The 57671-nt window shown below is 52.4% G+C and carries 56 protein-coding genes and 1 riboswitch (2 of these 57 running past the window's edge); of the genes, 27 read left to right on the forward strand and 29 right to left on the reverse strand.

Translation table 11 applies throughout. The annotated features are described in order from the left end of the window. Positions 1–443, reverse strand: partial view of a L(+)-tartrate dehydratase subunit beta gene (gene ttdB / locus OGY13_RS07675; RefSeq protein ID WP_213752721.1) — the 5' portion only. It extends 163 nt beyond the left edge of the window; 443 of the gene's 606 nt are visible here — the first part of the coding sequence; it begins with the start codon at positions 441–443; its stop codon lies off the left edge, out of view. Then, on the reverse strand, positions 440–1348 hold the full coding sequence (gene ttdA / locus OGY13_RS07680; protein WP_213752720.1) for a L(+)-tartrate dehydratase subunit alpha: 909 nt from the start codon (positions 1346–1348) through the stop codon (positions 440–442). Before ttdA ends, ttdB begins: the two co-directional genes overlap by 4 nt. A gap of 213 nt (positions 1349–1561) precedes the next feature. Between ttdA and ttdR the strand changes: the two genes are divergently transcribed. Beyond that, on the forward strand, positions 1562–2503 hold the full coding sequence (gene ttdR, locus OGY13_RS07685; RefSeq protein WP_213752719.1) for an L-tartrate utilization transcriptional activator TtdR: 942 nt from the start codon (positions 1562–1564) through the stop codon (positions 2501–2503). A 31-nt stretch (positions 2504–2534) separates the two neighbouring features. Here ttdR and plsY read toward each other — a convergent pair whose 3' ends face one another. Beyond that, positions 2535–3152, reverse strand: coding sequence for a glycerol-3-phosphate 1-O-acyltransferase PlsY (gene plsY, locus OGY13_RS07690; RefSeq protein ID WP_003828443.1), 618 nt, complete (start codon positions 3150–3152; stop codon positions 2535–2537). Between the two features lie 106 nt (positions 3153–3258). On the opposite strand from plsY, the gene folB reads away from it, so the two are divergent. Further along, positions 3259–3627 carry a bifunctional dihydroneopterin aldolase/7,8-dihydroneopterin epimerase gene (gene folB, locus OGY13_RS07695; RefSeq protein ID WP_003024659.1) on the forward strand — a complete coding sequence of 123 codons (369 nt, stop codon included), beginning with the start codon at positions 3259–3261 and terminating at the stop codon, positions 3625–3627. An 86-nt stretch (positions 3628–3713) separates the two neighbouring features. After that, complete coding sequence (gene bacA, locus OGY13_RS07700) at positions 3714–4532, forward strand: undecaprenyl-diphosphate phosphatase (protein WP_003828439.1); 819 nt, start codon at positions 3714–3716, stop codon at positions 4530–4532. Positions 4533–4641: 109 nt separating this feature from the next. On the opposite strand, the gene OGY13_RS07705 is transcribed toward bacA, so the two are convergent. Beyond that, positions 4642–5877, reverse strand: coding sequence for a multifunctional CCA addition/repair protein (locus tag OGY13_RS07705; protein ID WP_048215522.1), 1236 nt, complete (start codon positions 5875–5877; stop codon positions 4642–4644). Between the two features lie 62 nt (positions 5878–5939). Further along, the gene (locus OGY13_RS07710) at positions 5940–6560 is read right to left on the reverse strand and encodes a TIGR04211 family SH3 domain-containing protein (RefSeq protein WP_048236784.1); all 621 of its coding nucleotides are present in this window, start codon (positions 6558–6560) and stop codon (positions 5940–5942) included. A 241-nt stretch (positions 6561–6801) separates the two neighbouring features. Between OGY13_RS07710 and OGY13_RS07715 the strand changes: the two genes are divergently transcribed. The 3 genes from OGY13_RS07715 (at position 6802) to hldE (ending at position 12563) form a co-directional block, all read left to right on the forward strand. Continuing rightward, positions 6802–8103: a CYTH domain-containing protein gene (locus OGY13_RS07715; protein ID WP_048236782.1), complete on the forward strand. Its 1302-nt coding sequence runs from the start codon at positions 6802–6804 to the stop codon at positions 8101–8103. A 126-nt stretch (positions 8104–8229) separates the two neighbouring features. Then, positions 8230–11070 carry a bifunctional [glutamate--ammonia ligase]-adenylyl-L-tyrosine phosphorylase/[glutamate--ammonia-ligase] adenylyltransferase gene (glnE, locus tag OGY13_RS07720; RefSeq protein WP_213752718.1) on the forward strand — a complete coding sequence of 947 codons (2841 nt, stop codon included), beginning with the start codon at positions 8230–8232 and terminating at the stop codon, positions 11068–11070. Positions 11071–11129: 59 nt separating this feature from the next. Continuing rightward, positions 11130–12563 (forward strand): bifunctional D-glycero-beta-D-manno-heptose-7-phosphate kinase/D-glycero-beta-D-manno-heptose 1-phosphate adenylyltransferase HldE, encoded by a 1434-nt coding sequence (gene hldE / locus OGY13_RS07725; protein WP_048215525.1) that lies wholly within the window; start codon positions 11130–11132, stop codon positions 12561–12563. Between the two features lie 111 nt (positions 12564–12674). Here the strand turns inward: hldE and OGY13_RS07730 are convergent, their stop codons facing one another. Both OGY13_RS07730 and OGY13_RS07735 read right to left on the reverse strand, forming a co-directional pair. Continuing rightward, positions 12675–14342 carry a flotillin family protein gene (locus OGY13_RS07730; RefSeq protein WP_103284705.1) on the reverse strand — a complete coding sequence of 556 codons (1668 nt, stop codon included), beginning with the start codon at positions 14340–14342 and terminating at the stop codon, positions 12675–12677. A 23-nt stretch (positions 14343–14365) separates the two neighbouring features. Next, complete coding sequence (locus OGY13_RS07735) at positions 14366–14995, reverse strand: OB-fold-containig protein (protein ID WP_213752717.1); 630 nt, start codon at positions 14993–14995, stop codon at positions 14366–14368. 261 nt (positions 14996–15256) lie between these two features. On the opposite strand from OGY13_RS07735, the gene glgS reads away from it, so the two are divergent. Continuing rightward, positions 15257–15463, forward strand: coding sequence for a cell surface composition regulator GlgS (gene glgS, locus OGY13_RS07740; RefSeq protein ID WP_008785836.1), 207 nt, complete (start codon positions 15257–15259; stop codon positions 15461–15463). Between the two features lie 33 nt (positions 15464–15496). Here glgS and ubiK read toward each other — a convergent pair whose 3' ends face one another. Continuing rightward, positions 15497–15793 (reverse strand): ubiquinone biosynthesis accessory factor UbiK, encoded by a 297-nt coding sequence (ubiK, locus tag OGY13_RS07745; protein ID WP_020996337.1) that lies wholly within the window; start codon positions 15791–15793, stop codon positions 15497–15499. Between the two features lie 132 nt (positions 15794–15925). Then, positions 15926–16075, forward strand: a riboswitch (FMN riboswitch). Between the two features lie 106 nt (positions 16076–16181). On the opposite strand from ubiK, the gene ribB reads away from it, so the two are divergent. Beyond that, positions 16182–16835, forward strand: coding sequence for a 3,4-dihydroxy-2-butanone-4-phosphate synthase (gene ribB, locus OGY13_RS07750; protein WP_003828424.1), 654 nt, complete (start codon positions 16182–16184; stop codon positions 16833–16835). 84 nt (positions 16836–16919) lie between these two features. On the opposite strand, the gene dsbI is transcribed toward ribB, so the two are convergent. The 3 genes from dsbI to assT are packed head-to-tail and all read right to left on the reverse strand — an operon-like array spanning position 16920 to position 20100. After that, positions 16920–17597, reverse strand: coding sequence for a protein-disulfide oxidoreductase DsbI (gene dsbI, locus OGY13_RS07755; RefSeq protein ID WP_048236780.1), 678 nt, complete (start codon positions 17595–17597; stop codon positions 16920–16922). A gap of 14 nt (positions 17598–17611) precedes the next feature. Beyond that, positions 17612–18280, reverse strand: a complete 669-nt coding sequence (locus OGY13_RS07760) for a thiol:disulfide interchange protein DsbA/DsbL (protein WP_008785833.1) — start codon at positions 18278–18280, stop codon at positions 17612–17614. A 23-nt stretch (positions 18281–18303) separates the two neighbouring features. Then, positions 18304–20100 carry an arylsulfate sulfotransferase AssT gene (assT, locus tag OGY13_RS07765; protein WP_213752716.1) on the reverse strand — a complete coding sequence of 599 codons (1797 nt, stop codon included), beginning with the start codon at positions 20098–20100 and terminating at the stop codon, positions 18304–18306. A 396-nt stretch (positions 20101–20496) separates the two neighbouring features. Between assT and OGY13_RS07770 the strand changes: the two genes are divergently transcribed. Next, the gene (locus tag OGY13_RS07770; RefSeq protein WP_071446370.1) at positions 20497–20673 is read left to right on the forward strand and encodes a hypothetical protein; all 177 of its coding nucleotides are present in this window, start codon (positions 20497–20499) and stop codon (positions 20671–20673) included. 65 nt (positions 20674–20738) lie between these two features. Here the strand turns inward: OGY13_RS07770 and zupT are convergent, their stop codons facing one another. Further along, entirely contained in the window at positions 20739–21512 is a 774-nt protein-coding gene (zupT, locus tag OGY13_RS07775) for a zinc transporter ZupT (protein ID WP_003024600.1), read from the reverse strand. Between the two features lie 147 nt (positions 21513–21659). Between zupT and ygiD the strand changes: the two genes are divergently transcribed. Continuing rightward, positions 21660–22448: a 4,5-DOPA-extradiol-dioxygenase gene (gene ygiD, locus OGY13_RS07780; protein WP_213752715.1), complete on the forward strand. Its 789-nt coding sequence runs from the start codon at positions 21660–21662 to the stop codon at positions 22446–22448. An 85-nt stretch (positions 22449–22533) separates the two neighbouring features. On the opposite strand, the gene OGY13_RS07785 is transcribed toward ygiD, so the two are convergent. The 3 genes from OGY13_RS07785 to tolC form a co-directional block, all read right to left on the reverse strand. Next, positions 22534–23694 (reverse strand): glutathionylspermidine synthase family protein, encoded by a 1161-nt coding sequence (locus tag OGY13_RS07785; protein WP_008785828.1) that lies wholly within the window; start codon positions 23692–23694, stop codon positions 22534–22536. A gap of 5 nt (positions 23695–23699) precedes the next feature. Then, positions 23700–24377, reverse strand: coding sequence for a DUF1190 family protein (locus OGY13_RS07790; protein WP_213752714.1), 678 nt, complete (start codon positions 24375–24377; stop codon positions 23700–23702). Positions 24378–24524: 147 nt separating this feature from the next. Then, the gene (gene tolC / locus OGY13_RS07795) at positions 24525–26003 is read right to left on the reverse strand and encodes an outer membrane channel protein TolC (RefSeq protein WP_100247260.1); all 1479 of its coding nucleotides are present in this window, start codon (positions 26001–26003) and stop codon (positions 24525–24527) included. Between the two features lie 199 nt (positions 26004–26202). On the opposite strand from tolC, the gene nudF reads away from it, so the two are divergent. From nudF to parE, 5 genes are read left to right on the forward strand one after another with little or no spacing between them, the layout of a single operon-like run. After that, positions 26203–26835: an ADP-ribose diphosphatase gene (gene nudF, locus OGY13_RS07800; RefSeq protein ID WP_048215533.1), complete on the forward strand. Its 633-nt coding sequence runs from the start codon at positions 26203–26205 to the stop codon at positions 26833–26835. Then, positions 26832–27254, forward strand: a complete 423-nt coding sequence (locus tag OGY13_RS07805) for a DUF1249 family protein (RefSeq protein WP_003024582.1) — start codon at positions 26832–26834, stop codon at positions 27252–27254. Before nudF ends, OGY13_RS07805 begins: the two co-directional genes overlap by 4 nt. A gap of 24 nt (positions 27255–27278) precedes the next feature. Next, entirely contained in the window at positions 27279–28106 is an 828-nt protein-coding gene (cpdA, locus tag OGY13_RS07810; protein ID WP_008785825.1) for a 3',5'-cyclic-AMP phosphodiesterase, read from the forward strand. Next, the gene (gene yqiA, locus OGY13_RS07815; protein ID WP_003024575.1) at positions 28106–28687 is read left to right on the forward strand and encodes an esterase YqiA; all 582 of its coding nucleotides are present in this window, start codon (positions 28106–28108) and stop codon (positions 28685–28687) included. Before cpdA ends, yqiA begins: the two co-directional genes overlap by 1 nt. A 28-nt stretch (positions 28688–28715) precedes the next feature. Then, the gene (gene parE, locus OGY13_RS07820; RefSeq protein WP_003024571.1) at positions 28716–30608 is read left to right on the forward strand and encodes a DNA topoisomerase IV subunit B; all 1893 of its coding nucleotides are present in this window, start codon (positions 28716–28718) and stop codon (positions 30606–30608) included. Between the two features lie 106 nt (positions 30609–30714). Here parE and OGY13_RS07825 read toward each other — a convergent pair whose 3' ends face one another. The 4 genes from OGY13_RS07825 to qseB all read right to left on the reverse strand — a co-directional run bounded on the left by OGY13_RS07825 (position 30715) and on the right by qseB (position 33756). Then, positions 30715–31029: a putative quinol monooxygenase gene (locus tag OGY13_RS07825; protein WP_003024557.1), complete on the reverse strand. Its 315-nt coding sequence runs from the start codon at positions 31027–31029 to the stop codon at positions 30715–30717. Positions 31030–31059: 30 nt separating this feature from the next. Continuing rightward, complete coding sequence (locus tag OGY13_RS07830; protein WP_003828397.1) at positions 31060–31641, reverse strand: NAD(P)H-dependent oxidoreductase; 582 nt, start codon at positions 31639–31641, stop codon at positions 31060–31062. Between the two features lie 109 nt (positions 31642–31750). Continuing rightward, a complete protein-coding gene (gene qseC, locus OGY13_RS07835; RefSeq protein WP_100271902.1) occupies positions 31751–33100 on the reverse strand; it encodes a quorum sensing histidine kinase QseC in 1350 nt (449 codons plus the stop codon). Continuing rightward, positions 33097–33756 (reverse strand): quorum sensing response regulator transcription factor QseB, encoded by a 660-nt coding sequence (qseB, locus tag OGY13_RS07840; RefSeq protein WP_057068259.1) that lies wholly within the window; start codon positions 33754–33756, stop codon positions 33097–33099. Before qseB ends, qseC begins: the two co-directional genes overlap by 4 nt. A 150-nt stretch (positions 33757–33906) precedes the next feature. Between qseB and OGY13_RS07845 the strand changes: the two genes are divergently transcribed. The 4 genes from OGY13_RS07845 (at position 33907) to ftsP (ending at position 39099) form a co-directional block, all read left to right on the forward strand. Next, complete coding sequence (locus OGY13_RS07845; protein WP_003024544.1) at positions 33907–34305, forward strand: YgiW/YdeI family stress tolerance OB fold protein; 399 nt, start codon at positions 33907–33909, stop codon at positions 34303–34305. A 118-nt stretch (positions 34306–34423) separates the two neighbouring features. Then, positions 34424–36682 (forward strand): DNA topoisomerase IV subunit A, encoded by a 2259-nt coding sequence (gene parC, locus OGY13_RS07850; RefSeq protein ID WP_213752713.1) that lies wholly within the window; start codon positions 34424–34426, stop codon positions 36680–36682. Between the two features lie 195 nt (positions 36683–36877). Continuing rightward, positions 36878–37615, forward strand: a complete 738-nt coding sequence (gene plsC / locus OGY13_RS07855; protein ID WP_003024540.1) for a 1-acylglycerol-3-phosphate O-acyltransferase — start codon at positions 36878–36880, stop codon at positions 37613–37615. A 71-nt stretch (positions 37616–37686) separates the two neighbouring features. After that, on the forward strand, positions 37687–39099 hold the full coding sequence (gene ftsP / locus OGY13_RS07860; protein ID WP_008785819.1) for a cell division protein FtsP: 1413 nt from the start codon (positions 37687–37689) through the stop codon (positions 39097–39099). Positions 39100–39115: 16 nt separating this feature from the next. Here ftsP and OGY13_RS07865 read toward each other — a convergent pair whose 3' ends face one another. Further along, positions 39116–40591 carry a TrkH family potassium uptake protein gene (locus OGY13_RS07865; protein ID WP_020996330.1) on the reverse strand — a complete coding sequence of 492 codons (1476 nt, stop codon included), beginning with the start codon at positions 40589–40591 and terminating at the stop codon, positions 39116–39118. A gap of 199 nt (positions 40592–40790) precedes the next feature. Here OGY13_RS07865 and OGY13_RS07870 point away from each other — a divergent pair, with 199 nt between their 5' ends. Next, positions 40791–42962, forward strand: a complete 2172-nt coding sequence (locus OGY13_RS07870; protein WP_003024532.1) for a YgiQ family radical SAM protein — start codon at positions 40791–40793, stop codon at positions 42960–42962. A 103-nt stretch (positions 42963–43065) separates the two neighbouring features. Here OGY13_RS07870 and OGY13_RS07875 read toward each other — a convergent pair whose 3' ends face one another. The 4 genes from OGY13_RS07875 to yqhD all read right to left on the reverse strand — a co-directional run bounded on the left by OGY13_RS07875 (position 43066) and on the right by yqhD (position 47424). Further along, positions 43066–43521, reverse strand: a complete 456-nt coding sequence (locus tag OGY13_RS07875; protein ID WP_213752712.1) for an HIT family protein — start codon at positions 43519–43521, stop codon at positions 43066–43068. A gap of 44 nt (positions 43522–43565) precedes the next feature. Then, positions 43566–45020 carry a DASS family sodium-coupled anion symporter gene (locus OGY13_RS07880; protein ID WP_003828381.1) on the reverse strand — a complete coding sequence of 485 codons (1455 nt, stop codon included), beginning with the start codon at positions 45018–45020 and terminating at the stop codon, positions 43566–43568. Between the two features lie 188 nt (positions 45021–45208). Then, positions 45209–46036, reverse strand: a complete 828-nt coding sequence (gene dkgA / locus OGY13_RS07885; protein ID WP_008785816.1) for a 2,5-didehydrogluconate reductase DkgA — start codon at positions 46034–46036, stop codon at positions 45209–45211. 224 nt (positions 46037–46260) lie between these two features. Then, on the reverse strand, positions 46261–47424 hold the full coding sequence (gene yqhD, locus OGY13_RS07890; protein ID WP_213752726.1) for an alcohol dehydrogenase: 1164 nt from the start codon (positions 47422–47424) through the stop codon (positions 46261–46263). A 194-nt stretch (positions 47425–47618) separates the two neighbouring features. On the opposite strand from yqhD, the gene OGY13_RS07895 reads away from it, so the two are divergent. Continuing rightward, a complete protein-coding gene (locus tag OGY13_RS07895; RefSeq protein WP_071445531.1) occupies positions 47619–48518 on the forward strand; it encodes an AraC family transcriptional regulator in 900 nt (299 codons plus the stop codon). A gap of 70 nt (positions 48519–48588) precedes the next feature. Here OGY13_RS07895 and yghB read toward each other — a convergent pair whose 3' ends face one another. Both yghB and metC read right to left on the reverse strand, forming a co-directional pair. Then, positions 48589–49248, reverse strand: coding sequence for a DedA family general envelope maintenance protein YghB (yghB, locus tag OGY13_RS07900; RefSeq protein WP_003024510.1), 660 nt, complete (start codon positions 49246–49248; stop codon positions 48589–48591). 131 nt (positions 49249–49379) lie between these two features. Further along, positions 49380–50567, reverse strand: coding sequence for a cystathionine beta-lyase (gene metC / locus OGY13_RS07905; protein ID WP_213752711.1), 1188 nt, complete (start codon positions 50565–50567; stop codon positions 49380–49382). A 250-nt stretch (positions 50568–50817) separates the two neighbouring features. Between metC and exbB the strand changes: the two genes are divergently transcribed. After that, positions 50818–51552: a tol-pal system-associated acyl-CoA thioesterase gene (gene exbB, locus OGY13_RS07910; protein ID WP_003024507.1), complete on the forward strand. Its 735-nt coding sequence runs from the start codon at positions 50818–50820 to the stop codon at positions 51550–51552. Positions 51553–51558: 6 nt separating this feature from the next. Continuing rightward, a complete protein-coding gene (gene exbD, locus OGY13_RS07915) occupies positions 51559–51984 on the forward strand; it encodes a TonB system transport protein ExbD (protein WP_008785812.1) in 426 nt (141 codons plus the stop codon). A 77-nt stretch (positions 51985–52061) separates the two neighbouring features. On the opposite strand, the gene OGY13_RS07920 is transcribed toward exbD, so the two are convergent. After that, the gene (locus OGY13_RS07920) at positions 52062–52469 is read right to left on the reverse strand and encodes a hypothetical protein (RefSeq protein WP_008785811.1); all 408 of its coding nucleotides are present in this window, start codon (positions 52467–52469) and stop codon (positions 52062–52064) included. Position 52470: 1 nt separating this feature from the next. After that, entirely contained in the window at positions 52471–52875 is a 405-nt protein-coding gene (locus tag OGY13_RS07925) for a hypothetical protein (protein WP_008785810.1), read from the reverse strand. 104 nt (positions 52876–52979) lie between these two features. On the opposite strand from OGY13_RS07925, the gene OGY13_RS07930 reads away from it, so the two are divergent. After that, a complete protein-coding gene (locus OGY13_RS07930; RefSeq protein WP_008785809.1) occupies positions 52980–53483 on the forward strand; it encodes an ESA_00282 family adhesion-associated protein in 504 nt (167 codons plus the stop codon). A gap of 68 nt (positions 53484–53551) precedes the next feature. Here OGY13_RS07930 and OGY13_RS07935 read toward each other — a convergent pair whose 3' ends face one another. Further along, complete coding sequence (locus OGY13_RS07935) at positions 53552–54592, reverse strand: aldo/keto reductase (RefSeq protein WP_111464935.1); 1041 nt, start codon at positions 54590–54592, stop codon at positions 53552–53554. 155 nt (positions 54593–54747) lie between these two features. Between OGY13_RS07935 and yghX the strand changes: the two genes are divergently transcribed. The 3 genes from yghX to OGY13_RS07950 all read left to right on the forward strand — a co-directional run. After that, on the forward strand, positions 54748–55635 hold the full coding sequence (gene yghX / locus OGY13_RS07940) for a YghX family hydrolase (RefSeq protein ID WP_079934127.1): 888 nt from the start codon (positions 54748–54750) through the stop codon (positions 55633–55635). 215 nt (positions 55636–55850) lie between these two features. After that, positions 55851–57491 carry a methyl-accepting chemotaxis protein gene (locus tag OGY13_RS07945; protein WP_008785806.1) on the forward strand — a complete coding sequence of 547 codons (1641 nt, stop codon included), beginning with the start codon at positions 55851–55853 and terminating at the stop codon, positions 57489–57491. A gap of 84 nt (positions 57492–57575) precedes the next feature. After that, positions 57576–57671, forward strand: partial view of a DUF2623 family protein gene (locus tag OGY13_RS07950; protein ID WP_003024490.1) — the 5' portion only. 192 nt of this gene lie beyond the right edge of the window; only the first 96 of its 288 coding nucleotides appear in the window; it begins with the start codon at positions 57576–57578; the stop codon falls past the right edge of the window.

The raw sequence follows: 57671 nt of genomic DNA on the forward strand, positions 1-57671 counted from the left end.
ATGCCGAGTTCCGTCCAGTGCACCTCTTCGATCTCCTCAACCTGGGTTGCCGCCACGACCGCGCAGCCTGCCGGGAAGATGACGTGCAGCGCTTTAAACTGCTTGCAGCCTTCTTCCGTCAGCGGTCCCATGCCGCCCTTGCCGACCACCAGTTTGACGCCAGTCTGTTCGATAAAGTCTTTCTCAAACGATTCCATACGCATGCTGGTGGTTGGGCCGACGGAAACCATTTCCCATTTTTCACCGTTCTTACGTACGATCGGGCCCGCGTGGAAAATGGCTTTGCCGTTCAGGTCATAAGGAATCGGGCGCTTCAGTTCGATCAGGCGGCGGTGGCAAACGTCACGGCAGGTCACCAGCGTACCGGTCAGGTAAATGACATCGCCAACGCGAATGTCTGCCAGATCTTCGGCTTTGATCGGGGTTGTGAGGATCTTTTTCATAACGCGCTCCGGGTGTGAGACAGGTTTTCGAAGGAGAGGTCAGCATGAACCAATAGCGTGCCGCGACGGTGGGCCCAGCAGCCGGTAGAGACGGCAACGCCGATAGTCGACGGGTGGCGCGCGGCGGATTCGATATGCACGCCCATCACCGAGCTATTACCGGTCAATCCTTGCGGACCAATGCCCAGACGGTTAAGTCCTTCTTCCAGACGCAGTTCCAGTTCGGCCGCTTTCGGATTCGGATGACGTGAGCCGATAGGGCGCAGCACCGCTTTACGAGAAAGAACGGCTGCGGTTTCTACGGAGGTGGCAATACCTACGCCCACCAGCACTGGCGGACAGGCGTTGACTGCCAGCGTGGAGATATTTTCAAAAACAAATTTCACCACGCCTTCGTAACCCTCAGAAGGCATTAACACTTTCGAGCGTCCCGGCAGCGTACAGCCGCCGCCTGCCATGTAGACTTCGATTTCCGCGTCATCGTTATCGGGGATGATGTCCCAGGTGACCCACGGCACACCGGTACCTGTATTTTTGCCGGTATTCACTTCGTCAAAAATCTCGACCGCGTTATGGCGCAGCGGCGCTTTTACCGTGGCGTCTTCAACGGCCTTCTTCAGAATGCTTTGCAGTTCGCCGAGGAGCGGAAAACGGGAACCGACCTTCACGAAGAACATAATCTCGCCGGTGTCCTGACAGGCTGGGCGGTTCAGGTCGATAGCTTTCTGCATGTTGTCAAACATGGTGTGGTAGATGATTTTACCCATCGGCGAGGTTTCGCCTTCACGCAGCTGTTTTAATTTATCCACGACGTCATCGGGCATGCGGGTAGAAATCATGGCGGTAAAATCAGCGACAATGTTCGTCAGCGTATTTATCGCATTTTGGTTATTTTGATTGCTCATCTTGTTAACTCCAGTTCTTTTATTTATCTGGAAATAAATTCTCCGCCACAAACTACCACTAAAAATGTGGATTAATATTATTTGCCACTGTGAATATCTAATTAACAGTTCGTGAATGATGTCCGGATAAGGCAATAAAAATTGCGCAAAGGCAGGGTTTAAGACGCATGAGAGAATTACACTGCGGTGAACAACATTACGGATAGACCGATCATGCTGAACACGTATCCCCTGGCGAAAGACCTGCAGGTGTTGGTTGAAATTGTGCATAGCGGCAGCTTCAGCGCTGCCGCCGCGACGCTGGGGCAAACGCCGGCGTTTGTGACAAAACGCATTCAGATCCTAGAGTCCACGCTGGGGACGACGCTGCTAAGCCGCTCTGCGCGTGGTGTAGCGCTCACGGAGAGTGGTCAACGTTGCTATGAACATGCGCAGGCGATCCTCGCGGGCTATCAGCATCTGGTCGATGACGTCACGCAACTCAAAACGCGCCCGGCAGGGATGATTCGTATCGGCTGTAGTTTTGGCTTTGGGCGCAGTTATATTGCGCCGGCAATTACCGAATTGATGCATAGCTACCCTGAATTACAGGTGCATTTTGAGCTTTACGATCGGCAAATTGATTTGGCGCAGGATAATATCGATTTGGATATTCGTATTAATGACGAGATACCGGATTATTATATTGCGCATTTGTTAACGAAAAACAAAAGAATATTGTGTGCGGCCCCACCGTATTTACAAAAATACGGTGAGCCGATGACGTTACAGGAATTAAGTCGTCATGATTGTCTGGTCACTAAAGAACGCGATATGACTCACGGGGTGTGGGAACTGGACAATGGTCAGGAGAAAAAGTCGGTCAAGGTGGCGGGACATCTTTCCTCTAACAGCGGTGAGATTGTGTTGCAGTGGGCGCTACAGGGAAAAGGGATTATGTTGCGTTCCGAATGGGATGTGCAGCCGTTTCTGGCCAGCGGTGAACTGGTGCGTGTGCTGCCGAACTATGCGCAGAGCGCTAATATCTGGGCGGTTTATCAGGAGCCGCTGTATCGCAGCGTGAAGCTGCGCGTGTGCGTGGAGTTTCTGGCGACGTGGTGTCAAAACCGATTAGGAAAACCGGTGGATGGGTATCACATCCCCCACGCCGGATAAGACGCCGTTGCGTCGCTATCCGACAATAAAATCACTCGGGGTCTCGTTCGCGTTTTTTCTTCAGCTTGGTCCAGATCTTCGGCTCCTGACGACGCCACAGACGCTGAATGTTGTCATGGTGACGAAGCAAAATTAAGCACGACAACATGGACACCGGAAAAGTGAACTGGGGATTGAACCACCAGACGTAAAAAGGGGCGATCAACGCGCTGACGATAGCGCCTAACGACGAGTAGCCGCTCAACAGGACGGTCAGCAGCCAGGTCCCGGCCATCACGCCGGTTAAGTCCCAACCAATCGGCGCAATCGCGCCAAAGGCTGTGGCAACGCCTTTCCCACCTTTAAAGCCGAAGAACACCGGCCAAATGTGGCCCAGACAGGCGGCGATTGCGATCAATCCCAGCCAGAAGGGGCTGACGCCTAGCGCATAGGCACCCCAGACGGGTAACATACCTTTCAGGACGTCGAAAATCAGTACCGCGACGGCGGCTCCCTTGCCACCGATGCGCAGCACGTTTGTCGCGCCCGGATTCCCAGAGCCGCTGTCGCGCGGGTCCGGCAATCCAGCAAGGCGGCATACCAGAATAGCACTGGAAATTGAGCCACAGAGGTACGCGAAGATAATCATTCCAGGCGCGATTGCACTCATAAGCTGTTCCGTTTTGAAAATGTCGTGTAAAACGCTACTTCTGTGGATAATACGCATATTTCGCCGGAAGTGGTATCCGGGTTAGCCAAAAAGCAGGCAGGTCGTGATGGATATTGTATTTATAGAGCAACTTTCTGTAATCACCACTATTGGTGTTTACGACTGGGAACAAACGATCGAACAACGGTTGGTGTTCGATATCGAAATGGCATGGGATAACCGCAAATCGGCTAAAAGCGATGATGTGGCTGATTGCCTGAGCTATGCTGATATTGCTCAAACGGTTGTTAATCATGTGGAAGGTGGGCGCTTTGCGCTGGTAGAACGGGTTGCGGAAGAGGTGGCGGATCTGCTGCTTAGCCGCTTTAATTCTCCCTGGGTACGGATCAAACTCAGTAAACCTGGCGCGGTAGCCCGTGCGGCGAACGTCGGGGTTATCATTGAGCGTGGCAATAATCTGAAAGAAAATAATTAATTTAATAATTTCTAAAACAAACGGGTATAAAAGGGTCCTTTCGTCGGCTCTTTTTTGCCGTGGTTTCTCTATCTAGGGGTTTATTAATGAGTGATATGCACTCGCTGCTGGTGGCGGCAATTTTGGGTGTGGTCGAAGGATTGACGGAATTTTTACCCGTTTCCAGTACTGGCCATATGATTATTGTTGGCCACTTATTGGGTTTTGAGGGTGACACTGCAAAAACATTTGAAGTGGTGATTCAGCTGGGCTCTATTCTGGCGGTGGTGGTGATGTTCTGGCGACGTCTGTTTGGCTTGATCGGCATTCACTTCGGCAAGGCTCCGCATGAAGGCACTGGCAAAGGTCGGTTGACGCTGGGACATATCCTGTTGGGGATGATTCCAGCCGTGGTACTGGGGCTAATCTTCCACGACACCATCAAATCGCTGTTTAACCCGATCAACGTGATGTATGCGCTGGTGGTGGGTGGTGTACTGCTGATTGCCGCAGAATGCCTGAAGCCGAAAGAACCGCGTGCGCCGGGTCTGGATGATATGACCTATCGCCAGGCGTTTATGATTGGCTGTTTCCAGTGTCTGGCGCTGTGGCCGGGGTTTTCTCGCTCCGGGGCGACGATTTCTGGCGGCATGCTGATGGGCGTGAGTCGTTACGCGGCCTCTGAATTCTCCTTCCTGCTGGCTGTGCCGATGATGATGGGCGCGACGGCGCTGGATCTCTACAAGAGCTGGTCTTTCCTCAGCGCATCAGATATCCCGATGTTTGCAGTCGGATTTGTGACGGCGTTTATCGTGGCGCTGGTGGCGATCAAAACCTTCCTGCAACTGATTAAACGCATCTCGTTCATTCCGTTTGCGATTTACCGCTTTATTGTGGCGGCTGCCGTTTACGTCGTGTTCTTCTGATGTCTTACCGTGGTGCCGGATGGCGGCGTTCTGCCTTATCCGGCCTACGGGTTATATCCGTTTCGAACCTGTAGGCCGGATAAGTACAGCGCATCCGGCAACGCAGTGTCTACGCTTTCGGGCACCGCTGCTCCTTCCAACTGGCTACCGCCGCGATGCGACGCCGGGTCAGTTCTTCACGAATTGCCTGACCTTTGAATCCAGCTTCAACCACGTCTTTCGTTGGCACCGCCTGCGCAACCTGCCAGGCTTCGCGCAACAGTCTGCCTTGCGGATAATCTGCCGCTTCAAAACCGGTTCGCCCACGCACATCGGCCTCGCTGGTGAGGGCGATTTGCTCCACGCGCTGCGGTTTGCGCCAGGCATCGATGGAATCAAACAGCTTAACGATAGTTTTCGGCTGCAGGATCGGGAAGGTATGAATGAGGTCGTGGAACTCGGAAACCAGTTTGGCTAAATCACGGATGTCATTCGGCACGCGCAGGCGCTGGCACAGTTGTTCGACAAGCTTAACACCTGCCGGACCGTGGCCGTGATGGCGCGGCCACAGCGCTTTAGGCGTCAATGCCTTGCCAAGATCGTGGCACAGCGTAGCAAAACGCACGTCGACTTCCGGACTTAACATGGCTGCCATCGAAAGCGTCATCAGCGTGTGAATGCCGGTGTCGATTTCCGGATGCCACTGTGCGGGGGCTGGAACGCCAAACAAAGCATCCACTTCCGGAAACAGGACGCGCAGTGCGTCGCAGTCGCGCAGGACCTGGAAAAATACCTGTGGGTTACGGGTGGTTAATGCGCCTTCGGTTTCTTTCCACACCCGCTCTGGTGTCAGATGCTCCAGTTCACCAGCGGTGGTCATGTCACGCATTAGCGTCATGGTTTCGTCAGCAATACGAAAACCGAGGTGCGCATAGCGGGCAGCAAAGCGCGCCACGCGCAGCACGCGCAGCGGATCTTCGCTAAAGGCAGATGAAACATGGCGCAGCAGACGGTTTTCCAGATCGTCGCGTCCGTTATACGGGTCGATAATCTCCCCGTCGTCATCGCGGGCGATTGCGTTGATGGTCAGGTCACGACGCTGAAGATCGGCCTCCAGCGTCACATCTGCGGCGGCATAGCAGGTGAATCCGGTATACCCCGAGCCTGACTTACGTTCGGTACGCGCCAGCGCATACTCTTCGCGGGTTTGCGGATGCAGAAACACGGGAAAATCGCGGCCTACCTGCTGGTAGCCCGCGTCGAGCATCTCTTGCGGCGTGGCGCCAACAACAACCCAATCTTTATCTTTAATCGGTAGCCCTAATAACGCATCCCGAACAGCACCACCGACCAGATAAATCTTCACGCCACTTTCCTTTTGAAAACTATGATCCCTTAATCATATGTCAGTGTGGCGGAGAAGGCGATTCAGTTCATCCAGCGATCTTTGCGTTTACGGCTTGGGATCATGTGTGGCAGAACCAGGCCGAGCAGCAGACCAAGACCCAACACGCCGCCACCGTACATAAACCACTGCATGATGATGGTGCGCTGTTTGTCATCAAGCTGAAGGTTGGCTGCGCTGACCTTCTTTTGCGCCACGATAAGCTCGTTTTTCAGCTTCTGGTTTTCTTGTTTCAGCCCGTCGATCACGCTGTCGCTTTGCGCTACCTTTTGCTGCATATCAGCGGTGCGCTGATTCCACGTGGTATCGATATTATTGAGCTTATCGGTCAAGGTCTTAACCTGGTTTTCCAGGTCGGGAACGCGGGTACGCAGGCTCGGCGTACTGTTCAGCTCTTTCAGTGGGATCCAGGCGGTACGTCCGGTGCTGTCTTTCACCTGGCCGTAGTTAGTGTTGGCATCGGTCTGTAATAGCGTGACTTCCTCGCCGGCGTTAACCGTACCCACGAGGCGATAATTATCTCCCGGACCGCTGCGGACCCAGGTGTTCAGTTCGTCAGAGACATAGCGCTTTTCTTCGGCATGAGAGACTGCAGTGGCGCTAAGTGCGAATAAAGTTAATCCAATCAGGCGTAATTTTGGCATCAGGCTGTCGTTATTGTCATAGAAAGTGGAACGATAGTAGTGGCATCAGTGTCTCTACGCAAAGCATTCGACATCAATCGGAATCATCTGTGTCCTTTTTGCCACCACTCGAAACTTTTACGCCCGTCAAATTGCTCGTTGCATGGCAATTTGGCGCAAAATACTATCTACTGACCATAAATAACGAACTTAGTTCGCAGTCAGTTTTCTCAACTGTGACATAACCCATAAGTACAAGACCATGGCTCAGGAAATCGAATTAAAATTTATCGTCAATAATGACGCTGTAGATGCGCTACGTGAACGTCTGAATACGCTGGGGGGAGAGCATCATGCGCCCAGCCAGTTGCTGAATATCTACTACGAAACACCGGATGCGTGGTTGCGTGGTCACGATATGGGGCTGCGTATTCGCGGTGAAAATGGTCATTACGAAATGACCATGAAAATTGCCGGACGCGTGACGGGCGGACTGCACCAACGGCCGGAATATAACGTTGCGCTAAACGCGCCTGAGCTGGACCTCACCTTGTTCCCAACGGAAGTCTGGCCTGATGGCGAGCTGCCTGCTGAACTTGCTTCTCAAGTGCAGCCGTTGTTCAGCACCGATTTTTACCGTGAGAAATGGTTGGTTGATGTTGATGGCAGCCGGATTGAAATGGCCCTCGATCTGGGGGAGGTGAAAGCGGGCGAGTTTGCAGAACCTATCTGTGAGCTTGAACTTGAACTGCTAAGCGGCGATACCCGTGCGGTACTGAAGCTGGCAAACCAGCTGGTTTCGCAAACCGGTTTACGCCAGGGTAGCTTGAGCAAAGCAGCGCGCGGTTATCACCTTGCTCAGGGGAATGCGCCGCGCGAACTCAAACCGACACGCATTTTGAAAGTTCCGGCGAAAGCGAGTATTGAGCAGGGGCTGGAAGCGGCGCTGGAGCTGGCATTATCACAGTGGCAGTACCATGAAGAGCTGTGGGTGCGCGGCGTTAAAGGGGCGAAAGCCGAGGTGCTGGCGGCTATGGGCCTGGTGCGTCACATTCTGATGCTGTTTGGCGGTAATGTGCCGCGAAAAGCGAGCGCTCACTTACGTGATTTGTTGACCCAGTCGGAAGCGATCATTTCGTCGGACGTTTCTGCTGTTTCGGCGGTTTACAGCACGCAAACGGCAATGGCCAAGCTGGCGCTGACCGAATGGTTGGTGACCAAAGGATGGCAGCCGTTCCTTGATGCGAAGGCGCAGGGAAAAATTGCCGACTCCTTTAAGCGTTTCTCGGATACCCATCTTTCACGCCATGCCGCTGAGCTGAAGACCGCTTTTGCGCAGCCGCTGGGCGATCAGTACGCCGATCAGCTTCCTCGTTTGACGCGCAACATTGATAGCATGCTGATGCTGGCGGGATACTACGACGAAAATGTCGCATCAGAATGGATCGCCAACTGGCAGGGTTTGCGCCACGCCATTGCGGCCAATCAATATATTGAAATTGAACACTTCCGCAACGAGGCAATCGCGCTGGAACCGTTCTGGCTGCACAGCGGAAAACGATAATCAGGGCCAAGGCCGGGATGCCTGATGGCGCTGCGCTTATCAGGCCTACGCGATGTGTGTAACTGTCATGTAGGCCGGATAAGGCTAAACGCCGCCATCCGGCACCATTCAAAGGATAACCCGTAAATGAAGCAGCTCTCTTCACCGTTACAGCAGTACTGGCCGACCGTTGTTGAGCGGCTGCCAGCAGCAATATCTGAGTCCTCGCTTAGCGTTCAGGCGAAGTCAGTACTTACATTCAGCGATTTTGTCCGTGACAGCATTATTGCCCATCCCGAATGGCTGGCTGAGCTGGAAAGCGCTCCACCCCTGGCGGATGAATGGCAACACTATGCCGACTGGTTACAGCAAACATTGGCTGACGTTAGTGATGAAAACACGCTGATGCGTGAGTTACGCCTGTTTCGCCGTCGCATTATGGTGCGTATCGCCTGGGCACAGACCCTGTCGCTGGTGACCGAAGAGAGTATTTTGCAGCAGCTAAGCCATCTGGCTGAAACGTTGATCGTCGCCGCGCGCGACTGGTTATACGCTGCCTGCTGTCGCGAATGGGGTACGCCCTGTAATCCTGAAGGTGTGGCGCAGCCGCTACTGATTTTAGGCATGGGGAAACTGGGCGGCGGCGAGCTGAATTTTTCCTCCGATATCGACCTGATTTTTGCCTGGCCAGAACATGGCAGCACACAGGGCGGGCGCCGCGAGCTGGATAACGCCCAGTTCTTTACCCGTATGGGCCAGCGGCTCATTAAGGTATTAGATCAGCCCACAATGGATGGGTTTGTCTATCGGGTGGATATGCGTTTACGCCCGTTTGGTGACAGCGGTCCGTTGGTACTGAGCTTCTCTGCGCTGGAGGATTATTACCAGGAGCAAGGGCGCGACTGGGAACGCTATGCGATGGTCAAAGCCCGCATTATGGGCGATGCCGACGGCACTTACGTCAGCGAGCTTCGTGCCATGCTGCGGCCTTTTGTTTTCCGTCGCTATATCGATTTCAGCGTGATCCAGTCGTTGCGTAACATGAAAGGGATGATTGCCCGAGAAGTGCGCCGCCGTGGTCTGAAAGACAACATCAAGCTGGGGGCGGGCGGTATTCGTGAAATCGAATTTATCGTGCAGGTATTCCAGCTGATTCGCGGTGGGCGCGAGCCGTCGCTGCAATCCCGCTCGCTGTTACCGACGCTTAGCGCCATCAATGCTCTGCATCTGCTGTCTGATACCGATGCGGAACAACTGCGAGCAGCCTATCTCTATTTACGCCGCCTGGAAAACCTGCTGCAAAGCATCAATGATGAACAGACCCAAACGTTGCCAGGCGATGAACTGAATCGCGCGCGGCTGGCGTGGGGGATGAACGTTGATGACTGGCAGCAATTAACTGATGTGCTGGCCAATCATATGGACAACGTACGCCGGGTATTTAACGAGCTGATTGGCGATGACGAAGCTGAAACCCAGGAAGAGTCGCTTTCAGAACAGTGGCGCGAACTGTGGCAGGATGCATTACAGGAAGATGACACCACGCCGGTGCTGACGCATCTGGCGGATGACGATCGCCGGCGCGTGCTGTCTCTGATTGCTGATTTCCGCAAAGAGCTGGATAAACGCACCATTGGTCCACGCGGACGCCAGGTGCTGGATCATTTAATGCCGCATCTGCTGAGCGATGTCTGTACGCGTGACGATGCCTCAGTCCCGCTATCGCGCATTACCCCTCTGCTGGTAGGGATTGTTACCCGTACGACCTATCTGGAACTGCTGAGCGAATTCCCCGGGGCGCTGAAGCATCTGATTTCGCTCTGTGCGGCCTCGCCGATGGTCGCCAGCCAGCTGGCGCGGTATCCGCTGTTGCTCGATGAACTGCTGGATCCGAACACCCTGTATCAACCCACCGCGACGGACGCCTACCGTGATGAGCTGCGCCAGTATTTGCTGCGCGTGCCGGAAGATGACGAAGAGCAGCAACTTGAGGCTCTGCGCCAATTTAAGCAAACGCAGCTACTGCGTATTGCCGCGGCCGATATCGCCGGTACACTGCCGGTGATGAAGGTGAGCGACCATTTAACCTGGCTGGCGGAAGCTATTATTGATGCGGTAGTCCAGCAGGCGTGGACGCAGATGGTCGCACGCTACGGTCAACCCACTCATCTTGGCGAACGCGAGGGGCGTGGTTTTGCCGTCGTCGGCTATGGCAAACTGGGCGGTTGGGAGTTGGGTTACAGCTCGGATCTCGATTTGATCTTCCTGCATGACTGTCCGATGGACGTGATGACGGACGGTGAGCGTGAGATTGACGGGCGACAGTTCTATCTGCGTCTGGCGCAGCGCATTATGCACCTCTTCAGTACCCGTACTTCGTCCGGTATTTTGTACGAAGTGGATGCGCGTTTGCGTCCGTCAGGAGCGGCGGGGATGCTGGTGACGTCAGCTGACGCTTTCGCCGATTATCAGCGTAACGAAGCCTGGACATGGGAGCATCAGGCGCTGGTGCGTGCTCGCGTAGTGTACGGCGACCCGCAGTTGACCTCTCAGTTTGATGCGATTCGTCGCGATATCATGACCCTCGTCCGTGATGGGAAAACCTTGCAGACCGAGGTGCGCGAAATGCGTGAGAAAATGCGTGCCCATTTGGGCAATAAGCATCGCGATCGTTTTGATATCAAAGCGGATGAAGGCGGCATCACAGATATTGAGTTTATTACGCAGTATCTGGTGCTGCGCTATGCGCATGAAAAACCGAAGCTGACGCGCTGGTCGGATAACGTGCGCATTCTGGAATTACTGGCGCAAAACGACATTATGGACGAGCAGGAAGCGCTGGCGCTTACCCGTGCTTATACGACGTTGCGTGATGAACTTCATCATCTTGCGTTGCAGGAACTTCCGGGCCATGTGGCGCTGGAGCACTTTGACGCTGAACGTACGCTGGTGCGTGACAGCTGGCAGAAGTGGCTGGTTGCCGAGTGAAGTGTGCTATTATCGCGCGCAAATTTTAAGACCCTCAGAGAATCTCTCAGGAGACAGGAATGAAAGTAACGCTGCCAGAGTTTGAACGTGCAGGAGTCATGGTTGTCGGTGATGTGATGCTGGATCGCTACTGGTACGGTCCTACCAGCCGTATTTCACCTGAAGCGCCGGTTCCGGTGGTGAAGGTCGATACCATCGAAGAACGTCCCGGTGGCGCAGCAAACGTGGCGATGAACATTGCCTCTCTGGGAGCGAATTCGCGTCTGGTGGGCCTGACCGGTATTGACGACGCGGCGCGTGCGCTGAGCAAAACGCTGGCGGATGTGAACGTAAAATGCGATTTCGTTTCCGTGCCGACCCATCCGACGATAACCAAACTGCGCGTGCTTTCCCGCAACCAGCAGCTGATTCGCCTGGATTTCGAAGAAGGTTTTGAAGGTGTGGATCCGCAGCCGCTGCACGAGCGTATTAACCAGGCGCTGGGTTCTATCGGTGCTCTGGTGCTCTCCGACTACGCCAAAGGCGCGTTGGCAAGCGTGCAGCAGATGATTGCTCTGGCGCGTAAGGCTGGGGTGCCGGTGCTTATCGATCCGAAAGGAACCGACTTTGAACGCTACCGTGGCGCAACGCTGCTGACGCCGAACCTGTCTGAGTTTGAAGCGGTGGCGGGCAAGTGCAAAAGCGAAGATGAACTGGTTGAACGCGGCATGAAAGTGATTGCTGATTTCGACCTTTCCGCACTGCTGATCACGCGATCCGAGCAGGGGATGACGTTGCTGCAACCGGGCAAATCGCCGCTGCATATGCCGACGCAGGCGCAGGAAGTGTATGACGTGACCGGTGCAGGCGATACGGTTATCGGCGTGCTGGCGGCGACGCTGGCGGCGGGTAACTCACTGGAAGAGGCGTGCTATTTTGCTAACGCCGCAGCCGGTGTTGTCGTCGGTAAGCTGGGGACCTCTACCGTTTCTCCGATTGAACTGGAAAACGCCGTGCGCGGTCGGGCCGATACTGGCTTTGGCGTGATGAGCGAATCTGAGCTGAAACAGGCCGTTGCCAGCGCCCGCAAGCGCGGCGAGAAAGTGGTAATGACCAACGGCGTGTTCGACATCCTGCATGCGGGCCACGTTTCCTATCTGGCGAATGCGCGCAAGCTGGGCGATCGCCTGATCGTGGCGGTCAACAGCGATGCTTCGACCAAACGTCTGAAAGGCGAAACGCGTCCAGTCAACCCGCTGGAACAGCGTATGATCGTACTGGGCGCGCTGGAATCCGTCGACTGGGTGGTCTCTTTTGAAGAAGATACGCCGCAGCGTCTGATTGCTGGCATTCTGCCGGATCTGCTGGTCAAAGGCGGCGACTATAAGCCGGAGCAGATTGCGGGTAGTGAAGAGGTGTGGGCGAACGGCGGTGAAGTGCTGGTGCTGAACTTCGAAGATGGCTGCTCTACGACAAATATCATTAAGAAGATCCAGAAAGACAGCGATAAATAACACCTGAAAAGTTTGCCGGATGGCGGTGTGAATACCTTATCCGGCCTACGTGACGTAACGTTTGTAGGCCGGATAAAACGCGTAAGCGTTGCCATCCGGCATTTCTGTTTCTTATTGTTCAGTCGTTTTCTCAACAGGCTGTGGACTGTTTTTCAGCGGCTCGGCCAGTGCCGACAGCGAACCGCCGGACAAGCCAATTTCATTTAACAGCGAGTCGATCAGCGGCGCTTGTGTACGATAGGAAAGGGCTGCGGATAATGCCTGCTCTGCGAGATTCCCACCGTTTACGTTACCTGCGGTTACTTCACCGACTGCGCCGCCGCGATTGAGACCATCAACCTGAATAATCTTGATCCCATCGATAGACTTCATTGGCTCGACGGATTTCTCAATAACCGCTGGCAGGGACTGCAGCAGCGCCAGCTTAAATTTCAGGCTGGTCTGTTCATCGGAAAGCACGTTGATGGCATCGTTAAGTGCGCGTTGTGCTTCTGCTTCTGCCAGACCTTTTTTCCGCGTTGCCTCGGCTAGTTCAACAATCGCTGCCGCCTGCAATTCTGCCGCTTCTTTCTCCGCTTTCGCGCGCACGGTCAGCTCAACGGCCTGGGTTTCCGCATCCTGAGCTGCGGCAATCAACGCCACCTGTTTGGCACGATCCGCTTCTGCGGTCTGGCGGGTGGTTTCTACGTTCTGCTGGGCACGAACCGCATCGGCCAGCGCATCGTTAGCGCGTGCTTCAGCCTGAGACTGCTGTTCGGACTTGGCGGCAATGGCGATGGACTTGGTCTGGTTGGCGATCTCTGTTGCCTGCTGCTGTTCGATCTCTTTGATGCGAACTTCACGCTCGGCCTCGACTTTTCTTGAACGAACCGCCTGCTCGCGATCGATTTCTGTTTCCTGAATTTGACGTTCGGCAAGGATACGCGTCTGTTCAGCTTCACGATGGCGCTCGGCTTCAAAGGCGGCAATTTTGGCGTTTTGCTCGGCCGTGCGGGTTTTCACCTGCTGCTCCTGCTCGAGCGTCATGAAGGCTTCCTGCTGCTCGATCTCCAGCTTACGCGACAGCGCATCACGATTTTTCTCACGGACGGCAACTTCTACGTCCTGCTCGACTTCGTTACGTTCGCGACGACGACGTTCCGTTTCCTGGGTCAGCTTGGTCAGACCCTCGGCATCAAAGGCGTTGTTAGGGTTGAAATGGACTTTTTCGGTCTGGTTGAAGTTGGTGAGTGAAACGCTCTCCAGCTCCAGACCGTTTTTGGACAGGTCTTCCGCGACGGTGTTTTGTACGCCTTGAACGAAGTTTTCACGCGTATCCTGCAGTTCGTGCATGGTCATCTGCGACGCAGTGGCACGCAGGGCATCGACAAACTTATCTTCTATTAGCACACGCAAATCCTCTGGTGACAGCGTCCGCTGTCCCAGCGTCTGTGCGGCGGTAGCAATCCCTTCAACAGACGGTTTTACACGCACAAAAAAGGCGACGACGACATCTACGCGCATACGGTCTTTGGTGATAAGACTGTCGACAGTAGAACGGCTCACCTCAAGTTTGAGGGTGTTCATGTTGATAGGAATGATTTCGTGGAAGATAGGCATGACAATTGCGCCGCCGCTCATCACCACTTTTTGCCCACCAAGGCCGGTACGCACAAATGCCTGTTCAGCAGATGCACGACGATACAGGCGGGCAAAAATAATCCCGATAATGACTAAGACGACCACCGCGACAATGGCGGTAAACATCCATGAAGGTAACATGCCAAAAACATCATCCATCTATAAGGTCCCTCTGTGTAAAATTATAAAACAGTCGGCCAGGGGTTTAGCTCGGCCTGGTAACGCGTTGCAGAGAGTCGGCAAATAATCAGCACCTTGTCTCCTTTTTTGAATTCTTTGCCCGCTTCAGGCTCCAGCAGCACATAGTGGGTCTGCCCAAACTTGTCGGTAAATTTGCCTTCGCATGGGGTTCCGGCACTCGCAGAATGGCCGGTAATAATTGCCATGCTGCCGATAAACTCATCCTCGGCGAGGGCGGTGGTTTCATCTCGTGGTAGCCATGGAGCAATAATTTTCCCGCTGTAATGCACGGCGAAGAACGCAAAAATAAAGCTCACCGGCGCGAGCAGCAGATTGCTGAGCGGTGCTTGCCACAGCGTGACCCAGCCATGCTGAAGGAGGATACCGAAGAGTCCAAAGAAGCCAGCGAGTAAGCACAGCACGATCAGCGCTGGAATCCGTCCGATATTGAGATAGTGCAATGCCTGTCCGATATTGCCGGAGGTCAGGGCATCGTAATGTTCGAGATGCGCATCAAGCGCGCCAGAAAGGTAATGACCGAAAATAAGAGAGATGATTTCTAATAGGCCAATCAGTAGTACAAATGAAATAGCAAACAGGTAGGGGCTGTTGTAATCCGTGAATAATACCAAGTTGTTTCCTCCTGTTACTGCGTTCCCTGTCAGTATCAAAAGTAATGGTTTTACCCCTTACTTTTACATGTCGTTACAATAACATGTGTCACCGTGACCTTAAATCCGAAAAGGGGGGTCATCCCCCTCTTAGATTTCGTAGGAAACTGTGAAGCAGGCGGTTTTTTTGCGCACAATATGTACAGAATAACTTCGTATCCAGGGAAATACTGAAATTAGAAAAAGCATATGGCCTTAGCAGATATTCAATAACTGGAGGGTATGCTCATGAACAGCAATATGTATTCACTGAACAATTTCGATTTCCTGGCCCGTAGTTTTGCCAGGATGCAGGCTGAGGGCCATCCCATTGATATCCAGGCGATAACCGGGAATATGGATGAAGAACATCGTAGCTGGTTTTGCAAACGCTATGCGCTGTACTGCCAGCAGGCGACGGAAGCCAGGAAGCTAGAACTGGAACACTAACAGAAAAACGGGCCTTGCGGCCCGTTGTCGTTTTTACTCTTGCGGATCAACTGACGGGATCGCGGGGGCAGGCTTAACGTCTGCCGTTTTATCACGTGATTCAAGCTCAGTCAGACGTTGCTCAAGCAGCGCCAGCTTTTCACGCGTGCGCAATAAAACCTGAGTCTGTACATCGAATTCTTCGCGGCTTACCAGATCCAGACGGGTCAGCTGTGACTGCAGCGTTTGACGAATTTTCTTCTCGACGTCTTCGCCAAACTCGCGGATCCCTTTCGGCATCGACTCGTGAACCTGACGAGCAATCTGCTCAATTTTTTTCGGGTCAATCATTGTGGTTTCCCTGAACTGGTACGTGTTGCTGCCTATTGTAGTGCGAACTGGCACAGGCATAAACCAGAATTGTGTGAAGCTAAGACGAGTAAAGGCGTTGATGAAGGTAATCAATAGCGTTATAGTTAACCCGCTTATTCTCAGGGCGGGGCGAAATTCCCCACCGGCGGTAAATCAACTGATGTTGAAAGCCCGCGAGCGCTTTTTGTTACGGCAAAAAGGTCAGCAGATCCGGTGTAATTCCGGGGCCGACGGTTAGAGTCCGGATGGGAGAGAGTAACGATCCAGTCGGGCATGGACCCGCTCACGTTATTTTTTTGCCGCTTAGACGGTACTCCTAAGACTGCCCTGATTCTGGTAACCATAATTTTAGTGAGGTTTTTTTACCATGAATCAGACGCTACTTTCCTCTTTTGGTACGCCTTTCGAACGTGTTGAACATGCGCTGTCTGCGCTGCGTGAAGGACGCGGTGTAATGGTGCTTGACGACGAAGACCGTGAAAACGAAGGCGATATGATTTTTCCGGCAGAAACCATGACCGTAGAACAGATGGCGCTGACCATCCGTCACGGTAGCGGTATTGTTTGCCTGTGCATCACTGAAGACCGACGCAAACAGCTCGATCTGCCAATGATGGTGGAAAATAACACCAGCGCTTACGGTACCGGTTTTACCGTGACCATTGAAGCCGCAGAAGGCGTAACCACCGGCGTTTCCGCAGCAGACCGTGTTACAACGGTGCGTGCGGCAATTAAGGATGGCGCAAAACCTTCCGATCTTAACCGTCCGGGGCACGTTTTCCCGCTGCGTGCTCAGGCAGGCGGCGTGTTGACCCGCGGTGGTCATACTGAAGCAACCATCGACCTGATGACGCTGGCAGGGTTTAAACCAGCCGGTGTGCTGTGCGAACTGACCAATGATGACGGCACCATGGCCCGTGCGCCAGAGTGCATCGAATTTGCCGGTAAGCATAATATGGCTGTAGTGACTATCGAAGACCTGGTGGCTTACCGTCAGGCGCATGAGCGCAAAGCCAGCTAATTGCTGACTACCGCGACAACCGTGGTAGGGATAAAAAAACCGAAGTCAGTTTTCTGACTTCGGTTTTTTGTTATTACAACCTGGCTATTTTTTTCTGGCCAGTTTAAGTGCCCAGGCTCCGCTCATTACCAGCAACAGCACTAAACATAAACCAAAAGCGAGCAGGCAAGCCTGCGCCATATTCATAAAATGCCATGGCGGGAGCAGATACCAGCCTTCGGACTGCTGGTACAGATCGACAAACCACTTTTGCATACTGCTAAGCGCTACGCCATCAGGAACGACAGGTGCGTCATAGCCGCAATCTCCAGTGGGCTTAAACCATTCTGGAGCCCAGTTTGCCAGCGGCAAATTGAAAGGGAATGTCGGATCGGTGGAACATCCCTGTACGCCAAAGAGCGAATCCGGGTCCGGGTTATGTACCGCATAATGAATGCCATTAAGTTTGATGGAGAACTTAATGCCCATAATGCTGCCATAAAATGCCGCAATGCAGCCGACCAGTTTTAGAATGAGGTTTTTAGGGTTTATTGCCGCGATCAGCCCACCGAAAACCATCACAAACATGGCAAAGCGGATGTATACACATTGCTCGCAAGGGGCCATGTAGAGATAGATTTGGAAGAACGAGTGCGCCAGAATAATTAACCCACCCATGGCACAAGCCATTAGCAACCACAAAAAGCGTCGCTCCTGCCATCTCACCAGGGTATTAACCGGTGCGGTACATAAGTCTCGCCACAATCCTTTGATAAAATCCATAGCCGGTTCCCTGTTTATTTTGTCGCCAGCTCTCTGACAAGCTCAGCCATGGAATCAATCGATTTGATGCTTTTGGTGTAGATCAGGTACTTACCATTGACGACGTAAGCCGGAACCCCCTGGATTTTGGCAACATCATAAGCCGCTTTCCATTTTTCCAGTGTCTCCTGGACTACGGGTTCTTTTAAGGCGCTCTCGAAGTCTGCTTGACTCATACCTGCAGCGTCCAGTCCTGTTTTGATGAATGAAGCGGGATCTTTACCGTCAGACCAGCGTTCTTTCTTATCGTGGTAGGCAGTGTAGTAAGCAAACTTAGCTTTTTTGAACTGTGATTTGGCATCAAACAATGAAATTCCTGCGGCCTGATCCTTAGCAATCATTACTGCAAATACTTCACTGGCCTGTTTGCCGTATTCTCCTTTGGTCTCGAGATGAAACGGTGTGAAGGCGACGAGATCGGCAACTTTATCTGACACCGGGCCGGTCACGGCTTTATCATATTTGTAGCAGAATGGGCAGGCGTAGCTGAATACTTTGATCAACGTTTTATCAGCATTGGGAATCGGTTTCTCCAGCACCATATAGTCAGTACCTTCAGTAAAAGCCGATGCTGCAAATGGTGAAACCAGCGCTGCCGTTAATACCACGCTTTTAAATAATGAAGTAATCCATTTAGATGACATAATTAATCCTTAATCTAACGAAATTATTTAAATATTTGTTGTGGGCGAACCAGTAATGCGCGGTAGTGCGTTTGGTTTGGTTTATCGGAAAGGACATCAATTTCGACTTTGACTTCTTTTGTTTTGTAGTCAATTTCGTTGATTTTGCCGATGGTTGGCTGTCCAACGTCAAATAAATTAATAGAACCACCAAATCCAAACATCGTGTCGCGGTCTTTTTGATATTCAATTACCGACGTGATAGGACTGTAGAAATCATAACCGCGCTCTTTCCCGTATTCCCAAACTTGCTGAACGGTTCCTTTTTTCTCGTCAATTTTATATTCGACGAATCGGGAGTATTTCATTGTTGGTAGAGCCGGTTGTTCGAGTCCACGGCCATCGCCATTGTCAAAGATGGTTAGCGTTCCTTTGCTGGAGAGCCAGGCGGTGTGTTGGGTGTAGGTAAAATCGAAATCAGTATTCTCGCACTTACCGTTTTCATCACACTTCAGCGCGTTGCCCTTATCATCAACCGGTTTTAACAGTTTGCTTGCCAGCGCCTTATTCCAGCCTTTAGACGGTGCCAGGATCCATTTAACCTGTTTATCACGACCGATTTTGACGACACCCTGATGGCGGGAAGAAAGAATGATGGAGTCATCTTTAGCGTCATAGGCAATGGAGTTGACGTGAGCCCAGTTACGGCCCGCACCAACGCCGAGGGCGTCACCATAGGGGGTATCTGGCTCCAGTTTCGCCTGTTGGCCTGCGTGAGCGAGATCCACGTTGACGCATACCGCGCCTGCGTCCAGCGCACCCAGCAGCGCGTCACGCATCGGGTCGAGAATTTGTGTCAGATCCCATACGTCAACAACACGTCCAGATTTATCGACTTCAATAATCTGGTCGCGGATGGTATGTACGTGAAGGCCATCTTCTTTGCGATAATCGCGTTTACCCACGCGAAGCAGTACGGTGCCGTTCACTGTTTCGACCGACTCATGCGACGCGTCGAGGAATCCGCGAGGCAGCTTATGGTCGGCCAGAATTTGCCCCAGCATATCGAATTCATACCAGTGCTGGCCCTGGACGGCGGTGAAGGTGCCTCGCGGTGTTTCACGAATACCCATCAGGTAGCCGCGCTTGTTGATATCCATGTCATGGCCGTCATAGAAGGTGTCCTGATCCAGCCACCACCGATATTCACCTTCCGTATCGACGACAAAGGTAAAGGGTGCGATATCAAAGGGGAGTGCTCCGCCAGCAGGACCCGCATCCAGGATGCCGGCATTTTTATCTTTTTCACCATGCCAGTGGAATTCTGCACCCTGCGGGGTAAAGGTGTGGGTATTCACCAGATAAAGACGATCTTCAAAACCCGGTGCTACTTTAATCACTTTTGTTTGCTGTAAATCAGATATAGAGCGGTTATCCATGTAGTGATTTACGATGGCGGAAGTTTGCACCACATAATCATCTTTCATGGCCTTACCGTTTTCTTTATATTCAACGGTTACCTTATTTGCGAACTTTTGATAAAGGCCAAAAATAGGAATGCCATCGTACGTGGCGAGTGACTCTTTGCCGACGGTATAAGTCACCGGAACGCCTTTTTCACCTTTACCATGGACGGTAACTTTAACATCTGAAATAACGTGGCTATCTAATTCAACCAGCGCAGTAAGTGGGGCATTTCCATAAGGGTCAACTACTATTGCGCCCAATTTTCCTGCAGGTTGGGCCGGTTGAAAACCAGCGGCAAGAGAGTTTCCTGCTGCTAATCCAAATGTCAGTGCCAGAGTCCCTGCCAGAAGTGTTTTTCGGTATTGTGTAAACATGGATATATCTCCTTATATTACCTATAAATATAATCTTGCTGAATATATTATGTTTTTACGGTTTTGATAAAATAAAATGGTATTGCTAATACTACTTTTGTAATGCATTAATTAATATTGATGAAATGTATTATTCTTCAGGATCTAATTTTTATTATTTTTTTGATAGTATGAGTGAGATATTTTAAGAACAATATTTATTATTGCGTAGTGTGATCTTGTCGACATTGTTTTAATTGTTTATAACGAGTTTGGCTAATAGCTTAGCCGCTGATTTATATGATCGAAATCATATATTTGTTTCTGAAATATGCCACTATATGAGTATGTCAGAATAAGGTTGTGTAAAATTTTAACGTTAAATGTTTAATGATGTTAAATTTTAAGGGTAGAAGAATGTTTATTGCCTGGTATTGGATTGTATTAATTGCACTCGTTGCGGTGGGTTATTATTGCCATATGAAACGTTATTGTCGGGCATTCCGCCAGGACAGAGATGCCTTACTTGAAGCGCGAAACAAACTCTTTCGTCGCTCTGGTGAAGATAACAGCGCGGTTAAGGAACAGGATTAGTCCTTCATATTCTGCTATGGATGAGCGGATGCTGTAAATTTGCAGGGTGGCATCCGCCCTCTGGATTATCCGATTCCCATTGACTGGAGGATGACGAGGCTTAATCCCATCACCGACATTCCACATAACACCCCATAGCTGGGATTATTATTGGGATCGATCTCTTTTGCCAACGGCATCAATTCATCGACGGACAGCGCCACCATAATACCTGCGACTGCCGCCATTATTGCCGCCATCACCACCGGTGATATCAGGCTACCGAGAATTAACCACGCCAGTACGCCGCCCAGTATTTCTGCCATACCTGAAATCCCTGCCCAGAATATCGCCGTACGTTTGGAGCCTGTGGCGGCATAGACGGGACCCGCCACCGCTAATCCTTCAGGAATATTGTGCAATGCAACGGCGAGGGCAATACCAAAGCCCAGCTCAAGGTTGCTACTGGCGGTAACAAACGTCGCAATCCCTTCAGGAAAGTTGTGCAGGCTGATGCCGAGCGTTAATAAAATCGCGGTGCGTTTAATAGAGCCGGGTAGAGGCTGCGTTGTTTTTTGTACCAGATCCTGAGGGTGCGCGTGCGGCAATAGACGATCCAGGCCAAAGTAGCCCAGTAAGCCGACGATAAACATTCCGTAGCCCAGCACTGGCGACATACCTTCAGCGGCCAGCGCAGCAGGTAGCATCTCCATAAGGGAGATCAGTAGCATAATCCCGGCGGCGAAGCCTAAGGAAAAGGCGAGAACGCGGTTAGACGGTTTTTGCCCTAACACGCCGAGAAATGCGCCGATAAACGTGGCGGCACCTGCCAGTAAAGTCAGAAGTAAAGGTACTGACATCGACAAATAAAACTCCTTATCAATCTGCTATCCGGGTTGGATCGTCAAAATAACTGATGATCTTCATCATGGTTATCTGAGTTCTTCATCAACCGAATAAGCGTATTGTGGTGGTATCAAAATGACTCCCTCAGTAAGGATATCATCATGTCTTCAACTCGTATGCCAGCATTGTTTTTGGGTCACGGTAGCCCGATGAATGTTCTGGAAGATAACGTTTATACCCGTGCCTGGCAGCAACTGGGGGAAACGTTGCCGCGTCCGAAAGCCATTGTGGTGGTCTCGGCGCACTGGTTCACCCGTGGAACGGGTGTGACTGCTATGGAAGCCCCCAAAACGATCCACGATTTTGGCGGTTTTCCGCAAGCATTATATGACACCCATTACCCGGCTCCCGGCTCGCCTGAACTGGCGCAGCATCTGGTTGACTTGCTTGCTCCAGTGTCTGTGACCCTGGACAAAGAAGCCTGGGGTTTTGACCACGGTTCCTGGGGCGTTCTGATCAAGATGTATCCGAATGCGGACATTCCGATGGTGCAGTTGAGTATCGACAGCACCAAACCCGCGTCATGGCATTTTGAGATGGGCCGTAAGCTGGCGGCGCTGCGTGATGAAGGCATTATGCTGGTGGCCAGTGGTAACGTGGTGCATAACCTGCGCACTGCGCGTTGGCACGGTGAGAACACGCCTTATCCGTGGGCGACTTCATTCAATGACTATGTTAAGGCAAACCTGACATGGCAGGGACCGGTTGAGCAGCACCCATTGGTGAACTATCTCGATCATGAAGGTGGATCGTTGTCGAACCCGACGCCGGATCACTATCTGCCGCTGCTGTATGTACTCGGGGCTTGGGATGGTAAAGAGTCTGTCACTATCCCGGTAGATGGTATTGAGATGGGAAGTTTAAGTATGTTGTCGGTGCAGGTTGGATGATGAATGCCCGATGGCACTGTGCTTATCGGGCATTAAGTTCGCGCCGTAGGCCGGGTAAGGCGAAGCCACCACCCGGCACTCTCAATTATTCGACAAAAATATGCGGATAGAAACGTGACAGATCCTGCGTGATCAACGCACGGTCTTCACGAATGCCGATCCCGGCTGGTTGATCGTTGATCAGCCAGCTGCCAATCAGCATATAGCTGTCGCCAAACTTCGGTAGCTGATGGAACTGCTGCACGATCATGCCTTCTTCACCGTACGGTCCTTCCACGGATTCGATCGTTTTACCGTTCTCAACGATGGAGACATTAGCCCCCTCGCGCGAGAAGATCGGTTTTACGACGAATTTATCCATCTGCGGATGGTCGTCTTCGGCGAAGTACGCTGGCAGCAGGTTCGGATGGTCCGGGAACATTTCCCATAACAGCGGCAACAGTGCTTTGTTGGAGATAATGCTCTTCCAGGCCGGTTCCAGCCAGCGAACGCCAGCATCTTCCAGCTTGGTGGAGAACATTTCACGCAGCATGAATTCCCACGGATAGAGCTTGAACAGGTTAGCGATTACCTGATCCTGCATGTCGGTGAACTGACCTTTTTCACCAAGACCAATATCTTCTACATAGAGGAATTCTGTAGCGATCTCAGCTTCGGCAGCGCAATCCTGCAGATACTGGATCGTACCGCGATCTTCTACCGTATCACGACAGCAGGTCAGATGAAGCAGTTGAAAACCATACTGCTCACGCAGCTCGGTGAAACGCTCGATCAGTTTTTCCTGCAGACTGTTGAACTGATCGCTGCCTTCCGGCAGGTTGCCCGCATTGAGCTGATCTTCCAGCCAGATCCACTGGAAAAACGCGGCTTCGTACAGCGAGGTTGGCGTATCGGCGTTGTTTTCTAAAAGCTTGGGTTCACCCGTGCCGTCCCACGCCAGATCGAGACGTGAATAGAGCGACGGTTGCTGTGTCTGCCAAGACTGGCGGACAAAGCCCCAGGTATGCTTCGGAATGCGAAACTTGGTCATCAACTCATCGCTGGCGATGACCTTTTCCACCACCTTGAGGCACATTTGATGCAGCTCTGCGGTGACCTCTTCCAGCTTTTCAACCTGAGCAAGAGTGAGCTTATAGTACGCGTCTTCACACCAGTACGGCTCGCCGTACATAGTGTGAAAATTGAAACCGTATTCGGTGGCTTTGTCGCGCCAGTCCGGGCGCTCAACAATACTGACTCTTTCCATGACGATCAGCCACCCATTGAACGTGTGGTGGTACCGCTTGCGCTACGCTGCATGGTGCTCTGTTTGGCCACAGACTCACCAAATCCGCCGCGGGTTACGGTAGAGGTGGTAGCTGGTTTCGGTGCCATAGCGGTTTTCGGTACGGTCATGGTGCGACCCGGCGTTGCTGCGCCGTAGTTTTTACCGCTGGCATCCGTGTATTTGCCGTAAGCCGGGCTGGCTGGGTTTTTCGAGCTGAACAGCGGTTGCTGAGCGCCCATTCCGCCGCCCATCAGTCGGCCCATCATGTAGCCCGCCATCAGCGGCATCCAGAAGCTGCCGCTGCTTTGATTCTGCGCTTGAGTCTGGCCTTCACCGGTCGGTGCCATACCCGCTTGCGCAGGAGCCTGCTGGCACTGGCCTTCGCCGAATTCAGCGATACAGTCTTCACGAGTGGCGTATTTTGGCGCGGTACGTTCAGCTTCTTTCAGCGCATTGTTAAACGCGGTAGTACATTCGGCGCTTTTACCCGGATTCGCCGCAGAGCAGTCGTCAGCGTTCTGATAAAGCGAAACCGTTTCGTCGCTCTTTTCACAGCCCGCGAGCATAAACACAGCGGTAACTGCCAGGGCGACAGGAGTCAGATGGCGCGCGCTCCAGCTTTTGCGGAACGAGGCGTGATGTATAGATTTTGTCCGTTTCATTTATGTCTTCCAGGACCCAGTGGTAACTCTGCTCAGAATAGAGGATGACTGGTCGAAATTGAAGCGGTAAGAGGCGAGAATGCGGAAGAAGGGGCGGATCTTTACGTTGTCTTACGTTCAGACGGGGCCGAAGCCCCGTCATCAGCATCAGTTACGGAACGGGTTGTTGCCGGTGCTGCTGGTTGAACGTGCTGCTGTCGGCTGTGCCGCAGGCGTCGCGCTGTTGGACGTATAACCGTCCGCCGCGGCATCTTGCTGCGCGTTTTCCGGCGCGATCGTATCCGGAGTCGTGGATACTGGTTTACCCAGCGTATTGTTCAGTGCCACCAGATCCTGCTCGTTCAGCGTACCGAGCGCAGATTTGACGTTTAACTGGTTGATGAGATAGGTATAACGCGCATTCGCCAGTTGCTGCTTGGCGTTGTACAGCGTGGTGGTGGCATCCAACACATCCACAATGGTACGTGTACCTACGGAATAGCCAGCTTCCATCGCATCCAAAGAACTTTGTGCAGAGACAACCGCTTGTTTGTACGCGTTAATGCTACTGATAGACGCATTAATGTTGTTGAACGAAGAACGAACGGTCTGCACCACGCTGCGGTGTGCGCTTTCCAGTTGTTCACTCGCGCCAACAAAGTTGTACTGCGCTTGTTTCACCTGCGAGTTAACCATTCCGCCCTGGTACAGCGGCAGTGAGAAGCTCAGACCGATTTTATTCTGGCCCATGTTGCTGTCGTCATACTGGGAGGTGTTGGTTTTAGACCCGCTGTACGAGGTGTCAGATACCCCGGTAGAGGCGGTCAAATCCAGGGTCGGTAAATGACCATCCTGCGCCAGACGAATCTGCTCACGTGCCAGATCCTGGCTCAAACGGGCCTGCAATAACGACAGGTTGCGGTTTTCTGCTTCTTTCAGCAGCGCGTTCACCGCCTGCGGTTTGTTGGTTTTAAAACCATCAACGTTCAGTGAAGCCAGTTCCGGGTAGTAGTTACCGGTTACCTGGCGCAGCTGTTCTACCGCGTTATCCAGATTGTTACGCGCGGTAACTTCATTCGCCAGTACAGTATCGTATTGTGAACGGGCGTTTTGTACGTCAGTGATGGCAACCAGGCCAACGTTAAAACGCTGAGTGGTCTGATCTAACTGACGATAGACCGCATCTTTCTGTGCCTGGGTATAAGAAAGCACGTCAATTGCGTTCAGTACGTTAAAATAGGCCGTGGCGGTATTCAGGATCAGCGTTTGCTGATCGGTCTGATAGGTCACGTCCTGAATGCCTGCTGATTTTTCTTGCAGCGTCAGGGCACGCCATTTAGACATGTCAAAAATAGACTGAGTTAACTGCAAAGATGCGCTGGTGGCGTTGGAGTTGACGCCATTTGCATCACGGTAGCCATTGCTGTAGGTGTAATCGGCACCTAAACCCAGTTGCGGCAGTAATGGGCTACGCGCTTCGTTAATTTTTTCGAATGCAGCATCGCGATCGGCGGCGGATTTACGCAATTCCGGGTTGCTCAGGCGTGCTTGCTGATAAACCTGCATCAGGTTTTCTGCCTGGCTCAAAGTACTGAACCCCGACAGGCTCAGGCCGATAAGGATGGGGAGCAATTTCTTCATTTGCATTCCTTGTTGTGAAGCAGTATTTAGCGCTGATCAAATTGTAAAAATATTTGCTGATTCTAGCAGAATCCGCCACTTCAAAAAGTTGGCGTTACGTGCCATACGGCGTTAATTTGCATCAATTTAACACAAGGGCGTTCAAACATCAGTCAAACGACCTTGAAATTCACATTTTAATCACTATTGGTTTCAGGACAGCACAATGAGTAAACCAGACAACTTGCCAATGACTTTCACTAAAAATGATGTAGAAATTATTGCACGAGAAAAGCTATACCGCGGTTTTTTTTCACTGGATCTTTATCGGTTTCGCCATCGCCTGTTTAACGGAGGGATGAGCGGCGAGGTAACGCGCGAAATTTTTGAGCGCGGACACGCGGCAGTCTTGCTACCCTTTGACCCTGAGCGAGATGAAGTTGTGCTGGTCGAGCAGATCCGTATCGCGGCATTTGATACCAGCGAAAGCCCGTGGTTACTGGAAATGGTGGCCGGGATGATCGAAGAGGGCGAAACCGTTGAAGATGTAGCCCGTCGTGAAGCAATGGAAGAGGCCGGGCTGGAAGTTAAACGGACGAAGCCCGTTCTGAGCTATCTGGCAAGCCCGGGTGGCACCAGTGAGCGCCTGTCTATTTTAGTCGGCGAAGTGGACGCCACGACCGCGAGCGGGATCCATGGTCTGGCTGATGAAAACGAAGATATTCGTGTTCATGTGGTAAGCCGGGAACAGGCTTACCAATGGGTAGAAGAGGGGAAAATCGACAACGCAGCGTCTGTCATCGCCTTGCAATGGTTACAGCTGCACTATCAAGAGTTAAAAACTGAGTGGAAAAAATGAAGCGTTACACACCTGACTTCCCTGAAATGATGCGTCTGTGCGAAACCAACTATTCGCAATTGCGCCGCCTGCTGCCACGTAATGATGCAGCCGGTGAAACAGTGAGCTATCAGGTAGCAAACGCACAATATCGGTTAACGATCGTGGAATCGACCCGATACACTACGCTTGTTGCGATCGAACAAACGGCACCGGCCGTCACATACTGGAGCCTGCCTTCATTGACCGTGCGCCTGTATCATGACGCAAGGGTGGCTGAAGTGTGTTCAAGTCAGCAGATCTTTCGCTTCAAAGCGCGGTATGATTATCCAAATAAAAAGTTGCATCAACGCGACGAAAAGCATCAAATTAATCAGTTTTTGGCCGACTGGTTACGGTACTGTTTAGCACATGGAGCGATGGCGATTCCGGTTTATTAGCGTCGTGAAACCTAAGGACACCATTTGGAAAGCCTGTTAACCCTTCCTTTGGCTGGTGAGGCCAGAGTCAGGATCTTACAAATTACAGATACTCACCTGTTTGCCGAAAAGCATGAAACGCTGCTGGGTGTGAACACCTGGGACAGCTATCAATCCGTACTGGATGCAATACATGCAGAGTCGCCTGAGTACGATCTGATCGTCGCGACGGGTGATTTGGCGCAGGATCAATCCGCTGCGGCTTATCAGCATTTTGCTGAGGGCATCGCAAGTTTTCGTGCGCCCTGCGTTTGGCTACCGGGTAATCACGATTTTCAGCCGGCAATGTACAGCGCGCTGCAGGATGCGGGCATTTCCCCGGCCAAACGCGTTTTCATTGGCGAACAGTGGCAAATATTGTTGCTGGACAGCCAGGTGTTCGGCGTTCCCCACGGTGAGTTAAGTGAATTCCAGCTCGAATGGCTGGAGCGTAAACTTGCTGATGCGCCAGAGCGTAATACCTTGCTGCTTCTGCATCATCATCCTCTGCCTGCGGGCTGCAGCTGGCTCGATCAGCACAGTCTGCGTAATGCCGCTGAGCTGGATAACGTGCTGGTGAATTATCCTCGCGCCAGGTATCTATTGTGCGGGCATATTCATCAGGAACTGGATCTGGACTGGAACGGTCGCCGTCTGCTGGCGACGCCGTCGACCTGCGTGCAGTTTAAACCGCACTGTTCCAACTTCACATTGGATACCATCAGCCCAGGCTGGCGGACGCTGGAGCTTTTTGCCGACGGGACGTTGCAGACTCAGGTACGTCGTCTGCAGGGTAATCGGTTCCACCCTGATACCGCTTCAGAAGGCTACTGATGTCTACGCTTCTCTATCTTCACGGATTTAATAGCTCTCCTCGTTCGGCGAAGGCGTGTTTACTGAAAAACTGGCTGGCGGAGCACCACCCGCACGTTGAGATGATCGTGCCGCAGCTACCTCCGTATCCTGCGCAAGCCGCAGAGATGCTGGAATCGATCATTCTTGAACACGGCGGAGAGTCGCTGGGGATTGTCGGTTCCTCTTTAGGCGGCTATTACGCCACCTGGCTGTCGCAATGTTTTATGCTGCCGGCAGTGGTGGTGAACCCTGCCGTACGGCCTTATGAACTGCTGGTCGACTATCTCGGTCAAAACGAGAACCCCTACACGGGGCAGCAATATGTGCTAGAGTCACGCCATATTTACGATCTTAAAGTCATGCAGATTGACCCGCTGGAAGCGCCGGATTTGATCTGGCTGCTCCAACAAACGGGCGATGAAGTGTTGGACTACCGCCAGGCGGTGGCGTATTACGCCTCCTGCCGTCAGACAGTTATTGAGGGCGGAAACCACGCATTCACGGGCTTCGAAGATTATTTCAACCCGATTGTCGATTTCCTTGGACTGCACAGTTTCTGACGATCAATTCGAATTGCTTATTTAAACCATGACGCAAACTTATAACGCTGATGCCATTGAGGTACTCACTGGGCTTGAGCCGGTACGCCGTCGCCCTGGGATGTACACCGATACGACCCGTCCGAACCATCTTGGGCAGGAAGTGATTGATAACAGTGTGGATGAAGCACTGGCGGGCCACGCAAAACGCGTGGACGTGATCTTACATGCCGACCAGTCTCTGGAAGTCATTGATGACGGACGCGGCATGCCGGTAGATATTCACCCTGAAGAAGGCGTTCCGGCGGTTGAGCTGATCCTCTGTCGTCTGCACGCGGGCGGCAAGTTCTCTAACAAGAACTACCAGTTCTCCGGTGGTCTGCACGGTGTGGGTATCTCCGTTGTTAACGCCCTGTCCAAACGTGTGGAAGTGAACGTGCGCCGCGACGGGCAGGTATACAACATCGCGTTTGAGAATGGCGATAAAGTGCAGGATTTACAGGTTGTCGGTACCTGCGGCAAACGCAATACCGGGACCAGCGTGCACTTCTGGCCGGATGAAAGCTTCTTTGACAGCCCGCGTTTTTCTGTTTCGCGCTTAACGCACGTACTGAAAGCAAAAGCGGTACTGTGCCCAGGCGTTGAGATCACTTTTAAGGATGAGGTCAACAACAGCGAACAGCGCTGGTGCTACCAGGACGGTCTGAATGACTATCTGAGCGAAGCGGTGAATGGCCTACCGACGCTGCCGGAAAAACCGTTTATCGGTAATTTCAGCGGTGAGACGGAGACGGTGGACTGGGCGCTGCTCTGGCTGCCGGAAGGCGGCGAGCTGCTGACCGAAAGCTATGTGAACCTGATCCCAACCATGCAGGGCGGTACGCACGTTAACGGTCTGCGTCAGGGACTGCTGGATGCGATGCGCGAGTTCTGCGAGTACCGTAACATCCTGCCGCGTGGCGTGAAGCTGTCGGCGGAAGATATCTGGGATCGCTGTGCTTATGTGTTGTCGGTAAAAATGCAGGATCCGCAGTTTGCCGGACAAACCAAAGAGCGCCTCTCTTCGCGTCAGTGTGCGGCATTCGTCTCTGGCGTGGTGAAAGATGCATTCAGCCTGTGGCTGAACCAGAACGTGCAGTCAGCCGAACTGCTGGCTGAGATGGCGATTTCCAGCGCGCAGCGTCGTCTGCGTGCGGCGAAAAAAGTAGTGCGTAAAAAGCTGACCAGCGGTCCGGCGCTGCCGGGTAAACTGGCGGACTGTACCGCACAGGATCTTAATCGCACCGAACTGTTCCTTGTCGAAGGTGACTCGGCGGGCGGATCGGCCAAGCAGGCGCGCGATCGTGAATATCAGGCGATCATGCCGCTGAAAGGTAAGATCCTCAATACCTGGGAAGTCTCTTCCGATGAAGTGCTGGCTTCGCAGGAGGTTCACGATATTTCCGTGGCGATCGGTATCGATCCTGACAGCGACGATCTAAGCCAATTGCGCTACGGCAAGATCTGTATCCTGGCGGATGCGGACTCCGATGGTCTGCACATCGCTACGCTGCTGTGCGCGCTGTTTGTGAAGCACTTCCGCACGCTGGTGAAACACGGTCACGTCTACGTGGCGCTGCCGCCGTTATATCGTATCGACCTCGGTAAAGAGGTGTATTACGCGCTGACGGAAGAAGAGAAAGCGGGCGTACTGGAGCAGTTAAAGCGCAAGAAAGGTAAGCCGAACGTGCAGCGCTTTAAAGGTCTGGGTGAAATGAACCCGATGCAGCTTCGTGAAACTACGCTGGATCCGAACACCCGTCGCCTGGTGCAGCTCATTATCGATGATGAAGACGATCAGCGTACCAACGCAATGATGGATATGCTGCTGGCCAAGAAGCGTTCTGAAGATCGTCGAAACTGGTTGCAGGAGAAAGGCGATCTGGCGGATCTCGAAGGGTAATTGCATGTAGAAAAGCCGGAGACGGGCGTAAAATGCCTTATCCGGCTCTCATCTGACGAAGCGATTTATGCCGGATAGCTAAGCGTCACCCGGCAAATCGACAATCTTAAATGCCCGACTCCAGAATACGAATATTCATGTCCAGCACGTCACCTTTCACGGCTTCGCTGTAGGCTTTCATATGCGGGGTCTGCAAATGCGCTTCAAGATGCGCGATGCTTTCCCACTGCTCAACCATCACGATTGAATCTGGTGCTGTAGTCTGAAAACTCACACCTGCGGCGTGATCCACCATCGGCGCATAGCCGTGGCAGCCTTCTTCTTTCAGTACGGTCGGAACGATTTTGGCAAACTGATCCAGTACCGCCTGGCGGTGATGTTGACCTGGACGTGTACGGATTTCTGCAATAACGGTAAGCATGGTTAACTCCTTCTAATTCCAGGTTACCAGTTAACCAAAAATTTCGGTCAGATGCTTGCGATATTCTGCGATATAACGCGGGACGTCCGGCATTTTAATCACGTCATTGGTGATAAAGGTCGGCAGCGCTTCCATTCCCAGGAACTGGTTTGCTTTATGGAAAGGGAGATAGACGCCATCAACGCCAACCCCATGGAAGAACTGGTCTTTTTCAGTGAAGGCTTCCATCGGTGCGTTCCAGGTCAGGGACAGCATGTATTTTTTGCCCTGAATCAGCCCGCCGGAGCCGTATTTTTTAGAGGCATCTGAACGTGTGCGGCCGTCGCTGGCGTACAGCGTACCGTGACCTTCGGTAAACACGTCATCGATGTATTTTTTCACGGTCCACGGTGCGCCCATCCACCAGCCAGGCATCTGCCAGATAACCGCATCGGCCCAGACGAAATTCTGCACTTCTGCTTTTACGTCATAATCGCTGTCTGCGCGTACGACTTTAACATCATGCCCGAGGTCGCGCAGGATACCGTCCGCGACCTCGGTCAGGGTGTCATTCAGTTGACCATTAGAATGGCCGAATTTTTTCGCCCCGTTGATAATCAGAATGTTGCTCATTTTGTGTCCTCAAGGAAATACGTTTGAGGACGATTTTACTCCCACCAGCGGTACGGTGAAATTAGCAAAATGTGCAAAGTCTTTTGCTATATGAGCAACAATAACGCAATTACCAACTGACTTTTGCTTCAAAGCCACCTTCCGGAGCGTTGCCGAACGAGGCTGACATTCCATGCAGTGTTGCGATACGACGGACAATCGACAGGCCGAGACCGCTGCCGGTCACGCTTTGTCCCGGTGGACGATAAAAGCGTTCACCGATGTGTGTAAGTACCTCTGGCGCAACGCCAGGACCGTTATCTTTGACGCTGAAGTTACGGGCGTTGAGCGTCACTTCCACAATGCTCCCCTGCGGACTGTAGCGAATGGCATTATCCAGCAGATTTCGTACCATCAGGCTCAGCAACAGCGGCTGTCCTGTACGCGTGATATTGTGCGCGTTAATCTGCAAACGTACGTCAATATGCGCCTGCTGGGCCGGATGGTAGATATCCATCACCGCGGATTGCAGTAGCTCCTCCAGCGAGATTTCTGCCACATCCTGAAGATTATCGAGGGAGTCGAGGCGCGAAAGCGTCAGGAGCTGATCGACCAGTCGGGTGGCGCGTTCAATTCCCGCATGCAGCTGCACCAGCGCTTTTTCCCGCGTTTGCGGGTCGTCGTCTGACAGTTGCACCACTTCGGTTTGCACCTTCAGCGCCGTCAACGGACTGCGCAGCTCGTGAGCGGCGTCAGAGGTAAAGCGCCGTTCGCGGACCATCATAGAGTGGATACGGGTAAACAGCTGATTAAGCGATTCAACCAGCGGGCGCACTTCGCTTGGCACACCTTTCGGGTCGAGCGGTTCTTCTGACTCCGGGGCGCGCCAGCGCAGAGCTTGCGCCAGTTTTTTTAGCGGCCTGAGTTCGCGACTCAGCATGACCACCAGGATCAGCAACATCAGCGGCAGCGCAACCAGCCACGGGGTTAACTGTGCGGTAAGGATCGACAGCGCCATATCCTCCCGGTATTCCCACTCCTGGCCCACCACAATGCGATATTTTCCATCAGCGGAATTCAGCCACAGGAAGCGCCAGGAATCGTTGTCGCCCCTGAGTTGGCCGTCGCTAAACCCCTCCCGGCTGTAGCTGTAGGGAATATCCTGGCCATTGTCGCCATCGTGTAGCACCATTTTGCCGTCGGTGGAGTAGATGGCAAACGCCAGTGCGTCGTCATCAATATGGCCATGTTTCAGTTTTTTTGGCGTGCGGGCCATATTGTTTGAGGTGGTGACATCGCTGATATCCAGCGTGCTAAGCCGCTTGGCGAACAGCATCAGCTGCGTATCAAACAGCTCATCGACATTATCGGTAGTCTGCCTCCAGGCCACAAAACTGGATACGGCCCAGGTTGCTGATGCCAGAATCAGAAAAATAAGCGTTAGCCTGACTCGCAGGCTGAGGCGTTGTGTGAGTTTCATGCGTCACCCAGGGTATAGCCAATGCCATGCACGGTACGGATAAAGTCGCTGCCGAGCTTACGGCGTAAGTGATGGACGTGGACCTCAACCGCATTGCTGGAGACATTTTCGTCCCAGGTATACAGTTTTTCTTCAATCAGTTTGCGGGGCAGGACGCGACCTTTGTTGCGCATCAGCAGTTCCAGCAGCGCGAACTCTTTAGGTTTGAGTGACAAAGGTTCACCCGCCGCCGTGGCGACCAGCGCGCCGGGATCAAGCGTCACCTCGCCATGGCGTAATGTGTTGCTGGCCTGGCCGCTGGCACGACGCACCAGCGCCTCCAGTCTGGCGGCAACTTCGATCAGCGCAAAGGGTTTGCACAGATAGTCATCTGCGCCCAGGCGCAGGCCTTCTACGCGTTCTGCCAGCGCGTCGCGAGCGGTCAGAATCAGCACAGGCTCCTGCTTTCCGTTGGCTCGCCATTCGCGCAAAATGTCCCGTCCGTCTATGCCTGGCAGCGTCAGGTCGAGGATTACCGCATCATAAGGTGCGCTGTAGAGTGCTTCTTTCCCTTGGCGACCTTCGGTAAACCAGTCGATGCTGAAACCCATTTTACTCAGACCTGTTTTCAGGCCATCGCCAATCAACGTGTCATCTTCGATCAGTAAAATACGCATATGTTCATCCCTGCGATAACTCATTTGCAGTCAGTAAACCTGTGGCTACAGTCTCTGTACAGCAAAAAAAGTATCTTTTTTTGCCTTAAGAACTTGTTAAGGATTAACTTATTTAATAGTCGTAAACCAACATGAAAGGGAGACATGACGATGAAAAAATTAGCTGCAATGGTTGCCGTAATGGCACTGTGTTCCGCACCTGTTCTGGCAGCTCAGCAGGGCGGCTTCTCTGGGCCAACGACAACCACCACGCAGAGCCAAAACGGCGGATTTGTCGGCCCGAACGGTAGCAGCACGACGGTAGAAAGCGCCAAATCACTGCGTGATGACACCTGGGTTACCCTGCGCGGGAACATCGTTGAGCGTATTTCCGACGACCTGTACGTGTTTAAAGATGCGACCGGCACGGTGAATGTGGATATCGACCACAAGCGCTGGAACGGCGTAACCGTCACACCGCAGGATGTGGTTGAAATCCAGGGTGAGGTGGATAAAGACTGGAACTCCGTTGAAATCGACGTAAAACAGATTACCAAAGTTGCTAAGTAATCCCCATCAGGGCCGCATTCGCGGCCCTTTTCTTTGTGACTCAACACGCCAGATAGGGTAGTATCTGCGGCAATATTGCCCTTCAATAGAGGGGTACAAAGTTGAGGAACCACGATTAATGAGCGATATGGCAGAGCGCCTGGCGCTGCATGAATTCACGGAAAACGCCTATCTGAACTATTCCATGTACGTCATCATGGACAGGGCGTTGCCGTTTATTGGCGATGGTTTGAAACCCGTTCAGCGTCGCATCGTATACGCGATGTCCGAACTGGGGCTGAATGCCAGCGCCAAATTTAAAAAATCCGCCCGTACCGTCGGTGACGTGCTGGGTAAATACCATCCGCACGGCGACATCGCCTGCTATGAAGCGATGGTGCTGATGGCGCAGCCGTTCTCTTACCGTTACCCGCTGGTTGACGGGCAGGGGAACTGGGGGGCACCGGACGATCCGAAATCCTTCGCGGCGATGCGTTATACCGAATCACGCCTGTCTAAATATGCGGAAGTCTTGCTGGGCGAACTCGGTCAGGGAACGTCGGACTGGGTGCCAAACTTCGACGGCACCATGCAGGAGCCGAAGATGCTGCCTGCGCGTCTGCCAAATATTCTGCTGAACGGCACGACCGGTATTGCCGTTGGTATGGCAACGGACATTCCGCCACATAACCTGCGTGAAGTGGCAAAAGCAGCGATTACCCTGATTGAGCAGCCGAAAACGACGCTGGATCAGTTGCTGGATATCGTGCAAGGGCCGGATTACCCGACCGAAGCGGAAATCATTACTTCGCGCGCGGAAATTCGTAAGATTTACGAAAACGGACGCGGCTCCGTACGTATGCGTGCGGTATGGACGAAAGAAGACGGCGCGGTGGTGATTTCCGCGCTGCCGCATCAGGTTTCCGGGGCAAAAGTGCTGGAGCAGATCGCTGCTCAAATGCGCAATAAAAAGCTGCCGATGGTAGACGACCTGCGCGACGAATCGGATCACGAAAACCCGACCCGTCTGGTGATTGTCCCACGCTCTAATCGTGTGGATATGGAGCAGGTGATGAACCATCTGTTTGCCACTACCGATCTCGAAAAAAGCTACCGTATCAACCTGAACATGATCGGTCTTGATGGTCGTCCGGCGGTGAAAAACCTGCTAGAGATCCTCACCGAATGGCTGGCGTTCCGCCGCGATACCGTGCGTCGCCGCCTGAATTATCGTCTGGAAAAAGTGCTCAAGCGCCTGCACATCCTTGAAGGTTTGCTGGTGGCGTTCCTCAACATTGACGAAGTCATCGAAATTATTCGTCATGAAGATGAACCTAAGCCTGAGCTGATGTCGCGGTTTGGCATTTCTGAAACCCAGGCTGAAGCCATCCTTGAGCTGAAATTGCGCCACCTTGCCAAACTCGAAGAGATGAAAATCCGCGGTGAGCAGGATGAGCTGGCGAAAGAGCGCGATCAGTTGCAGGCCATTCTGGCTTCCGAACGTAAAATGAGTAACCTGCTGAAGAAAGAGCTGCAGGCCGATGCAGACGCCTATGGCGACGATCGTCGTTCTCCGTTGCAGGAGCGCGAAGAAGCGAAGGCGATGAGCGAGCACGACATGCTGCCATCTGAGCCGGTGACCATTGTGTTGTCCCAGAGTGGCTGGGTGCGTAGCGCGAAAGGCCATGACATCGATGCGCCAGGATTAAGCTATAAAGCGGGCGACAGCTTTAAGTCGGCAGTGAAGGGTAAGAGCAACCAGCCGGTGGTGTTCGTGGACTCGACCGGACGCAGCTATGCCATCGACCCGATTACGCTGCCGTCGGCGCGCGGTCAGGGTGAACCGCTGACCGGGAAGCTCACGCTGCCGCCAGGCGCGACGGTTGAGCACATGCTGATGGAAGGCGACGATCAAAAACTGCTGATGGCCTCCGATGCGGGCTACGGTTTTGTCTGTACCTTCAATGACCTGGTCGCACGTAACCGTGCTGGTAAGACATTGATTACGCTGCCAGAAAATGCGCGCGTGATGCAGCCGGTGGTGATTGAAGATGAAACCGATATGCTACTGGCTATTACTCAGGCTGGTCGCATGTTGATGTTCCCGGTGAGCGATTTACCGCAGCTGTCGAAAGGCAAAGGGAACAAGATCATTAATATCCCTTCAGCGGAAGCGGCGAAAGGCGAGGATGGTCTGGCGCAACTTTACGTGCTGCCGCCGCAGAGCACGCTGACCATCCACGTCGGTAAGCGCAAAATCAAACTGCGTCCTGAAGAGTTGCAGAAAGTGACCGGTGAGCGCGGCCGTCGCGGCACGCTAATGCGTGGTCTGCAGCGTATCGACAGCATTGAGATTGACTCGCCTCGACGCGCCAGTCACGGCGACAGCGAAGAATAACGCTACCGTCCGGCTCTCCCTGTTAAAGCCCAGGGAGAGCCAACGTTAAAAATTCCCGTGAAACCGTTGTTTATTCGTGCGTTGCGATTAACAATACGCTTTTCCAGAGAGCCGCCCTTAACAAAGCCCTAACCTGATACCGCGTGATGAATCAGGTGACGTAAAATGCCAGGCTCTTAGGCCTTAGAGGTTGTTATGCTATATATTTTTCGTTTAATTATTACTGTTATTTACTGCGTTCTGGTCTGTATTTTCGGTTGCATATACTGTCTGTTCAGCCCACGAAATCCAAAACACGTTGCAACGTTCGGTCATATGTTTGGCCGCCTGGCTCCCCTTTATGGCCTGAAGGTCGAGTGCCGCATGCCGGCAGACGCGCAGAACTATGGTAATGCTATCTATATTTGTAACCATCAGAACAACTATGACATGGTTACCGCTGCGAATATCGTTCAGCCGCCGACGGTGACGGTAGGTAAAAAAAGCCTGCTGTGGATCCCTTTCTTCGGGCAGCTGTACTGGTTAACCGGTAACCTGTTGATTGACAGAAACAACCGCGCTAAAGCGCACAGCACCATTGCTGCCGTGGTGAATCATTTCAAAAAACGCCGCATTTCTATCTGGATGTTCCCTGAAGGGACGCGTAGCCGCGGTCGCGGTCTGCTGCCGTTTAAAACCGGCGCGTTCCATGCAGCGATTGCTGCTGGTGTCCCGGTCATTCCGGTGTGCGTTTCCACAACCTCGAACAAGATAAAACTCAATCGACTCAATAATGGTCTGGCAATTGTCGAGATGTTGCCACCGGTGGATATTAGCCACTTTGGGAAAGATCAGGTTCGTGAACTGGCAGCGCATTGCCGCACGCTGATGGAACAAAAAATCGCAGAACTCGATAAAGAAGTTGCTGAGCGGGAAGCCGCCGGTAAGGTTTAATCCGCGCAATTCGGGTTTTTTACAGGAAATGACTTCCTGCGTGTTAATAGCCAGTTTTTTATGGAGTTTATATGTCATTCAGTCGGCGTCAGTTCATTCAGGCATCGGGGATCGCACTGTGTGCAGGTGCTGTTCCGCTGAAGGCTAATGCTGCCGGTCAGCAACAACCGTTACCCGTGCCTCCGCTGCTGGAATCCCGCCGGGGGCAGCCGCTATTTATGACGCTGCAACGTGCGCACTGGTCCTTTACACAAGGCACGCGCGCACCTGTCTGGGGAATTAACGGCCGCTACCTGGGACCGACAATCCGCGTCTGGAAAGGGGATGACGTCAAGCTTATCTACAGCAACCGTCTGACTGAAAATGTCTCGATGACCGTCGCCGGGTTACAGGTACCTGGCCCGCTGATGGGCGGCCCGGCGCGCATGATGTCCCCGAATGCTGACTGGGCGCCGGTGCTACCGATTCGCCAGAATGCCGCCACGTTGTGGTATCACGCTAATACACCAAATCGTACTGCTCAGCAGGTCTATAACGGTCTTGCCGGGATGTGGCTGGTTGAAGATGAAGTGAGTAAATCACTGTCTATTCCCAACCACTATGGCGTGGATGATTTTCCGGTCATTATCCAGGACAAGCGGCTGGACAACTTTGGCACGCCGGAATACAGCGAGCCCGGCAGCGGTGGCTTTGTCGGTGATACGCTGCTGGTCAATGGGGCGCAAAGCCCGTATGTCGAAGTCTCCCGCGGCTGGGTGCGCTTGCGTTTGCTGAACGCTTCAAACTCGCGTCGTTACCAGTTGCAAATGAGTGATGGCCGTGCTCTGCATGTGATTTCCGGCGATCAGGGTTTTTTACCTGCGCCTGTTTCGGTGAAGCAGCTCTCGCTGGCTCCGGGCGAGCGTCGTGAGATCCTGGTGGATATGACGAACGGTAATGAGGTCTCTATCACCTGTGGTGAGGCGGCCAGTATTGTCGACAGGATCCGCGGGTTCTTTGAGCCTTCCAGTATTCTCATCTCCACGCTGGTGCTGACTCTGCGTCCAACGGGCCTTCTGCCGCTGGTGACCGATAGCCTGCCAATGCGCCTGCTGCCAACGGAAATCCTCAGCGGTTCGCCGATTCGCAGCCGTGATATCAGCCTGGACGACGATCCTGGCATCAACGGTCAGCTGTGGGACGTCAATCGTATGGATATTACTGCCCAGCAGGGCTCCTGGGAGCGCTGGACGGTGCGGGCGGATATGCCCCAGTCCTTCCATATTGAAGGTGTTTCGTTCCTGATCCGTAATGTGAATGGCGCGATGCCGTTCCCGGAAGACAGAGGCTGGAAAGATACTGTCTGGGTTGATGGCCAGGTTGAATTACTGGTTTATTACGGACAGCCTTCCTGGGCCCATTTCCCGTTCTACTTTAATAGCCAGACGCTGGAAATGGCGGATCGTGGCTCAATCGGACAGATGTTGGTGAACCCGGCGCCGTAATGCGCCGGGGTATTCGTTACGCCCGCCAGAACATGCGCGAGAACAGGATCAAAATGGGGTAAATCTCCAGACGCCCCATGATCATGGCCGCGCACATCAGTAGCTTTGCTTCCTCGTTTAAGGTGCCAAATGTCGTGGCGGTGACGCCAAATCCTAGCCCCATATTGTTGATGCAGGCGGCAACGGTGGCGAAAGAGGAGAAGAGATCGTAGCCCATCAGATTGAGCGCCCAGATAAAAAAGCTGGTGAACAAAACGTAGAGAAAGAAAAAGCTCCATACCGAACGCACCACCCGGTCGCTTACCACGCTATTGCCCACTTTGATGTTAAGCAGGGCACGGGGATGCGCGAGCTGGTGTAACTCCTGACGGCACTGCTTGAACATAATCAAAAAGCGCAGCACCTTAATCCCCCCGCAGGTCGATCCCACACAACCGCCGAAGAAACTGGCGCTGAGCAGCATGAAGATCGTGTGCGAAGGCCACTGCGCGTAATCCGCCGTCGACAGGCCATTATCTGTCAGCATCGAACTGGCCAGAAAAAAAGCATGCACCAGGCTGTCCGTTAATCCGTACATGCCTGCCCGCCAAACTTGCCAGGTGGCGATCAGAGTGACCACCAACGCAATAAGCAAAAAGAAACGCAATTCGGCATTACGACGAAAGGGTTTGAAGGTACGTTTCACGATAGCAACGTACCAGAGGGTGAAGTTAAACGCAGACAGCAGTGAAAATATCCCGGCGACAAGCTCAATGGCATGGCTGTTATAAAAGCCGATGCTCTCGCTGCGAGTAGAAAATCCGCCGAGAGAGACCGTCGACAGCCCGTGGCATAAGGCGTCGAAAAACGACATCCCGGCAGCCCAGTAGGCCAGAGTACAAATAAGACCCAGAATGACATAGGTCATCCACAGCGTGCGTGCAGTATCAGCAAGTCTTGGCGTGAGGCGTTCTTCTTTAAAAGGGCCCGGCATTTCAGACTGATACAGCTTCATGCCACCAATACCCAGCAGCGGCAATACCGCCACCGCGAGGACGATAACACCCAGACCGCCAATAAAATTGAGCTGAGCCCGATAGTACAGATACGACTTCGGCAAGGCGCTGACGTCATCAATCACCGTTGCGCCTGTAGTGGTAATCCCAGAAACTCCTTCAAACAGGGCATCCGCAAAAGAGAGGTTTAAGCCATCGTCCATCCACATCGGCATCGCGCTGATAAACGAAAACAATAGCCAGAACAGGACGATAATGACGAAACCATCCCGGGTGCGCAGTTGAATCCCCGCATGTTTGGTTGCCAACCACGCCCCGCCGCCGAGGGTGAAGAAAGTCATAAACGTGCTGAAAAAAGCGAACAAGCTCCGCTCTTTGTTTAACAAAGCGATGAGCATCGGTGGCAGCATAGAAAAGCTGTAGAGAAGAACCAGAAATCCGCACAGGTGAACAACAACCCGTAACTGGGAAATATGCAGTGAATCGTTGAGTCGCAATGAAAAATCCCCCGCCGAAAAAGAGTTATCTCAGCTGGCCGGCATGGTGTTAATTATGATTGATAAAAATGATCGTCGTAAAATTTAACAATTTATATAACTTTCTACTGGTCTGGTTCAGACTCCACTTCATTTCTTGCCGACATACAGCGTATAATCCTCGGCCTTTGATTATTTTTTTACCATTTTTGGAAGCATTATGAGCGCAATATCCCTGATCCAGCCGGACAGAGACCTTTTCTCCTGGCCGCAGTACTGGGCTGCCTGTTTTGGCCCGGCACCGTTTTTGCCGATGTCACGCGACGAAATGGACCAACTTGGCTGGGATAGCTGCGACATCATTCTGGTTACCGGCGATGCATACGTCGATCATCCCAGCTTTGGCATGGCAATTTGCGGACGTATGCTGGAAGCACAAGGCTTTCGCGTAGGGATTATCGCCCAGCCGGAGTGGAACAACAAAGACGATTTTATGCGTTTGGGTAAACCGAACCTGTTCTTTGGTGTGACCGCAGGCAACATGGACTCGATGATCAACCGTTACACCGCCGATCGCCGACTGCGCCATGACGATGCCTACACGCCGGACAACGTTGCGGGCAAACGTCCGGACCGCGCCACGCTGGTCTATACCCAGCGCTGTAAAGAAGCATGGAAAGATGTGCCGGTTATTCTCGGCGGTATTGAGGCCAGCCTGCGCCGTACCGCGCACTATGACTATTGGTCTGATACCGTTCGTCGCTCTGTTCTGGTGGATTCCAAAGCCGACATGCTGATGTTCGGCAACGGCGAACGTCCGCTGGTGGAAGTGGCGCATCGTCTGGCGATGGGCGAAACCATCGATCAGATCCGCGACGTGCGTAACACTGCGATTATGGTTAAAGAAGCGCTGCCGGGCTGGAGTGGGGTGGATTCCACGCGCCTCGACACGCCGGGCAAGATTGACCCGATCCCGCATCCGTATGGTGAAGATCTGCCGTGTGCTGACAACAAGCCTGTCGCACCGAAAAAGCAGGAAGCGAAAGCGGTAACCGTACAGCCGCCGCGCCCGAAACCGTGGGAAAAAACCTACGTGCTGCTGCCGTCCTTCGAAAAAGTGAAGGGCGATAAAGTGCTGTATGCGCATGCGTCGCGTATCCTGCACCACGAAACCAACCCAGGCTGTGCGCGTGCGCTGATGCAAAAGCACGGCGATCGCTACATCTGGATCAACCCGCCAGCCATTCCGCTCTCTACCGAAGAGATGGATAGCGTCTTTGCGCTGCCGTACAAACGCGTGCCGCATCCGGCGTATGGCGACAGCCGCATTCCGGCCTATGAGATGATCCGTTTCTCGATCAACATTATGCGTGGCTGCTTTGGCGGCTGTTCGTTCTGTTCGATCACCGAGCACGAAGGGCGCATCATCCAGAGCCGCTCTGAAGACTCGATCATCAATGAAATCGAAGCCATTCGCGACACCGTTCCAGGCTTTACCGGCGTGATTTCCGACCTCGGCGGCCCAACGGCGAACATGTATATGCTGCGCTGTAAGTCACCGCGCGCGGAGCAAACTTGCCGTCGTCTGTCATGCGTCTATCCGGATATCTGTCCGCATATGGACACTAACCACGAACCGACGATTAACCTTTATCGTCGTGCGCGTGATTTGAAAGGCATTAAAAAGATCCTCATCGCTTCGGGCGTGCGTTATGACATCGCGGTTGAAGATCCGCGCTATATCAAAGAACTGGCGACCCACCACGTTGGCGGCTACCTGAAGATTGCGCCAGAGCATACCGAAGAAGGCCCGCTGTCGAAGATGATGAAGCCGGGGATGGGCAGCTACGATCGCTTTAAGGAATTGTTCGATACCTACTCTAAGCAAGCGGGTAAAGAGCAATACCTGATCCCGTACTTTATTTCCGCGCACCCGGGTACGCGTGACGAAGATATGGTGAATCTGGCGTTGTGGTTGAAGCAACGTCGTTTCCGTCTGGATCAGGTGCAGAACTTCTATCCATCGCCGTTGGCGAACTCCACAACCATGTATTACACCGGGAAAAACCCGCTGGGTAAAATTGGTTATAAGAGTGAAGACGTGGTGGTGCCGAAAGGTGATAAGCAGCGTCGTTTGCATAAAGCCCTGCTGCGTTACCACGATCCAGCCAACTGGCCGTTAATCCGCCAGGCGCTGGAAGATATGGGTAAAAAGCATCTGATCGGCGGTCGTCGCGAATGTCTGGTCCCGGCGCCTACGCTGGAAGAGATGCGCGAAGCGCGTCGCCAGAACCGTCATACTCGCCCGGCATTGACCAAGCACACACCGGTGGCGCATCAGCGCCAGACGCCTGCCGCAAACAAAAAACGCGGGAAAGTGGCAGGGCGCTAATCTGCCTTGCCCGGTGGTGAAACGCTTATCAGGCCTACAAATAGCACGATTTTGTAGGCCGGATAAGGTGCTTGAACCGCCATCCGGCAGAGAGACTCAGTATTTATGCTTCACGAATTCTGGCCGCTAATGCGGCCAGTTTTGCATCATCCGCTCGTTCATAATCGTGTGACGAAAGATATCCTTCATACTGCTCGAAAAATTTGTTCTGCCGCGCTTCAATCGGTTTCCAGTGGGTTAGATCGCCAGTACCGTGCATGGGGCTTAATTTGCTGTGCACATGGTCTACGCCGAAACCTTCGAAGAACATACCCGTACGACTGACATCCGGGAAAGCTTTATCCAGTTTCTTAGCCACTTTTTGTGTCGCCAGCATCAGATCAGCCAGTGCCTGCGGCGGCATATCGAAGGCATAGCTGGGATAATGCTTTTTCGGGATCACCACGGTAAAACCGTCGGTGTTCGGGAAAATCGACAGAAAAGCCAGATGATGCTCGTCTTCCCAGACCTTATGGCAGGGTGCTTTACCTTCAACTATTTGACAGAAAATACAGGTCATTCCTTTTCTCCGCAGGTAAGGTGATTCGTCAGGACGCAGTCAGTTTAGTACAGACCCAACACCTTCCACCACATCAGACCCACGGTGATAAACACCGCCTGGTTAAACAAGCTGATGATAAATCCTGTACGCCACCAGACGCCCGTTGGAACGTACCCGGCACCAAACAGGATTGGACCGCGAGCATGGGTGTACTGGGTGAGCGAGCAGTACAAACTGCTGGTGAAGGCCAGCATTAATGCCGTGGGGGCTGCGGGAATATTCAGATGCAGACCGACACCAAGGAAAACGGCGTACAGCGCGGCAATCTGTGCATTACCGCTGGCAAAAAAGTAGTGGGTATAGAAGTAGGCGGCGTTCAGCAGCAGCAGGACGATCACCCAACTGGTACCGTGCATAGTACTGCTCAGGCTATCGCCGATCAGATTGCCAAACCAGGTGGTGAAGCCCAGTTTTTTCAGCTGGTTCGCCATCATCAACAGCGCGGCAAACCAAATCAGTGTGTCCCATGCGCCTTTCTCGCTCTTCACATCTTCCCAGCTCAGAACGCCGCTTAGCAATAAAATGGACAGTCCCACGAACGAGGCAGTGGTGGCGTCGACGCCTAACGTATCGCCAAAAATCCACAGCACCAGCAGCACGCCGACGGTAGCCAGCATCAGCCATTCGCCGCGAGACATACTGCCCATTTCCGCCAGCTCTTTGCGCGCCAGGTTAGGGGCATCCGGCGTGTGTTTAATTTCCGGGCGCACGATCCAGTAGACCAGCAGTGGAACCAGCAGTAATGACACAAGGCATGGCAGCAGAGCCGCCATAAACCAGCCGCCCCAGGTCAGCGTGACGCCCGCATTGGCCGCCAGTTTCACCGCCAACAGGTTGCCGGTATAGCCGGTCATAAAGAGCGCGGCGGTGACGTCGTTGACGTTGCCAATACAGGTGATAAGAAAGGTACCGATTTTACTGCGGGACTCATCTTCCGGGTTCGAATGGAAACTGCGTGCCAGAGAGTCAGCAATCGGATAGATGACGCCGCCGCAGCGTGCTGTATTACTCGGCATTGCCGGGGAGAGGATCAGATCGGCAAAAGCCAGACCATAGGCGAGTCCCAGCGTGCGCTTGCCGAGCAGACGGATCATCTGCAGCGCAATGCGTCGTCCGAGGCCTGTTTTGATAAACCCGCGGGCAATCATAAAAGCCACGACAATAAGCCAGATAAGTGAACTGTTCAGCTCACTCAGTGCCGTGGTGATAGCGCCGCTGGCGGTTTTATCCCCGGCAGCATAGGCGAGTGCAAAAACCGTAATCCCAATAATGCCGACAGCGCCGATGGGTAAAACTTTTGCCACGATAGAGGCAATAGTCGCGACGAAAATAATTGCTGAATGCCAGGCTGGCGCACTTAACCCGGAAGGTGGAGTAAGCTGCCACAGTCCGGCAGAAATGAATATTATAAGAATTAATGGGAGCCATTTGACTCCGCTACTTTTTTTCTCAGTCACGTTTACGCACCTATGGATATGGTGAATGTATTCATCAAATAAATATATTTATTTAATAATTAACAGGTTATATTGCGTAATGCTGCTCCAGCGACTGCAAGAAATACATCAATATATGTGTGTGAATTGTTTCCTGATATTTCAAATCAGTAAAGGCCCGACGAGAGTGTCGGGCTGGAGGGAAGGGGTTAACCGCCGAACTGATCCGGGTCTGGCCCCAGACGTTTGCCCTGATCGAGTTTCGCGATTTCGCCTAATTCGTCTTTATCCAGGCGGAAGTCCCAGACGTTAAAGTTTTCTGCGATACGCGCAGGGGTGACCGATTTTGGAATCACCACCAGCCCGCTATCCAGGTGCCAGCGGATGACAATCTGCGCCGGTGATTTGCCATATTTCTCAGCGAGGTCACGGATGATCTTTTGATCAAAGACGTCTTTGCCGCCCTGCGCCAGCGGGCTCCAGGATTCGGTCTGGATTTTATGCGTTGCGTTCCAGGCGTGCAGTTGACGCTGTTGCATAAGCGGATGAAGTTCGATCTGGTTAATCACCGGAGGTACGCCGGTTTCATCCATCAACCGCTGGAGATGATTGATCTGAAAGTTGCACACGCCGATGCTCTTAATCAGCCCTTCTTTTTGCAGGTCGATCATGTTTTCCCACGCTTCAACGTAGTGGTCGATCGCCGGAACCGGCCAGTGCATCAGGTACAGATCGAGGTAATCAAGCTGGAGTTTTTCCATGCTTTCGAGCAAGGCTTCCCGGGGGCGTTTTTGGTCATCATTCCACAGCTTGGTGGTGATGAATAACTCGTCCCGTGGTACGCCAGCATCGCGTATTGCTTTGCCGACACCTTCTTCGTTTTTGTACGCCGCAGCGGTATCAATTGAGCGATACCCCACTTCCAGCGCTTTATGAATGGCGGTGATGACTTCTTCGTTGCTTGCCTTCCAGACCCCCAGGCCCAGTTGTGGCATGACGTTACCATCCTGTAGCTTGATAATGGTTGGACCGGTCATAATTCCCCCCCACACTTAATCCTTCAGGCTGCCTCTTTGTTGGCTGCTTGCGTTTACCCCGGTCACGTACTTATGTACGCTCCCGGGGATTCACTTAATTGCCGCCTCGATGCCTCATGAATGATTGGGTGTAAATTGAGTTCACCGGGGCAGCCCCCGGTGAGTTAGGTGTGACTTAAGCCTGGTATAAATACCCAAAAACGAAAGGCGGAGGTTAAAAAACCTTAGCGGGCAGCTTCGTAAATCCGACGGCTGACTTCAAGCGTAATGTCCTGATGTTCGCCCAGTTGCGTACCACCGTGTGCTTCCAGTTTTTCCAGCAATGCCGGGATGGAGCTACCGTCCAGGCCATAGTCAGACAGGCGAGTGGGTACGCCCATTTGTTCGAAGAAAGCGCGGGTAGCGGCAATGGCGGCGTCGATGCGCTGGTCGTCGGAACCTTCGGTGATATTCCAGATACGCTCTGCGTATTGCAGCAGTTTGGCACGCTTGGTATCACGTTTTTCATTCCACAGCGCTGGCAGAACGATGGCCAGCGTTTGAGCATGATCCAGACCGTGCATTGCGGTCAGTTCATGGCCCAGCATATGCGTTGCCCAGTCCTGCGGTACGCCTGCGCCAATCAGGCCGTTCAGCGCCTGGGTTGCCGCCCACATGACGTTCGCACGCACGTTGTAGTTTTCCGGATCCTGCAAGGCTTTCGGACCTTCCTCTACCAGCGTGAGCAGAATGCCTTCGGCAAAGCGATCCTGAATTTTCCCGTCTACCGGATAAGTCACATACTGTTCGACGGTATGCACGAAGGCATCTACGACGCCGTTTGCAACCTGACGCGGCGGTAGGGTGTAGGTGTAAACCGGATCCAGAACGGCAAACACTGGCTGCACGAACGGGGTCATAAAGGCCAGTTTATCGCCGGTGGTTTTACGCGAAATTACCGCGCCGGAGTTAGATTCAGAGCCGGTTGCAGGCAGGGTTAATACGGAGCCCATCGGGATGGCGCTTGTTACATCGTTGCCGTGGGTTTCCAGAATGCGCCATGGATCGATGCCATCAGCGTACTGTGCCGCTGCCGCGATGAATTTGGTGCCGTCCAGCACTGAACCGCCACCTACCGCCAGCAGAAACGTCACTTTCTCATCACGCACGATTTTTACTGCGTTCATCAGCGTTTCATAAGACGGGTTTGGCTCGATACCGCCAAACTCCAGCACATCCAGGCCTTTCAGCGCGTCCTGAACCTGCGCCAGGACGCCAGTTTTTTTCACGCTGCCGCCGCCGTAGGTAACCAGTACGCGAGCGTCCTGAGGAATTTGATCGCGCAGCTCAGCAATCGCGCCTTTACCAAACAAAATACGTGTTGGGGTATGGAGATTAAAGTTGTTCATTGCTCGTTCCCTTTGGTGGGTAATAAAAGAGTGCAGGTGAGTGTCTGCCGGATGATGAACATTGTGGTCGCCCGCCGCGCTGCTCTCAATGCTCATTTCTGTCGATGTCTTGCCCATTTCTACAGACTGCTGGAGAAAACGGATAAATCTGCGCATTATGTCAGGGTCGAAAACCGATGATGAAATGGTGCCCCATGAACCGTGATGAGATCTGTCTTCTGCTGACAGATAAAATTAAGCAGCTGAAAAGCAATGAAAATAGACTTAACGAACTGCTGCCAGATGTCCGCCTGCTACACGGTACGGAGCCGGCGGCGCGTACACCGGTCATGTATCAGCCAGGCATCATATTTCTCTTTTCGGGACATAAAATTGGTTACATCAATGAGCGCGTATTTCGCTATGACGCCAACGAATACCTGCTGCTAACCGTACCTTTACCCTTTGAATGTGAAACCTATGCGACGCCGGAGGTTCCTCTGGCCGGTATTTATCTGAATGTCGATATCCTGCAATTGCAGGAGCTGTTGATGGACATTGGGGAAGACGAGCTGTTCCAGCCCGCCATGGCGGCCAGCGGGATTAACTCTGCAACGCTCTCTGACGAAATTCTCTGCGCTGCTGAGCGCCTGCTGGATGTGATGGAGCGACCGCTGGATGCGCGCATCCTGGGGAAACAGATTATTCGCGAGATCCTCTACCATGTGCTGACCGGACCGCGCGGCGGCGCGTTACTTGCTCTGGTCAGTCGCCAGACGCATTTCAGTTTGATAAGCCGGGTGCTGAAGCGAATTGAAACCAAGTACACCGAAAACCTCAATGTAGAACAGCTGGCAGCAGAGGCGAACATGAGCGTGTCGGCGTTTCATCATAATTTTAAAGCGGTGACCAGCACGTCGCCGCTGCAATATCTTAAGAGCTATCGCCTGCATAAAGCGCGGATGATGATGATTCACGATGGAATGAAGGCTAGTGCGGCTGCCATGCGTGTCGGCTATGAGAGCGCATCGCAATTCAGTCGGGAGTTCAAACGTTTCTTTGGCGTAACGCCGGGGGAAGATGCGGCAAGAATTCGTATGATGCAGGGGAGTTGATTTCTTGTAGGCCTTAAAACTGCGCGCCATCAGGCAAAATGCCGGGAATTACCCCGGCTAAGGATAATACTCAGGCGCTACAGTATTTTTTTTTAATCACCACGAACAATGTTCCCAACAATCCTGCGGTTAACAGGGCAATCGGCAGGATCATTAGAAAGGTCATCACCTGATCTTCATGGCGTTTAACGAACGGGATCATGCTCAGCGCATAGCCGAAACTGGTGACGACGGTGACCCACAGCAGGCCACTCAGCCAGTTAAAAAACTGGAACCGACGGTTAGGAAGCCCTGAAATGCCAGCCATCGTTGGCAGCAAGGTGCGAACAAACGCCAGGAAACGCCCTGCCAGCAGCGCCATCAGGCCGTGTTGATCAAACATGCAGGTGGCGCGCTGATGGTATTTTTCCGGTAATTGCGCCAGCCAGCCTTTCACCGTGCGCGTGTTGCCTAGCCAGCGTCCCTGAATATAACTCAGCCAGCAGCCCAGACTGGCTGCGGCCGTCAGAATAGCTATGGTAGGTAAAAAACTCATCACGTCCTGAGCGATCAGCGCTCCTGCCAGTAATAACAGGCTGTCTCCGGGTAAAAAGGAGGCGGGCAGCAGGCCATTTTCTAAAAACAGCGTGGCGAACATGACGAAGTACACCACGCTCACAACGTGCGGATCCGCCAGTGCGGCAAAATCGTGTTGCCAGAGCGCGGAGACAATATCTTGAATGACTACCATGGACTTTCCTGTGGAACAGCGTTTATGTGTGGATTGTACTCCTGAATTGCCCGGGATGCCTTGATCCCGGACGCAACAATTGCAGACTTTTCCACCAGAAGTGTCTGCATATATGTCCATCTGTGGCAATTTTACTCGATTCGGGCAAATCCTGCGGCCAAATCGGCAATCATATCGTCAACATTCTCTAAACCGATATGTAAACGGATGAGCGTTCCGCTGAAATCCACCTCGCCTTGCGGACGGATTGCCGCAATGTGTTCCGGCTGGTTGGCGAGAATCAGCGACTCAAAACCGCCCCAGGAGTAGGCCATACTGAACAGGCTGAAGTGATCCAGATACGCAGCAAGCTCCTCATTATTGAGCTTCTTATTCAATACAAAGGAGAACAGGCCGCTGCTGCCGGTAAAATCACGCTTCCAGAATTCATGCCCTTTACTGCCGGGCAGTGCCGGGTGGTTCACGCGGGCGACCTGCGGATGGCTGGCCAGCCACTCGGCGACCTTTAAGCTGCTTTCATGGTGCTGACGCAGGCGAACGCTCAGCGTACGCAGTCCACGGCTGGTCATATAGGCGGTATCGGCGTCCAGCATTTGCCCCATCAGATAGGCATTTTCGCGCAGTTGATCCCAGCAGCGGGCATTAGATACCGCCGTGCCGACCATGCCGTCAGAATGACCAATCAGATATTTGGTGCCTGCCTGAATAGAGATATCAATGCCAAAATCCAACGCTTTGAACAGCACCCCGGCAGCCCAGGTGTTATCAATCATGATGATTGCATCCGGCGCGACGCTTCTGACGGCGGCAACAATAGCTGGAACATCATGCACTTCCATAGTGACAGAGCCGGGAGATTCCAGAAATACGACTTTCGTGTTCGGCTGTATGTGCTTAACGATATCGGCGCCAACCAGCGGATCGAACCAGCCGGTGGACACGCCGAGCTTGCCGAGAATTTTGGTACAGAAATCCTGACTGGGTTCATAGGCTGTGTTGGTCATCAGCACATGATCCCCTTGCTCCACAAAGGCAAGGATGGTGTTGGCAACGGCCGCCGCACCGCAGGGGAACAGCGCGCAACCCGCACCACCTTCCAGTTCGCACATCGCTTCCTGAAGAGAGAAATGCGTCAGGGTTCCGCGACGCCCATAGAAAAGCGCACCGTTCGCCCGGTTGTGCGTGGCCTGTTTTTTAGCCTCTACGGTGTCAAAAACCAGCGAAGAAGCGCGCTGGATCACGCTATTTACCGAGCCCAGCGTGTACTTTTTACTGCGTCCTGCGTGAACGAGTTTGGTTTCAAGTTGCTTATCTGCCATGTTGTCTTACCTGTTTTTATACGTCTGGATGTCTAAACTACCATGAATCAAAGATGACGCATCCTGCAGAACGGTCATACAGTAGAAAATAATCTCAAAATGCTTCTGGTGACTTTTTTACTGCGTAAGCGCAAGGAAAAGAAACCAAAGGTGCGGCAATATGTAAATAGTAATGAGAACGACTATCAATTCGACGTCGTTTTGATATGATTACGCTCAGATTTTGTGATTTGCGTCCTGGAGATACAGAGTGGGTAATAATTTGATGCAGACGGATCTTTCCGTCTGGGGTATGTATCAGCACGCCGATATCGTGGTTAAGTGCGTGATGATTGGGCTGATTTTGGCGTCAGTGGTCACCTGGGCTATCTTCTTTAGTAAGAGCCTTGAGTTCTTTACTCAGAAACGCCGCCTTAAGCGTGAACAGCAACTGCTGGCGGAAGCCCGCTCTTTAGATCAGGCAAGTGAAATTGCCGCAGGATTCGATGGCAAAAGCCTGGGCGCACAGTTGATTAATGAAGCGCAGAACGAGCTGGAACTGTCAGAAGGCAGCGACGATAACGAAGGCATTAAAGAGCGTACTGGCTTCCGTCTGGAGCGTCGTGTGGCGGCGGTAGGTCGTCATATGGGCCGCGGTAACGGATACCTGGCCACCATCGGGGCTATCTCTCCATTCGTCGGTCTGTTCGGTACCGTATGGGGCATCATGAATAGCTTCATCGGGATTGCACAAACCCAAACGACCAACCTCGCCGTTGTTGCGCCGGGTATCGCAGAAGCGCTGTTAGCGACCGCAATCGGTCTGGTCGCAGCAATTCCAGCTGTTGTTATCTACAACATTTTCGCACGTCAGATTGGCAGCTATAAAGCGATGCTGGGCGACGTCGCGGCACAGGTGCTGTTGCTGCAAAGTCGCGATCTGGACCTGAATGCAAGCGCATCCGCGCATCCGGTACGTGCAGCGCAGAAATTACGTGTAGGATAATGTTCCATGGCAATGAGCTTTAATGAAAACCTGGACGATAACGGTGAAATGCATGAAATCAACGTGACGCCGTTTATCGACGTTATGTTGGTTTTATTGATCATCTTTATGGTTGCCGCGCCGTTGGCAACCGTAGATGTGAAGGTGAATCTCCCTGCCTCCACCAGCACGCCGCAGCCGCGTCCGGAAAAACCGGTTTACCTGTCAGTTAAAGCCGATAAGAGTATGTTTATTGGCAACAATCAGGTGACGGATGAAACCATGATTAACGAGCTAAATGCGTTAACTGACGGGAAGAAAGACACCACGATTTTCTTCCGGGCAGATAAAACCGTTGATTATGAGACCATGATGAAGGTGATGGATACGCTGCATCAGGCGGGCTTCCTGAAGATTGGTCTGGTCGGCGAAGAGACAGTGAAAGCGAAGTAATCTTCCTCATTGCCGGGTAATGGTTGCCGCCTTACCCGGCGTGTCTCTCCTGATTCAACTCCCTCGCACACTTGTTCTTATCTGTTCTCATCTAACGCGACCGTGGTTATCCTGGTGGGTTCGTAGTTCCCTTCAGACAGCTTTCGCGTCAGGCGTAAGGTGGCCGTTTCCCGCGCGAGTATATGCTGGTAGGTGCTTTCCAGTCGGGCCATGATTTTGTCCCGCAGTTCTGGTTGCTGCTCCATAATGGCTTCGATCGCGGCACCGTAGATCTCTTCTTTAGCCTGTAGCGAGTAAATTTCACGGCGATTTTGCCATTTCATCCGCACCAGTGCAGCGGGAATAGAGACTATCTCCTGAGCAACGCTTTCCAGTGTCGCGTTTTTATTGGCAATCAACACGGCTAAATTTTGCTTTAAGACAAACTCATCGCTTTTATGGTTATCTAAAGCCAAATAAACATTATTATCCTCAACATCTTTCATTTTATTTCTCTTCCAGAGAATAAAAAATAGGGTCGCTGGTTTCACGGGTAATTAAATTAAGCCAAATTTTGTTGCCCTGTTCATTTATGATGGCTGTTTTTTGAGTCAAAATTTTACTTAATTCTTGTGCATTAATGTCGCCTTCTGCCTGTAGTGAATTGAGCAGGCGAGAGAATGACTCAATTTTTGCTGCACGAAACAGGCGCTCTTTTAAATGACGGTCGCACTCTTCAAATAGCATATTTCGTGACTGGCCGGTAGCAGCAGAGCTAATCAAAATATCGGATTCGTAATCGCTTAATGTTATCTTCCCCTGAGTCAAATTTTCACTATTATCTGTGGAGGTGGTATTGTCAGGTGAGCTGGATAAGTGAAAACGCGAGGGAACAAGATGCTCGGGAAGCATGTTGAAATATCCTTTGATGCCAATGATATGTTGTTTTAAATAAACCATGCCGCGTTGACAATAGCATGGCGTAATTTTAAAATCAAAAAAAATGGAGCCAGTATATGAACAGTATATTTTATTCTGTTATTACCCTGCTATTGCTGACCTGCGGGGTACTTTTGTTGATGCGCAGTGCAAATAAAAACCGTAATGCAGAAAATGGATACGCTGAAAACCAGCCGGAAATACTGAGTAAAGAAGAGGGTGAAGATCATTTCTCGGTACTGATGAATTCGATTACTCCGGTTTGGTATTGGCGTGTCAATCACGAATATATCGATTTTATCCACTCGACGATCAAACGGATGACAATGGTGGAGCTGAATGAGACGCCAGGGCTATTTGATGCACAGCGGCGTTGCAGCGATCTTAACTCTGCGGTGTATAAATATTACGACAATATTAAAAAACGCTGCCTGAGTGGCGAGAAAGTCCCGCATGCCGATCTGGACGTGCTTAACTTACGTCAGTGCTTCAGGGAGTTCAGCCTGGAAGCCTATCCTGCACTTGTCGCGCTGGTGTGGCCGGAATATCAGCGCCCAGAAATCAAAGCAGAAGAGGTGTGAGGAGCTGGCTGGCCCGTATTACGTGCCGGGAAGAACAACGTTGCTACCCGGCACGGGATTACCTACGGCTATTTGTCAGATGAGGCCTGCCACAGGTTCAGCTTACCGTCCGCGACGTGCTTATCGATCTGCGCCAGTTCTTCGGCGCTGAACGTCAGATTCGCCAGCGCCTGAACGTTTTCTTCCAGTTGCTCCGGTCGACTGGCGCCAATCAATACCGACGTTACCCTGTTGTCTTTTAGCAGCCAGCTTAAGGCCATTTGTGCCATCGACTGTCCACGCTGTTGCGCCATCTCATTAAGCAAGCGCAGGCTGGTAAGGTTTTCTTCCGTCAGCATGTTTTCCGTTAACCCACGAACCTTTTTCCCTTCACGCTGCATGCGTGAACCTTCCGGAATACCGTTGAGGTATTTCCCCGTCAGCAGTCCCTGAGCCAGCGGCGTAAATGCGATGCAGCCCATGCCGTTGGATTCCAGAGTATCCAGCAGGCCGCTGCTGTCTACCCAGCGGTTAAGCAGGTTGTAAGACGGCTGATGGATCAGCAATGGAATTTTCCATTCCCGCATCAGCTCGGCCATTTTCTGCGTACGTTCCGGAGAATAGGATGAGATGCCGACATACAGCGCTTTACCGCTTTGCACGGCGTGGGCCAGCGCCGAGGCGGTCTCTTCCATTGGCGTATTTTCGTCAACGCGGTGAGAGTAGAAGATATCGACATAGTCGAGACCCATGCGTTTCAGACTCTGGTCGAGGCTGGCGAGCAGGTATTTGCGCGAACCGCCAGAACCGTATGGCCCAGGCCACATGTCATAGCCTGCCTTGGTGGAGATAATCAGTTCATCGCGATAGTATGCAAAATCCTCGCGCAGTAATCGGCCAAAATTCTCTTCTGCGCTGCCTGGTGGCGGCCCATAGTTATTGGCTAAATCAAAATGCGTGATGCCTAAATCAAATGCTTTACGCAACAGGGCGCGCTGTGAATCCAGCGCCTGAACGTGCCCAAAACTGTGCCATAAACCCAGCGATAGCGCGGGTAAACGCAAACCGCTGCGCCCACAGTAGCGATAGAGCATCTGCTCGTAACGTTCAGGATTGGCAAACCAGGCCATGAGATCTCCTTAGTGCAGGTGAATTTCGAAACAACGTTTCTATTCTAGCGGGTTCACGGTGAATATCCCGTTCACCAGGTCACACTGAGATGAAAAACTGGGCAAAAACAGGTCACTGTGCTTTGCTTAAAAAAACATCAATCAGGAGTGCGACGATGCCGCGTTTGACTGCCAAAGATTTTCCGCAAGAACTGCTCGACTACTATGACTATTACGCGCATGGCAAAATAACGAAACGCGAGTTTCTCAATCTGGCAGCGAAATATGCAGTGGGTGGCATGACGGCGTTGGCTTTATTCAATTTATTGAAACCCAATTATGCCCTCGCAACGCAGGTAGAATTTACCGATCCCGATATTCTGGCGGAATATATTACCTATCCTTCGCCTGAAGGGCATGGTGATGTGCGGGGGTATTTAGTTAAACCTGCGAAGGTGACAGGGAAAGTTCCGGCGGTGGTGGTAGTGCATGAGAATCGTGGGCTGAATCCGTATATTGAAGATGTGGCGAGACGGGTGGCGAAGGCGGGCTTTATGGCACTTGCGCCGGATGGATTAAGTTCGGTAGGGGGATATCCTGGCAATGATGATAAAGGTCGGGAATTGCAGCAGCAGGTTGACCCCGTAAAGTTGATGAACGATTTTTTTGCCGCCATTGAATTTATGCAATCTTATTCAGGGACGACGGGAAAGGTAGGTATCACCGGATTTTGCTACGGTGGTGGTGTGTCGAATGCCGCTGCTGTAGCTTTCCCTGAACTGGCCTGCGCGGTGCCTTTTTATGGGCGGCAGGTTCCTGCATCAGATGTCCCCAAAATAAACGCGCCTTTATTACTGCACTATGCGCAATTAGACACACGTATTAATGAGGGATGGCCTGCCTATGAAGCGGCGCTTAAGGCCAATAAGAAAGTCTATGAAGCCTATATCTATCCCGGCGTTAATCATGGCTTTCACAACGATTCGACCCCCCGTTATGATAAAGCTGCCGCTGATTTAGCCTGGGAACGTACTCTTGCGTGGTTTAACAAATATTTGCGATAGAAAACAATAGATTATTTAATGCTTATAACTAATTACCTGAATAATAATGCTACCTAATTTCATTAGCATTCATATTGATATAGTGTGGAGAGAGAGTGGATGTACTTAAGAAAGTAAAAAAATAAAGAACGCATTATATCTTCTCTACTGCCTGCCGATAACAAGGATAAGTATCGCCTGATGGCGAATTCCTCATCAACGGCAAGGAAATTATTATGCGTTTGCTGAAAAACTTCACTATTCGTATTGTCATGTTGGCAATACTGGGACTTTTTTGCCTGCTCTGGTCGGGCGTGGGTTTATTCAGTCTTCATTCGTTATCAAAAATATCTGAAGGCAATGATATTGACCGTCATCTTGTCCATCAGATGACGGTTCTCAGTCAGGGCAACGATCAGTACTTTCGCTTCGTAACGCGCTTAAGTCGCGCCATGGATGTCAAAATGAGTGGCGGAACGCCTGATTTTGCGCCAGCGCAACAGTCCCTGGAGAATATGAGCAAAAAACTCCAGGAGATGAAAACATTATCTCCGGGCCCTATGGACCCTGACGTCGCTAACGCAGTACTGACGAAGTGGCAGGCGCTGCTGGACAACGGCGTGATCCCGCAAATGCAACTGGCGCAGCAGGGAACGCTTACGGCCTTTGCTGAGCATGCCAGCACTATTACACCCGCGTTGAGCCGTGAATTTGGCGCCAGTGCCGAGCGTTTTAACGCCACGGCAGGCGAGCGACTCGATACCACCCGCGTGATGGTCGATGGCAAAACCTCTATCATCCGGACGCTAATTATCACCGCCGTGATCCTTGGGATTGCCCTCCTTTTCTTTACCGACCGCTACCTTGTTTCCATGATGGTGAAACCGCTGGGACGTATTCGCCAACAGTTCCAGCAGATTGCGCAGGGCGATCTCAGCCATCCCATCGAAGATTTTGGTCGTAACTGTGTGGGTCAACTGGTGCCGTTATTGTGCGCGATGCAGGATAGCCTACGTGAAGCCGTCAGTACCATCCGTTCAGGTAGTGACAACATCTGGCGAGGGGCGACGGAAATTTCGACCGGCAATAACGATCTCTCCTCACGTACTGAAGAGCAGGCTGCGGCTCTGGAAGAGACCGCTGCCAGCATGGAGCAACTGACCGCAACGGTAAAACTGAACGCAGAAAATGCGCGTGAAGCCAGCCAGCTTGCCGATACGGCCACAGAAACGGCAGGCAAAGGGAGCACGCTGGTTTCAGAAGTGGTTGAGACGATGGACGGCATTGCCGCCAGCTCTAAACAGATCGCGGAAATCACGTCAGTTATTAATAGCATTGCTTTCCAGACCAACATTCTGGCGCTGAACGCGGCGGTTGAAGCAGCCAGGGCAGGCGAGCAGGGGCGCGGTTTTGCCGTCGTCGCCGGTGAAGTACGCAACCTTGCCAGTCGCAGCGCCGGGGCGGCGAAAGAGATTGAGACACTGATTGGCGAGTCATCGCGTCGTGTTGATCAGGGCGCTCGTCTAGTTAAAGAAACAGGATTAACCATGGAGGCGATTCTGCGCGGCGCCACCGAAGTGACTGTCATCATGAAGCAAATTGCCTCTGCCTCGGAAGAACAGAATAAGGGTATCTCGCAGGTGAGCGTGGCGATCACGCAGATGGACAGCGTAACGCAACAGAACGCTGCATTGGTAGAACAAGTTTCCGCCGCGGCAGTGGCGCTGGAACGACAAACAGAGGAGCTGCAACGCTCGGTGCAACAGTTCCGCCTTTCCGCTAATGATGTGCAATACGCAGCCAGCCAAACCACTTCCTCTTCAGCAGACAGCAAAACGTCTGCGGCCGCTAAAACGGATGAATGGGTGTCCTTTTAAGCCGTTATAAAAAGTTCGTGATACCTCTGGTCTTTGCTTAAAAAATCGCTATATAATTTATTATATAGCGATTGGAGGTTATGCATGGACAACCATTTTGGTAAAGGCCTGATGGCCGGATTAAACGCCTCAAGTGCGGACAGTGCACGCTCGGTGGCGAATTTTTGTGCGGATTATAAG

It is taken from the genome of Citrobacter sp. Cpo045, assembly GCF_030332875.1.
In the GTDB taxonomy this organism is placed as follows: Bacteria; Pseudomonadota; Gammaproteobacteria; order Enterobacterales; family Enterobacteriaceae; genus Citrobacter; species Citrobacter portucalensis.

Coding starts and splice junctions, on each gene's coding strand:
- metC (WP_213752711.1), bottom strand. CDS start 50,567: ATGGCAGATAAGCAACTTGAAACCAAACTCGTTCACGCAGGACGCAGT.
- OGY13_RS07710 (WP_048236784.1), bottom strand. CDS start 6,560: ATGCCAAAATTACGCCTGATTGGATTAACTTTATTCGCACTTAGCGCC.
- glgS (WP_008785836.1), top strand. CDS start 15,257: ATGCTCATGAACAGCAATATGTATTCACTGAACAATTTCGATTTCCTG.
- tolC (WP_100247260.1), bottom strand. CDS start 26,003: ATGCAAATGAAGAAATTGCTCCCCATCCTTATCGGCCTGAGCCTGTCG.
- OGY13_RS07935 (WP_111464935.1), bottom strand. CDS start 54,592: ATGGCCTGGTTTGCCAATCCTGAACGTTACGAGCAGATGCTCTATCGC.
- glnE (WP_213752718.1), top strand. CDS start 8,230: ATGAAGCAGCTCTCTTCACCGTTACAGCAGTACTGGCCGACCGTTGTT.
- ygiD (WP_213752715.1), top strand. CDS start 21,660: ATGTCTTCAACTCGTATGCCAGCATTGTTTTTGGGTCACGGTAGCCCG.
- dkgA (WP_008785816.1), bottom strand. CDS start 46,036: ATGACCGGTCCAACCATTATCAAGCTACAGGATGGTAACGTCATGCCA.
- ribB (WP_003828424.1), top strand. CDS start 16,182: ATGAATCAGACGCTACTTTCCTCTTTTGGTACGCCTTTCGAACGTGTT.
- yqiA (WP_003024575.1), top strand. CDS start 28,106: ATGTCTACGCTTCTCTATCTTCACGGATTTAATAGCTCTCCTCGTTCG.
- hldE (WP_048215525.1), top strand. CDS start 11,130: ATGAAAGTAACGCTGCCAGAGTTTGAACGTGCAGGAGTCATGGTTGTC.
- OGY13_RS07945 (WP_008785806.1), top strand. CDS start 55,851: ATGCGTTTGCTGAAAAACTTCACTATTCGTATTGTCATGTTGGCAATA.
- OGY13_RS07875 (WP_213752712.1), bottom strand. CDS start 43,521: ATGACCTGTATTTTCTGTCAAATAGTTGAAGGTAAAGCACCCTGCCAT.
- OGY13_RS07920 (WP_008785811.1), bottom strand. CDS start 52,469: ATGAAAGATGTTGAGGATAATAATGTTTATTTGGCTTTAGATAACCAT.
- OGY13_RS07770 (WP_071446370.1), top strand. CDS start 20,497: ATGTTTATTGCCTGGTATTGGATTGTATTAATTGCACTCGTTGCGGTG.
- OGY13_RS07870 (WP_003024532.1), top strand. CDS start 40,791: ATGAGCGCAATATCCCTGATCCAGCCGGACAGAGACCTTTTCTCCTGG.
- OGY13_RS07930 (WP_008785809.1), top strand. CDS start 52,980: ATGAACAGTATATTTTATTCTGTTATTACCCTGCTATTGCTGACCTGC.
- OGY13_RS07845 (WP_003024544.1), top strand. CDS start 33,907: ATGAAAAAATTAGCTGCAATGGTTGCCGTAATGGCACTGTGTTCCGCA.
- OGY13_RS07785 (WP_008785828.1), bottom strand. CDS start 23,694: ATGGAAAGAGTCAGTATTGTTGAGCGCCCGGACTGGCGCGACAAAGCC.
- ftsP (WP_008785819.1), top strand. CDS start 37,687: ATGTCATTCAGTCGGCGTCAGTTCATTCAGGCATCGGGGATCGCACTG.
- yghB (WP_003024510.1), bottom strand. CDS start 49,248: ATGGTAGTCATTCAAGATATTGTCTCCGCGCTCTGGCAACACGATTTT.
- plsC (WP_003024540.1), top strand. CDS start 36,878: ATGCTATATATTTTTCGTTTAATTATTACTGTTATTTACTGCGTTCTG.
- zupT (WP_003024600.1), bottom strand. CDS start 21,512: ATGTCAGTACCTTTACTTCTGACTTTACTGGCAGGTGCCGCCACGTTT.
- dsbI (WP_048236780.1), bottom strand. CDS start 17,597: ATGGATTTTATCAAAGGATTGTGGCGAGACTTATGTACCGCACCGGTT.
- yqhD (WP_213752726.1), bottom strand. CDS start 47,424: ATGAACAACTTTAATCTCCATACCCCAACACGTATTTTGTTTGGTAAA.
- OGY13_RS07715 (WP_048236782.1), top strand. CDS start 6,802: ATGGCTCAGGAAATCGAATTAAAATTTATCGTCAATAATGACGCTGTA.
- qseB (WP_057068259.1), bottom strand. CDS start 33,756: ATGCGTATTTTACTGATCGAAGATGACACGTTGATTGGCGATGGCCTG.
- qseC (WP_100271902.1), bottom strand. CDS start 33,100: ATGAAACTCACACAACGCCTCAGCCTGCGAGTCAGGCTAACGCTTATT.
- OGY13_RS07895 (WP_071445531.1), top strand. CDS start 47,619: ATGAACCGTGATGAGATCTGTCTTCTGCTGACAGATAAAATTAAGCAG.
- OGY13_RS07805 (WP_003024582.1), top strand. CDS start 26,832: ATGAAGCGTTACACACCTGACTTCCCTGAAATGATGCGTCTGTGCGAA.
- nudF (WP_048215533.1), top strand. CDS start 26,203: ATGAGTAAACCAGACAACTTGCCAATGACTTTCACTAAAAATGATGTA.
- ttdA (WP_213752720.1), bottom strand. CDS start 1,348: ATGAGCAATCAAAATAACCAAAATGCGATAAATACGCTGACGAACATT.
- OGY13_RS07925 (WP_008785810.1), bottom strand. CDS start 52,875: ATGCTTCCCGAGCATCTTGTTCCCTCGCGTTTTCACTTATCCAGCTCA.
- ubiK (WP_020996337.1), bottom strand. CDS start 15,793: ATGATTGACCCGAAAAAAATTGAGCAGATTGCTCGTCAGGTTCACGAG.
- folB (WP_003024659.1), top strand. CDS start 3,259: ATGGATATTGTATTTATAGAGCAACTTTCTGTAATCACCACTATTGGT.
- OGY13_RS07760 (WP_008785833.1), bottom strand. CDS start 18,280: ATGTCATCTAAATGGATTACTTCATTATTTAAAAGCGTGGTATTAACG.
- OGY13_RS07730 (WP_103284705.1), bottom strand. CDS start 14,342: ATGGATGATGTTTTTGGCATGTTACCTTCATGGATGTTTACCGCCATT.
- OGY13_RS07830 (WP_003828397.1), bottom strand. CDS start 31,641: ATGAGCAACATTCTGATTATCAACGGGGCGAAAAAATTCGGCCATTCT.
- ttdR (WP_213752719.1), top strand. CDS start 1,562: ATGCTGAACACGTATCCCCTGGCGAAAGACCTGCAGGTGTTGGTTGAA.
- bacA (WP_003828439.1), top strand. CDS start 3,714: ATGAGTGATATGCACTCGCTGCTGGTGGCGGCAATTTTGGGTGTGGTC.
- yghX (WP_079934127.1), top strand. CDS start 54,748: ATGCCGCGTTTGACTGCCAAAGATTTTCCGCAAGAACTGCTCGACTAC.
- parE (WP_003024571.1), top strand. CDS start 28,716: ATGACGCAAACTTATAACGCTGATGCCATTGAGGTACTCACTGGGCTT.
- parC (WP_213752713.1), top strand. CDS start 34,424: ATGAGCGATATGGCAGAGCGCCTGGCGCTGCATGAATTCACGGAAAAC.
- OGY13_RS07790 (WP_213752714.1), bottom strand. CDS start 24,377: ATGAAACGGACAAAATCTATACATCACGCCTCGTTCCGCAAAAGCTGG.
- OGY13_RS07825 (WP_003024557.1), bottom strand. CDS start 31,029: ATGCTTACCGTTATTGCAGAAATCCGTACACGTCCAGGTCAACATCAC.
- exbD (WP_008785812.1), top strand. CDS start 51,559: ATGGCAATGAGCTTTAATGAAAACCTGGACGATAACGGTGAAATGCAT.
- plsY (WP_003828443.1), bottom strand. CDS start 3,152: ATGAGTGCAATCGCGCCTGGAATGATTATCTTCGCGTACCTCTGTGGC.
- assT (WP_213752716.1), bottom strand. CDS start 20,100: ATGTTTACACAATACCGAAAAACACTTCTGGCAGGGACTCTGGCACTG.